The 54,605-nt window shown below is 66.5% G+C and carries 59 protein-coding genes and 1 pseudogene (2 of these 60 running past the window's edge); 32 read left to right on the forward strand and 28 right to left on the reverse strand.

The genetic code is table 11. From position 1 onward, the window contains the following. Positions 1 to 156, reverse strand: partial view of an RdgB/HAM1 family non-canonical purine NTP pyrophosphatase gene (gene rdgB, locus AC5JBD_RS09305; RefSeq protein WP_495721516.1) — the 5' end (the start) only. It extends 492 nt beyond the left edge of the window; 156 of the gene's 648 nt are visible here — the first part of the coding sequence; the start codon lies at positions 154 to 156; its stop codon lies beyond the left edge, outside the window. Next, complete coding sequence (rph, locus tag AC5JBD_RS09310; RefSeq protein WP_495721517.1) at positions 156 to 872, reverse strand: ribonuclease PH; 717 nt, start codon at positions 870 to 872, stop codon at positions 156 to 158. Before rph ends, rdgB begins: the two co-directional genes overlap by 1 nt. A 97-nt stretch (positions 873 to 969) precedes the next feature. Here rph and hrcA point away from each other — a divergent pair, with 97 nt between their 5' ends. After that, on the forward strand, positions 970 to 2,013 hold the full coding sequence (gene hrcA, locus AC5JBD_RS09315) for a heat-inducible transcriptional repressor HrcA (RefSeq protein ID WP_495721518.1): 1,044 nt from the start codon (positions 970 to 972) through the stop codon (positions 2,011 to 2,013). After that, positions 2,010 to 2,567, forward strand: a complete 558-nt coding sequence (gene grpE / locus AC5JBD_RS09320) for a nucleotide exchange factor GrpE (protein ID WP_495721519.1) — start codon at positions 2,010 to 2,012, stop codon at positions 2,565 to 2,567. Before hrcA ends, grpE begins: the two co-directional genes overlap by 4 nt. 15 nt (positions 2,568 to 2,582) lie before the next feature. Here grpE and AC5JBD_RS09325 read toward each other — a convergent pair whose 3' ends face one another. From AC5JBD_RS09325 to AC5JBD_RS09335, 3 genes are all read right to left on the reverse strand, one after another. After that, positions 2,583 to 3,986, reverse strand: coding sequence for an amidohydrolase family protein (locus tag AC5JBD_RS09325; RefSeq protein WP_495721520.1), 1,404 nt, complete (start codon positions 3,984 to 3,986; stop codon positions 2,583 to 2,585). Between the two features lie 88 nt (positions 3,987 to 4,074). Further along, positions 4,075 to 4,533, reverse strand: a complete 459-nt coding sequence (locus AC5JBD_RS09330; protein ID WP_495721521.1) for a vgr related protein — start codon at positions 4,531 to 4,533, stop codon at positions 4,075 to 4,077. Positions 4,534 to 4,536: 3 nt separating this feature from the next. Then, positions 4,537 to 4,986 (reverse strand): copper chaperone PCu(A)C, encoded by a 450-nt coding sequence (locus AC5JBD_RS09335; protein ID WP_495721522.1) that lies wholly within the window; start codon positions 4,984 to 4,986, stop codon positions 4,537 to 4,539. A gap of 128 nt (positions 4,987 to 5,114) precedes the next feature. Between AC5JBD_RS09335 and dnaK the strand changes: the two genes are divergently transcribed. The 3 genes from dnaK to AC5JBD_RS09350 all read left to right on the forward strand — a co-directional run bounded on the left by dnaK (position 5,115) and on the right by AC5JBD_RS09350 (position 9,251). Further along, on the forward strand, positions 5,115 to 7,034 hold the full coding sequence (gene dnaK, locus AC5JBD_RS09340; protein ID WP_495721523.1) for a molecular chaperone DnaK: 1,920 nt from the start codon (positions 5,115 to 5,117) through the stop codon (positions 7,032 to 7,034). Positions 7,035 to 7,149: 115 nt separating this feature from the next. Continuing rightward, on the forward strand, positions 7,150 to 8,271 hold the full coding sequence (dnaJ, locus tag AC5JBD_RS09345; protein WP_495721524.1) for a molecular chaperone DnaJ: 1,122 nt from the start codon (positions 7,150 to 7,152) through the stop codon (positions 8,269 to 8,271). Positions 8,272 to 8,312: 41 nt separating this feature from the next. Then, positions 8,313 to 9,251 carry an MBL fold metallo-hydrolase gene (locus AC5JBD_RS09350; protein ID WP_495721525.1) on the forward strand — a complete coding sequence of 313 codons (939 nt, stop codon included), beginning with the start codon at positions 8,313 to 8,315 and terminating at the stop codon, positions 9,249 to 9,251. 6 nt (positions 9,252 to 9,257) lie between these two features. Here the strand turns inward: AC5JBD_RS09350 and AC5JBD_RS09355 are convergent, their stop codons facing one another. From AC5JBD_RS09355 to purB, 7 genes are all read right to left on the reverse strand, one after another. Beyond that, positions 9,258 to 10,961, reverse strand: a complete 1,704-nt coding sequence (locus AC5JBD_RS09355; RefSeq protein WP_495721526.1) for an ATP-binding protein — start codon at positions 10,959 to 10,961, stop codon at positions 9,258 to 9,260. 87 nt (positions 10,962 to 11,048) lie between these two features. Next, positions 11,049 to 13,619 (reverse strand): HWE histidine kinase domain-containing protein, encoded by a 2,571-nt coding sequence (locus AC5JBD_RS09360; RefSeq protein ID WP_495721527.1) that lies wholly within the window; start codon positions 13,617 to 13,619, stop codon positions 11,049 to 11,051. Beyond that, positions 13,616 to 14,164 (reverse strand): biliverdin-producing heme oxygenase, encoded by a 549-nt coding sequence (locus tag AC5JBD_RS09365; RefSeq protein ID WP_495721528.1) that lies wholly within the window; start codon positions 14,162 to 14,164, stop codon positions 13,616 to 13,618. The genes AC5JBD_RS09360 and AC5JBD_RS09365 overlap by 4 nt, the downstream gene beginning before the upstream one ends. Positions 14,165 to 14,243: 79 nt before the next feature. Then, on the reverse strand, positions 14,244 to 15,281 hold the full coding sequence (locus AC5JBD_RS09370) for a sensor histidine kinase (protein WP_495721529.1): 1,038 nt from the start codon (positions 15,279 to 15,281) through the stop codon (positions 14,244 to 14,246). Then, on the reverse strand, positions 15,278 to 15,718 hold the full coding sequence (locus AC5JBD_RS09375) for a response regulator (protein WP_495721530.1): 441 nt from the start codon (positions 15,716 to 15,718) through the stop codon (positions 15,278 to 15,280). The genes AC5JBD_RS09370 and AC5JBD_RS09375 overlap by 4 nt, the downstream gene beginning before the upstream one ends. Further along, positions 15,719 to 17,257, reverse strand: a complete 1,539-nt coding sequence (locus tag AC5JBD_RS09380; protein ID WP_495721531.1) for a sensor histidine kinase — start codon at positions 17,255 to 17,257, stop codon at positions 15,719 to 15,721. Next, entirely contained in the window at positions 17,254 to 18,555 is a 1,302-nt protein-coding gene (gene purB, locus AC5JBD_RS09385; RefSeq protein WP_495721532.1) for an adenylosuccinate lyase, read from the reverse strand. Before purB ends, AC5JBD_RS09380 begins: the two co-directional genes overlap by 4 nt. A gap of 182 nt (positions 18,556 to 18,737) precedes the next feature. Here purB and AC5JBD_RS09390 point away from each other — a divergent pair, with 182 nt between their 5' ends. Further along, positions 18,738 to 19,469, forward strand: coding sequence for a hypothetical protein (locus AC5JBD_RS09390; RefSeq protein ID WP_495721533.1), 732 nt, complete (start codon positions 18,738 to 18,740; stop codon positions 19,467 to 19,469). A gap of 47 nt (positions 19,470 to 19,516) precedes the next feature. Here AC5JBD_RS09390 and radC read toward each other — a convergent pair whose 3' ends face one another. Next, the gene (gene radC / locus AC5JBD_RS09395; protein WP_495721534.1) at positions 19,517 to 20,200 is read right to left on the reverse strand and encodes a RadC family protein; all 684 of its coding nucleotides are present in this window, start codon (positions 20,198 to 20,200) and stop codon (positions 19,517 to 19,519) included. 468 nt (positions 20,201 to 20,668) lie between these two features. Here radC and AC5JBD_RS09400 point away from each other — a divergent pair. From AC5JBD_RS09400 to AC5JBD_RS09415, 4 genes and pseudogenes are all read left to right on the forward strand, one after another. Beyond that, positions 20,669 to 20,782 (forward strand): annotated as a pseudogene (locus AC5JBD_RS09400) (PEPxxWA-CTERM sorting domain-containing protein); the annotation flags it as partial. A 268-nt stretch (positions 20,783 to 21,050) separates the two neighbouring features. Further along, positions 21,051 to 24,176: an intermembrane phospholipid transport protein YdbH family protein gene (locus AC5JBD_RS09405; RefSeq protein ID WP_495721535.1), complete on the forward strand. Its 3,126-nt coding sequence runs from the start codon at positions 21,051 to 21,053 to the stop codon at positions 24,174 to 24,176. After that, positions 24,173 to 24,373, forward strand: coding sequence for a YnbE family lipoprotein (locus tag AC5JBD_RS09410; protein WP_495721536.1), 201 nt, complete (start codon positions 24,173 to 24,175; stop codon positions 24,371 to 24,373). The genes AC5JBD_RS09405 and AC5JBD_RS09410 overlap by 4 nt, the downstream gene beginning before the upstream one ends. Positions 24,374 to 24,376: 3 nt before the next feature. Further along, entirely contained in the window at positions 24,377 to 24,772 is a 396-nt protein-coding gene (locus tag AC5JBD_RS09415) for a YdbL family probable chaperone protein (RefSeq protein ID WP_495721537.1), read from the forward strand. Positions 24,773 to 24,866: 94 nt separating this feature from the next. Here the strand turns inward: AC5JBD_RS09415 and AC5JBD_RS09420 are convergent, their stop codons facing one another. After that, entirely contained in the window at positions 24,867 to 25,664 is a 798-nt protein-coding gene (locus AC5JBD_RS09420) for a PdaC/SigV domain-containing protein (RefSeq protein WP_495721538.1), read from the reverse strand. A 187-nt stretch (positions 25,665 to 25,851) separates the two neighbouring features. Here AC5JBD_RS09420 and AC5JBD_RS09425 point away from each other — a divergent pair, with 187 nt between their 5' ends. From AC5JBD_RS09425 to AC5JBD_RS09480, 12 genes are all read left to right on the forward strand, one after another. After that, a complete protein-coding gene (locus AC5JBD_RS09425) occupies positions 25,852 to 26,172 on the forward strand; it encodes an AtpZ/AtpI family protein (RefSeq protein WP_495721539.1) in 321 nt (106 codons plus the stop codon). A 36-nt stretch (positions 26,173 to 26,208) separates the two neighbouring features. Continuing rightward, on the forward strand, positions 26,209 to 26,994 hold the full coding sequence (locus tag AC5JBD_RS09430; protein ID WP_495721540.1) for a F0F1 ATP synthase subunit A: 786 nt from the start codon (positions 26,209 to 26,211) through the stop codon (positions 26,992 to 26,994). 31 nt (positions 26,995 to 27,025) lie between these two features. Then, positions 27,026 to 27,259, forward strand: a complete 234-nt coding sequence (locus AC5JBD_RS09435) for a F0F1 ATP synthase subunit C (RefSeq protein ID WP_495721541.1) — start codon at positions 27,026 to 27,028, stop codon at positions 27,257 to 27,259. Positions 27,260 to 27,288: 29 nt separating this feature from the next. After that, complete coding sequence (locus tag AC5JBD_RS09440) at positions 27,289 to 27,783, forward strand: F0F1 ATP synthase subunit B family protein (RefSeq protein WP_495721542.1); 495 nt, start codon at positions 27,289 to 27,291, stop codon at positions 27,781 to 27,783. A 76-nt stretch (positions 27,784 to 27,859) separates the two neighbouring features. After that, a complete protein-coding gene (locus tag AC5JBD_RS09445) occupies positions 27,860 to 28,423 on the forward strand; it encodes a F0F1 ATP synthase subunit B family protein (RefSeq protein WP_495721992.1) in 564 nt (187 codons plus the stop codon). 160 nt (positions 28,424 to 28,583) lie between these two features. After that, entirely contained in the window at positions 28,584 to 30,503 is a 1,920-nt protein-coding gene (uvrC, locus tag AC5JBD_RS09450; protein ID WP_495721543.1) for an excinuclease ABC subunit UvrC, read from the forward strand. Between the two features lie 170 nt (positions 30,504 to 30,673). Next, complete coding sequence (locus AC5JBD_RS09455; RefSeq protein WP_495721544.1) at positions 30,674 to 31,399, forward strand: class I SAM-dependent methyltransferase; 726 nt, start codon at positions 30,674 to 30,676, stop codon at positions 31,397 to 31,399. A gap of 113 nt (positions 31,400 to 31,512) precedes the next feature. Beyond that, the gene (locus AC5JBD_RS09460; protein WP_495721545.1) at positions 31,513 to 32,463 is read left to right on the forward strand and encodes a polysaccharide deacetylase family protein; all 951 of its coding nucleotides are present in this window, start codon (positions 31,513 to 31,515) and stop codon (positions 32,461 to 32,463) included. Further along, a complete protein-coding gene (locus tag AC5JBD_RS09465; RefSeq protein WP_495721546.1) occupies positions 32,460 to 33,338 on the forward strand; it encodes a GNAT family N-acetyltransferase in 879 nt (292 codons plus the stop codon). Before AC5JBD_RS09460 ends, AC5JBD_RS09465 begins: the two co-directional genes overlap by 4 nt. Before the next feature lies 1 nt (position 33,339). Further along, entirely contained in the window at positions 33,340 to 33,966 is a 627-nt protein-coding gene (gene recO, locus AC5JBD_RS09470; protein ID WP_495721547.1) for a DNA repair protein RecO, read from the forward strand. Between the two features lie 31 nt (positions 33,967 to 33,997). Next, the gene (gene apaG / locus AC5JBD_RS09475) at positions 33,998 to 34,396 is read left to right on the forward strand and encodes a Co2+/Mg2+ efflux facilitator ApaG/CorD (protein ID WP_495721548.1); all 399 of its coding nucleotides are present in this window, start codon (positions 33,998 to 34,000) and stop codon (positions 34,394 to 34,396) included. A 99-nt stretch (positions 34,397 to 34,495) separates the two neighbouring features. Then, positions 34,496 to 34,699, forward strand: coding sequence for a hypothetical protein (locus tag AC5JBD_RS09480; protein ID WP_495721549.1), 204 nt, complete (start codon positions 34,496 to 34,498; stop codon positions 34,697 to 34,699). Positions 34,700 to 34,709: 10 nt separating this feature from the next. Here the strand turns inward: AC5JBD_RS09480 and wrbA are convergent, their stop codons facing one another. Genes wrbA through parE form a run of 3 tightly spaced genes read right to left on the reverse strand, consistent with a single transcriptional unit; the run spans position 34,710 to position 38,620 of the window. After that, on the reverse strand, positions 34,710 to 35,309 hold the full coding sequence (wrbA, locus tag AC5JBD_RS09485; RefSeq protein ID WP_495721550.1) for an NAD(P)H:quinone oxidoreductase: 600 nt from the start codon (positions 35,307 to 35,309) through the stop codon (positions 34,710 to 34,712). Between the two features lie 60 nt (positions 35,310 to 35,369). Next, positions 35,370 to 36,647: a serine hydrolase gene (locus AC5JBD_RS09490; protein WP_495721551.1), complete on the reverse strand. Its 1,278-nt coding sequence runs from the start codon at positions 36,645 to 36,647 to the stop codon at positions 35,370 to 35,372. Beyond that, the gene (gene parE / locus AC5JBD_RS09495; protein ID WP_495721552.1) at positions 36,644 to 38,620 is read right to left on the reverse strand and encodes a DNA topoisomerase IV subunit B; all 1,977 of its coding nucleotides are present in this window, start codon (positions 38,618 to 38,620) and stop codon (positions 36,644 to 36,646) included. The genes AC5JBD_RS09490 and parE overlap by 4 nt, the downstream gene beginning before the upstream one ends. Positions 38,621 to 38,868: 248 nt before the next feature. Between parE and AC5JBD_RS09500 the strand changes: the two genes are divergently transcribed. Together AC5JBD_RS09500 and AC5JBD_RS09505 are read left to right on the forward strand one after the other, a co-directional pair. Next, positions 38,869 to 39,111, forward strand: a complete 243-nt coding sequence (locus tag AC5JBD_RS09500) for a type II toxin-antitoxin system HicB family antitoxin (protein WP_495721553.1) — start codon at positions 38,869 to 38,871, stop codon at positions 39,109 to 39,111. Between the two features lie 88 nt (positions 39,112 to 39,199). Beyond that, entirely contained in the window at positions 39,200 to 39,904 is a 705-nt protein-coding gene (locus AC5JBD_RS09505; protein ID WP_495721554.1) for a PilZ domain-containing protein, read from the forward strand. A gap of 32 nt (positions 39,905 to 39,936) precedes the next feature. On the opposite strand, the gene AC5JBD_RS09510 is transcribed toward AC5JBD_RS09505, so the two are convergent. The 5 genes from AC5JBD_RS09510 to AC5JBD_RS09530 all read right to left on the reverse strand — a co-directional run bounded on the left by AC5JBD_RS09510 (position 39,937) and on the right by AC5JBD_RS09530 (position 43,664). Further along, positions 39,937 to 40,563, reverse strand: coding sequence for a fasciclin domain-containing protein (locus AC5JBD_RS09510; protein WP_495721555.1), 627 nt, complete (start codon positions 40,561 to 40,563; stop codon positions 39,937 to 39,939). 58 nt (positions 40,564 to 40,621) lie between these two features. Next, positions 40,622 to 41,761, reverse strand: coding sequence for a hypothetical protein (locus AC5JBD_RS09515; protein WP_495721556.1), 1,140 nt, complete (start codon positions 41,759 to 41,761; stop codon positions 40,622 to 40,624). Positions 41,762 to 41,870: 109 nt separating this feature from the next. Next, entirely contained in the window at positions 41,871 to 42,593 is a 723-nt protein-coding gene (locus AC5JBD_RS09520; RefSeq protein ID WP_495721557.1) for a protein-L-isoaspartate(D-aspartate) O-methyltransferase, read from the reverse strand. A gap of 51 nt (positions 42,594 to 42,644) precedes the next feature. Continuing rightward, positions 42,645 to 42,818 carry a hypothetical protein gene (locus tag AC5JBD_RS09525; RefSeq protein ID WP_495721558.1) on the reverse strand — a complete coding sequence of 58 codons (174 nt, stop codon included), beginning with the start codon at positions 42,816 to 42,818 and terminating at the stop codon, positions 42,645 to 42,647. Positions 42,819 to 42,995: 177 nt separating this feature from the next. Then, entirely contained in the window at positions 42,996 to 43,664 is a 669-nt protein-coding gene (locus AC5JBD_RS09530) for a GcrA family cell cycle regulator (protein WP_495721559.1), read from the reverse strand. A gap of 66 nt (positions 43,665 to 43,730) precedes the next feature. Here AC5JBD_RS09530 and AC5JBD_RS09535 point away from each other — a divergent pair, with 66 nt between their 5' ends. The 7 genes from AC5JBD_RS09535 to queE all read left to right on the forward strand — a co-directional run bounded on the left by AC5JBD_RS09535 (position 43,731) and on the right by queE (position 49,363). Then, positions 43,731 to 44,558, forward strand: coding sequence for an ABC transporter permease (locus AC5JBD_RS09535; RefSeq protein WP_495721560.1), 828 nt, complete (start codon positions 43,731 to 43,733; stop codon positions 44,556 to 44,558). A 105-nt stretch (positions 44,559 to 44,663) separates the two neighbouring features. Further along, positions 44,664 to 45,023, forward strand: a complete 360-nt coding sequence (locus AC5JBD_RS09540) for a hypothetical protein (RefSeq protein WP_495721561.1) — start codon at positions 44,664 to 44,666, stop codon at positions 45,021 to 45,023. Positions 45,024 to 45,165: 142 nt separating this feature from the next. Beyond that, the gene (locus AC5JBD_RS09545) at positions 45,166 to 46,356 is read left to right on the forward strand and encodes an aspartate aminotransferase family protein (protein WP_495721562.1); all 1,191 of its coding nucleotides are present in this window, start codon (positions 45,166 to 45,168) and stop codon (positions 46,354 to 46,356) included. A 42-nt stretch (positions 46,357 to 46,398) separates the two neighbouring features. After that, complete coding sequence (gene hslO / locus AC5JBD_RS09550) at positions 46,399 to 47,316, forward strand: Hsp33 family molecular chaperone HslO (RefSeq protein ID WP_495721563.1); 918 nt, start codon at positions 46,399 to 46,401, stop codon at positions 47,314 to 47,316. Between the two features lie 133 nt (positions 47,317 to 47,449). Further along, a complete protein-coding gene (locus tag AC5JBD_RS09555; RefSeq protein WP_495721564.1) occupies positions 47,450 to 47,887 on the forward strand; it encodes a DUF3617 domain-containing protein in 438 nt (145 codons plus the stop codon). A gap of 163 nt (positions 47,888 to 48,050) precedes the next feature. After that, entirely contained in the window at positions 48,051 to 48,737 is a 687-nt protein-coding gene (queC, locus tag AC5JBD_RS09560; protein ID WP_495721565.1) for a 7-cyano-7-deazaguanine synthase QueC, read from the forward strand. After that, entirely contained in the window at positions 48,734 to 49,363 is a 630-nt protein-coding gene (gene queE / locus AC5JBD_RS09565; RefSeq protein ID WP_495721566.1) for a 7-carboxy-7-deazaguanine synthase, read from the forward strand. The genes queC and queE overlap by 4 nt, the downstream gene beginning before the upstream one ends. A gap of 3 nt (positions 49,364 to 49,366) precedes the next feature. Here queE and AC5JBD_RS09570 read toward each other — a convergent pair whose 3' ends face one another. From AC5JBD_RS09570 to lipB, 3 genes are all read right to left on the reverse strand, one after another. Then, positions 49,367 to 50,026, reverse strand: coding sequence for a hypothetical protein (locus AC5JBD_RS09570; RefSeq protein ID WP_495721567.1), 660 nt, complete (start codon positions 50,024 to 50,026; stop codon positions 49,367 to 49,369). Between the two features lie 204 nt (positions 50,027 to 50,230). Next, entirely contained in the window at positions 50,231 to 50,530 is a 300-nt protein-coding gene (locus AC5JBD_RS09575; RefSeq protein WP_495721568.1) for a hypothetical protein, read from the reverse strand. 88 nt (positions 50,531 to 50,618) lie between these two features. Continuing rightward, complete coding sequence (gene lipB / locus AC5JBD_RS09580) at positions 50,619 to 51,284, reverse strand: lipoyl(octanoyl) transferase LipB (RefSeq protein WP_495721569.1); 666 nt, start codon at positions 51,282 to 51,284, stop codon at positions 50,619 to 50,621. Between the two features lie 95 nt (positions 51,285 to 51,379). Here lipB and AC5JBD_RS09585 point away from each other — a divergent pair, with 95 nt between their 5' ends. Next, complete coding sequence (locus tag AC5JBD_RS09585) at positions 51,380 to 52,159, forward strand: DUF7847 domain-containing protein (RefSeq protein ID WP_495721570.1); 780 nt, start codon at positions 51,380 to 51,382, stop codon at positions 52,157 to 52,159. Here AC5JBD_RS09585 and AC5JBD_RS09590 read toward each other — a convergent pair. From AC5JBD_RS09590 to AC5JBD_RS09600, 3 genes are all read right to left on the reverse strand, one after another. Then, on the reverse strand, positions 52,129 to 52,710 hold the full coding sequence (locus tag AC5JBD_RS09590) for a GNAT family N-acetyltransferase (protein ID WP_495721571.1): 582 nt from the start codon (positions 52,708 to 52,710) through the stop codon (positions 52,129 to 52,131). The genes AC5JBD_RS09585 and AC5JBD_RS09590 overlap by 31 nt on opposite strands. Further along, positions 52,701 to 53,543: an oxygen-dependent coproporphyrinogen oxidase gene (gene hemF, locus AC5JBD_RS09595; RefSeq protein WP_495721572.1), complete on the reverse strand. Its 843-nt coding sequence runs from the start codon at positions 53,541 to 53,543 to the stop codon at positions 52,701 to 52,703. Before hemF ends, AC5JBD_RS09590 begins: the two co-directional genes overlap by 10 nt. Before the next feature lie 146 nt (positions 53,544 to 53,689). Further along, on the reverse strand, positions 53,690 to 54,605 hold the 3' portion of the coding sequence (locus AC5JBD_RS09600; protein WP_495721573.1) for a hypothetical protein. It continues 416 nt past the right edge of the window; only the last 916 of its 1,332 coding nucleotides appear in the window; its start codon lies beyond the right edge, outside the window; the stop codon is at positions 53,690 to 53,692.

Here is a 54,605-nt window from a genome sequence, read left to right on the forward strand (position 1 = left end):
GTCGACGAAGGTGGCGCCGATTTCCTCCGGCTCGGGCAGGTCGAGGTCAAGCGCGGACACCGCCTCGATGCCGTAGGGCGAGAGCAGGTCCGCGATCTCGGCGAGCTTGCCGCGATTGTGGCTGGCGATGACGACCTTGCCGGAGAGGCTGCGCATCATCGCCCCGTCGCCCGGTCCTGGGCGGCGAAGATGTCGGCGCAGCCGATCCGCGCCAGGCGGAGCAGCCTCAACAGGCCTTCCTCGTCATAGCATTCGCCTTCCGCGCTCACCTGGGCCTCGACGATGTTGCCATCCGACGTCAGCACGAAATTGCCGTCAGAGCCGGCGGCGGAGTCCTCGACATAATCGAGGTCGAGCACCGCGGTTCCCTGATGGATGCCGCAGCTCACGGCGGCGACCTTCTGGCGGATCGGGTCGACGTTGAGCTGGCCCGCGGCCAGGATCTTGTCCACGGCGATGCGCAGCGCCACCCAGGCGCCGGAGATGGACGCGGTGCGGGTGCCGCCGTCCGCCTGGATGACGTCGCAATCGAGCGTGATCTGGCGCTCGCCCAGCTTCTCGGAATCGACCACGGCACGCAGCGAACGGCCGATCAGCCGCTGGATCTCCTGCGTCCGGCCGGACTGCTTGCCGCCCGCCGCCTCGCGCCGCCCGCGCGTGTGGGTCGCGCGGGGGAGCATGCCATATTCGGCGGTCACCCAACCCTTGCCCTTGCCGCGCAGCCAGGGCGGCAGCTGCGTCTCGACCGAGGCGGTGCAGAGCACCCGCGTGTCGCCGAAGCTGACCAGGCAGCTTCCCTCGGCGTGGCGGGTGAAGCCGGGCTCCATCGTGATCGCCCGCATCTGGTCGGGCGCGCGGCCGGATGGGCGCATCAACATTCCTTTCCGTGGTTGGGCCGCGCCTTAGCTCCGCTCCCCCGCATCGTCCACCGGGGTGACGAGTGGGGTGCGACCGACTACCTAAGACGGCATGTCCACGACGCCCATCACCGAACTGACCGATCGCGCGCGCGACGTGTTCCGGATGGTGGTCGAAGGCTACCTGGACTCGGGCGCTCCAGTCGGCTCGCGCACCGTCTCCAAGCTGCCCGGCGTCAACCTTTCCCCGGCTTCGATCCGCAACGTCATGCAGGACCTGGAGGAGCTCGGCCTGCTCAGTCATCCGCACACCTCCGCCGGACGCATTCCGACCGAGAGCGGCCTTCGCCTCTTCGTCGACGGCATGATGCAAGCGGCCGAGCCGAGCGCGGAGGAGCGAGCGGTCATCGAAGGGCGGCTTGGGCGCGGCGGCCCCATCGAGGAAGCGCTTGCCGCCGCCACCGCCGCCTTGTCCGGCCTCTCCGCCTGCGCCGGTATCGTCCTGGTGCCGAAGCGCGAGCCGGTGCTCCGCCAGTTCGGCTTCGTCCAATTGTCGCCGCGCCAGGCGCTGGCGGTGCTCGTCGGCAGCGACGGCAGCGTCGAGAACCGGGTGGTCGATCTCCCGCCCGGAGTCACTTCGTCCGCTCTCGCGGAAGTCGGCAATTACGTCAGCGCGCGCCTCTCCGGCCTCACCCTCAGCGAGGCGCAGGCGCGGCTGCAGCAGGAGATTGGCGCCGGGCGCGCCGCGCTCGACAAGGCTTCGCAGGAGCTGATCTCGCGCGGCCTTGCGGTGTGGTCCGAGGATGGCGCCAAGCGGCCGGTGCTGATCGTCCGCGGGCAGGCCAATCTCATCGACCAGTCCGCCGCGGCCGACCTCGAGCGCGTCCGCCAGCTCCTCGAAGAGCTGGAGGGCAAGGAGGAGATCGCCCGGCTGCTCGACAGCGCCCGCGAGGGCAGGGGGATGAAGATCTTCATCGGCTCCGAAAACAAGCTCTTCGCTTTGTCCGGTTCTTCGGTCATTGCCGCGCCCTATCGCGGCGGCGACGGCAAGGTGGTCGGCGTCGTCGGGGTGATCGGCCCGACCCGGTTGAACTATGCCCGGGTCGTGCCCATGGTTGATTTCACGGCACAGGCACTTTCGAGATTGATGGCATGAACGACGAACAAAAGCTTGAAGACACGGCCCAGAACCTGCGGGAAACGATGGGCGACAGCATCGATTTCGACGCGGAGGACCCGAACGAGAACCGCCTCAAGGAGCTCGAGAAGGAGCTGGAGGAAGTGCGCCAGCACGTCCTCTACGCCCAAGCCGAGACGCAGAACGTACGCCGTCGCCTGGAGGCGGAGAAGCAGCAGACCTCGGCTTACGCCGTCACCAATTTCGCGCGCGACATGCTGAGCGTGAAGGACAATCTCGACCGCGCTCTGGCGTCCTTCCCGGAGGACCTGCGCAGCGACGAGCGGCTGAAGTCGCTGATCACCGGCATCGAGGCCACGGGGCGCGAGCTCGCCAACGTCTTCCAGCGCCACGGCATCGTGAAGGTGGAGGCGATGGGCCAGACGCTCGACCCCAACAAGCACCAGGCCATGGTCGAGATCCCGAACGACCAGGCCGAGCCTGGCACGATCGTCCAGGAGATGCAGGCCGGCTACATGATCAAGGACCGGCTGCTCCGTCCGGCGTTGGTGGGCGTCGCCAGGAAGGGCTGAGCGCCCCCCTCATCATCAATCGGCAGCGACCGGCTCCGGCACGACCTGGCCGTCGGCGATGACGGCAACGATGCTGCGGCTGTTCTCCACCCTGTCGAGCGGATTGCGCGACAGCAGCAGCAGGTCGGCCTCGAACCCGGGCGCGATCCTGCCGACGCGATCGGAGGCACGCAGGAACGCGGCGCCCCCGCGCGTCGCGGCGCGCAGGGCCTGAGCCGGCGTCAGGCCGGCCCGCACCATCAACGTCAGCTCTTCGTGGGCCGAATAGCCGGGGTAGACGAACGGGTTGTTGACGTCGGTGCCGAGCGCGATGGGCACTCCGGCTGCGGAGGCGCGGCGAAGATTGTCCGACGCGTTGGCGAGATAGGCGAGCGCGCCCGCCTCGTCCTCATGAGCGGCCGCAAGGAAGGGCGGCGCGGTCAGGCTTTCGATCGCGGAGCGTTCCACGCCCTTGAGCGCATAGGGATCGGCCTCCCGCTGTCCGCGCGCCCAGGTGAGGATGCCGTCGTAAAGCGCGAAGGTCGGAACGTACCATGTGCGACGCTCGGCCATGCTGCGGATCAGCTCGGGCGGGAGCGGATCGATCGGTGCATGCATGATGCCGTCGACGCCTGCATCCACTGCCACGGCCGCCATTCGCGAGGTGCTGATGTGCGCGAAGACGGGGAGGGAACGGGCGTGCGCAGCCTTCACGATGGCACGTATCTGTTCGTCCTGCAGCCGCGGCTTGGGATACCAGGGCGGCGGTCCGTCCTCGACGATGATCTTCACGCCGTCGAAGCCCGCTGCACGCTTGGCCGCAACGAGTGTCCCGATGTCGGTGCTTTGGCGGAGCACGGTGACTCCCCGCGCCTCGGTCACCTCGGCCGCGACGTCGGTTGGCATGTTGAAGATGGTCGAGACCGGGTGACTTCCGGGCGCCGTGAGGATCGAGCCGGATCCATAGAGGCCAGGGCAGGGGATGGCGCGTGAGCGGCAGCGTTCCTTTAGAGCCGGGAAATCCGCATCGCCCGCCCCCGTCGCACCGGGGACGAAGATGCTGGTGACGCCGTAGCGCAGGAACTGCCGCAACGCGCGCTCCCGGGTGGCATCGTCCTGTGGGGCAATGCCGCCTTCGCCGACATGGGCGTGGACGTCGATCAGCCCCGGCATGGCGAAGCGGCCGGACCCATCCAGCCGGCGCGTGTCCCGCGGCACCGAAAGGGTGCTTGCCGGCGCGACGGCGGCAATGCGGCCGGATCGGATGAGGATGTCGCGAGGGGCCGAGACGCTGCCGTTTTCCGTGTCCACGACCGACACGCGCTCGATGAGGAGCGTCGCGCCCGCGTCGCCCACGTTCGCCGGAGGCGCGGCAGGGATCGTGGCACAGGCGGAGGCGAGCATCGGCAGCAAAGCACATCCACGCCACGACCACTGCATCGGCTTGTCTCCCCCAGCTGAGGAAGAGCGTAACGCGCTCGTGCCACTCTGGCGAGGCGATTGAGGGCCGTTCAGGGGCAGGGAAGCGTCAGGAGAAGGGGAGGATGCTCTCCAGCAGCTCCAGCGAGGGCGCGTTGTCGAGCGGATACCGATTCCGCCGCAAATAGGTGTGCCGGACGATCTCGCCCTGCTGCTCAAGGCCGTATCGCTCGAACGGGCGGCCGGGAACGAAATCGTATGCGTAGCGGCAGAAGGGGTGGCGCATCAGCGGCAGGTAGTATCTGCCGCGCTGCTGGCTCTGCCAGACATGGGTGAGCTCGTGGAGGAACAGCGCCTGCAACCCGAGCCGTTCCTGGCTGTAATCCTCGCTCCACTTGCTGCCCTCCGGGTGGACGTGGACATGGCCCGTCGGTGCCATCAGCGTTTCCTTCGGCTGAAGGAAGAACCACTTCCTGCGCTTCACCGTCACCGCGTCATAGTCGATGGCCGAGCCGAAGATGCTCGCCGCCATGTTGCGCTCGCCCTCGGTGAGGGGGCGCACCGTCATGGATCAGTGCCCCGCATGTCCGCCGCCCGGCCCCTGCACTTCGGCCTGCACCGTCACCGGCGGCGCCTTTGCGAAGCGGAAGGTGAGGGGGAGGGTGTCGCCGGGCTTCACAGCCGGGTCGATGTCGAACAGCATCAGATGCTTGCCGCCCGGCTCAAAGACGAGCGCCCCCCCCGACGCGAAGGCAGCGCTCGGGATCGCCTGCATCGAGGCCATCGTTCCCGACTTCATGCTCTCGTGCATCTCGATCCGGGTCGGCGGCGGTGCGGTGACGGCGACGATCGCTTCCGGCAGCGCGGCCGCTTCGGCGGTGAAATAGCCGGCGCCGGGCCGCCCCTTAACCGCCGGCAGGGTGATGCGGGCATCCTCGACCGTCACTTGCGGTTCGGATTGCGAGCCGCACGATGCCAGAACGAGACAAGCGGCGAGCATTGTTGCAGGGCGGACACGCATGCGTTGCCCTTAGAGCAGGCCGACTTCTTGTCGCAATAAAATCGACCCCTATATCCGGTTCCGAAACGCTCGCGCGCCTCGTTCGAAGGGCGCGGGCAGGCATTTCTATTGGGGCTGAGAGGACAAACATGGCCAAAGTTATCGGTATCGACCTCGGCACGACGAATAGCTGCGTCGCCGTGATGGAAGGCGGCAAGCCGAAGGTCGTTGAGAATGCGGAAGGCGCGCGCACGACGCCGTCGATCGTCGCCTTCGCCAAGGACGGCGAGCGGCTGGTCGGCCAGCCGGCCAAGCGCCAGGCAGTGACCAATCCGGACAACACGGTGTTCGCAGTGAAGCGCCTGATCGGCCGCCGCTTCGACGACCCGATCACCAAGAAGGACACCGAGCTGGTGCCCTATCACATTGTCCGCGGCGGCAACGGCGATGCCTGGGTGCAGGCCGGCGGCAAGGACTATTCGCCCTCGCAGATCTCCGCCTTCACGCTCCAGAAGATGAAGGAAACCGCCGAGGCCTATCTCGGCGAGACCGTCACCCAGGCGGTGATCACGGTCCCCGCTTACTTCAACGACGCCCAGCGCCAGGCGACCAAGGACGCCGGCCAGATCGCGGGCCTCGAGGTGCTGCGCATCATCAACGAGCCGACCGCGGCGGCGCTTGCCTATGGCCTCGAGAAGCAGGACGGCAAGACGATCGCGGTTTACGATCTCGGCGGCGGCACGTTCGACGTCTCGATCCTGGAGATCGGCGACGGGGTGTTCGAGGTGAAGTCGACCAACGGCGACACCTTCCTCGGCGGCGAGGATTTCGACGCCAAGCTGGTCGAGTATCTGGCCGAGGGCTTCAAGAAGGATGAGGGCATCGACCTTACCAAGGATCGGCTCGCCCTGCAGCGGCTGAAGGAAGCCGCCGAGAAGGCGAAGATCGAGCTCTCGTCGGCCGCGACGACCGAGGTCAACCTGCCCTTCATCACGGCGGACCAGAACGGGCCGAAGCACCTCGTCAAGGCGATCAGCCGTGCTGATCTGGAGCGTCTCGTCGACGATCTCATCAAGCGCACCATCGAGCCGATGAAGAAGGCGCTCGCCGACGCGGGTCTCAAGGCCGATGCGATCGACGAGGTCGTCCTCGTCGGCGGCATGACCCGCATGCCCAAGGTCCGCGAGGCCGTGAAGAACTTCTTCGGCAAGGAGCCGCACACCGGCGTCAACCCGGACGAGGTCGTCGCCATGGGCGCCGCCATCCAGGCCGGCGTGCTGCAGGGCGACGTCAAGGACGTGCTGCTGCTCGACGTCACCCCGCTCTCGCTCGGCATCGAGACGCTGGGCGGCGTCTTCACCCGGATGATCGACCGCAACACGACCATTCCGACCAAGAAGTCGCAGACCTACTCGACCGCCGAGGACAATCAGAATGCGGTGACGATCCGCGTCTTCCAGGGCGAGCGCGAGATGGCCGCGGACAACAAGATGCTCGGCCAGTTCGACCTGATCGGCATCCCGCCGGCGCCGCGCGGCGTGCCGCAGATCGAGGTGACGTTCGACATCGACGCCAACGGCATCGTCAACGTCCACGCCCGCGACAAGGGCACCGGCAAGGAGCAGCAGATCCGCATCCAGGCCTCGGGCGGGCTCAGCGACGCCGACATCGACAAGATGGTCCGCGACGCCGAGCAGTTCGCCGAAGAGGACAAGAAGCGCCGCGCTGCGGCCGAGGCGAAGAACAATGCCGAGAGCCTCGTCCACACCACCGAGCGCCAGCTCCAGGAGCATGGCGACAAGGTGGACGCGGGCCTCAAGTCCGAGATCGAGGCGGCGATTGCCGAGACCCGCACTGCCATCGACAGCGGCGATGCCGACGCGATGAGCAGCAAGGCGCAGGCGCTTGCCCAGGTCGCGATGAAGCTCGGCCAGGCGATCTACGAGAAGGAGCAGGCCACGGCCGCCGGCGGCACCGATGAAGGTGCGGCGCAGGGCAGCGAGGCCGGCGGCGGCGAAGAGGTCGTCGACGCCGAATTCTCCGAGGTCGACGACGAAGCCAAGGGCTAAGTCATGCTCCCCTCCGCTCGTCCTGAGCTTGTCGAAGGACTGCCCTTCTCCTCCTTAGGGAAGAGGGGCACCTCGACGGGCTCGGGCCGGACGGCTGTGGGCGTGTGGGGCGAGTATGCTTGACACCGATTATTACTCCCTCCTCGAGGTCGAGCGGACGGCCGACGAGAAGACGATCAAATCGTCCTATCGCCGGCTCGCCATGCAATGCCACCCGGACAAGAATCCGGGCTGCAAGGATTCGGAAGCCAAGTTCAAGGCGATCAGCGAAGCCTATGACTGCCTGAAGGACCCGCAGAAGCGCGCCGCCTATGACCGCTTCGGTCACGCCGCCTTCCGCAACGGCGGCTTCGGCGGCAATGGCGGGGCGCAGGATTTCGGGTCGTTCTCGGACATCTTCGAGAATATCTTCGGCGAGTTCATGAACGGTGCCCAGGGCGGGCAGCGCAGCAACATGCTGCGCGGCTCGGACCTGCGCTACGATCTCGAGATCACGCTCGAGGACGCCTACAACGGCAAGGAAGTCGAGCTCAGGCTCGACACCACCGCCCAGTGCGAGCCCTGCAGCGGAAGCGGCGCCAAGCCTGGCACGGCGGCGCGCACCTGCCCGACCTGCAACGGCCGCGGCCAGGTCCGGGCGAGCCAGGGCTTCTTCGTCGTCGAACGCACCTGCCCAAGCTGCCGCGGCGCCGGCGAGGTCATTGCCGACCCGTGCGAAAAGTGCCGCGGCGAGGGCCGCGTCGAGCGGCAGAAGTCGCTCCAGGTCCGTATTCCCGCGGGCGTCGACGAAGGCACCCGTATCCGCCTCTCGGGCGAGGGCGAATCCGGCGCCCGCGGCGGTCCGCCGGGCGACCTCTACATCTTCGTCCATCTCGCCCGGCATCCCATCTTCCAGCGCGACGGCACCACCCTGTTCGCGCGCTGTCCGGTGAGCTTCACCACCGCGGCATTGGGCGGCACGATCGAGGTGCCCGGCCTCGACCGCAAGGAACATGAGATCCGCATCCCCGCCGGCATCCAGTCCGGCAAACAACTTCGCGTCCGCGGCGCCGGCATGACCGTCCTCAACGGCCGCGGCCACGGCGACATGGTCATCCAGGTCGAGGTCGAGACGCCGACCAAGCTCTCCTCGCGTCAGAAGGAGTTGCTCGAGGAGTTCCGCAAGACCGAGACCGGCGACGAATGCCCGGCGTCGCAGAGCTTCTTCAGCAAGCTGAAAGGCCTCTGGGACGGCTGAGCCCTTCGCGATATAGCTGGCGCGCAATCAGGGGGAATCTCATGCGCGCAGGCTGCTTCGCTCTCGCTCTTGCTCTGTTCGCGGCGCCTGCCGCGGCTCAGCAGGACTTCTCGAACGTCGAGATCAAGGTCGAGCGGCTCGCGCCGGGCGTCGCGGTGCTGTTCGGAGCGGGCGGCAATATCGGCCTGTCCTATGGCGAGGACGGCAACATCATCGTCGATGACCAGTTTGCGCCGCTCACCGACAGGATCGCCGCCGCAATCGCGACGCTGGATCGCGATCCGGTGCGGTTCGTGATCAACACCCACTGGCATTTCGACCATACCGGCGGGAACGAGAATTTCGGCAAGCGCGGCGCCGTGATCCTCGCCCATGACAATGTCCGCACGCGCATGTCGACCGATCAGGACATGAGCGCCATCGGCCAGAAGGTGCCCGCCTCGCCGAAAGCGGCGCTGCCGGTCGTCACCTTTTCCGACGGCGTGACGCTGCATCTCAACGGCGACACACTGCACGTGGTGCACGTCGCCAATGCCCATACCGACGGAGATTCGCTGGTCCACTGGCAGAAGGCGAACGTGCTCCACATGGGTGACACCTTCTTCAACAAGACCAGCTTCCCGTTCATCGACCGTGATTCCGGCGGCTCCATTGATGGTCTGATCGCTGCGGTCGATCGCGGGCTGGCCATGTCCAATGGGTCGACCAGAGTCATTCCGGGCCATGGCCAGGTGGCGACGCGGCAGGACCTTACCACTTACCGCGCGATGCTGGTCGACATTCGGGGCAAGGTCGCAGCGGGAATCGCGGCGGGCCGGACGCTGGAGCAGATCAAGGCCTCGGCGCCCGCTGCGGCGTACGGGATGCCGGAGGGCTTCATTAAGCCGGACCAGTTCGTGGAGTTCGTGTACGGCAGCCTTCGGGAGCCGCCGAAGACGCAGCCGTCGCATGAACATGGCGGGACGTCACACCGCCACTAGTCGGCTTCAGCCGTCGATCTCGGCCAGGATCGGCACTCGCAGCGCCTCGTCGACCCTTTCGATCGTATATGGTTTCTGGATCAGCTCGAAGCCGTGGTCCTGCTCCGTGGCGAGGATGTGGCTGTAGCCGCTAGTCAGGACGGTCCGCAGGTTAGGCCAGCGTTCACGGATCTGCTTGCCGAGTTCGACGCCGTTCATCCCCGGCATCACGACGTCGCTGAACACAACGTCGAAGTCCTTCGCTTCGGTCTCGAGCAAGGACAGAGCCGCACTCGCGTTCCCAACCAAGGTCGCGTCGTAGCCGAGCTCACTGAGGCTCTCCAACGCGAACTCGCCGACTGAGCGATTGTCTTCCACGATCAGCAGGCGGCCGCGCTCCTGTGGCTCCTCCTCTTGAGGCGCGACATGGCCTTGCTTGCGCAGCATCTCGTCGACCTGCGCATGCGGCAGATAGAGGGTGAACCGGGTGCCCTCGCCAGGCGTGCTGTCGACCGCGATCTCACCTTCCGACTGCTTTGCGAACCCGAAGACCTGCGAAAGGCCGAGCCCGGTGCCCTGTCCAACTTCCTTGGTCGTGAAGAAGGGCTCGAAGATGCGGCGCAGCTTGTCCTTTTCGATGCCAGTCCCGGTGTCGCCCATAGAGATGGCGACGAACTGTCCTCGGCGAGCAGGATGATCGCGAACGGCGGGCACTTCCGACACATGATCGATCGAGATCGTGATCGCGCCGCCCTCGGGCATGGCGTCCCGGGCGTTGACCGCCAGGTTGAGCAACGCAGTCTCGAACTGGTTGGGATCAGCCTTGACCGGGCATGGATCGCAATCCAGGTTCGCGACGATGCGGACGCGGGAGCCGACCATCGTCGTCAGCATCTGGGTTATGCCCCTGATCTGCTCGGCGGCGTCGAACACCTCGGGCTGGAGCGGCTGGCGCCGCGCATAAGCCAGCAGTTGCGCGGTGAGCGAGGCAGCGCGGTCGGCGGTGTCGGCAATGGCGTCGAAATAACGCTGCTTCTTGGCTTCCGGAAGATTCGGCCGGCGCAGCAGGTCGATCGAACCGCGGATGACGGTCAGCAGATTGTTGAAATCGTGAGCGACTCCGCCGGTAAGCTGGCCGATCGCCTCCAGTTTCTGGCTCTGCCGCAGCGCTTCCTCGACCTGGAGCCGGTCGGCAATTTCGGCGTCCAGCGCCCTCGAGCGCTCCTTGACCGCACGCCTGAGTTCCAGCGCGGTCATGACCAGGTCGGCGAGGGTTACCAGCAGCCGTGCCTGCTCGTCGGTGAGCCCCTCCGGCCGCGGCTCCACGTCCAGCGCGCAGACCGTGCCGATCGGGAAGCCGTCGGCGGTCCGGAGCAACGCGCCTGCATAAAAGCGGAGACCCGGCGGGCCGGTGACCAGCGGATTGCAGTCGAAGCGCGGATCCTTGGTGGTGTCGGGGATCACGAAGAGGTCGGACTGAAGGATGGCACGGGCGCAGATGGAGTTGTCGAGGTCCATCTCACGGACGCCAAGGCCGATCTCTGCCTTGAACCACTGACGGTGCTCGGCGATCAGATTGACCGCGGCGATCGGCACGCCCAGCTGATCGCAGACGACCTGGACGACATTGTCGTAGGCGGCTTCATGAGGCGTATCGAGGATATTGTAGCGGGCAAGCGCCGCGACGCGCTGCTGCTCACTCCAGCGGCTCTGGTGGATGTGCTCGGTCAAGACGATCGACCTCTAGCGGCTTCCCGCGAGCGAAGCGAGGCAAACCCGTCTTCTTGCGGTAAGTGAGAGCGCCCGGGGGCACCTCGGCTAAGCGACTTCCTCGATCAACTCCGGGAGAGCGCGGGCGACGTTTTCCAACGTGTAGGGCTTCTGGACGACGGTGCGCGCCTTGTGGTCGTCCGGAAGCTGGGCCTGCTCGCCATAGCCGGTGGCGAACAGGAATGGGATGCCGAGCTCGCGCAGGCGGTCGGCGATCGCGAAGCTGGTGTGGTCGCCCAAATTGATGTCGAGCATCGCGAGCGACGGCATCGAACTGTCGATCGCCTGCAGGGCCTGCTCGACCGTGCCGGCAGTGGCCACGTGAAGCGCGCCGAGCCGCTTCAATATATCTTCCGCGTCGAGAGCGATGATCAGGCTGTCCTCGACTAGGAGCACGGTGCGGCCGTCGATGATCTGCTCGGGCGCGATCGACTGCCCGCCGGGCTCGCTGCGGGCGAAGCGGATCGCGGGGCCGCTATAGTCCTCCGGCTCGGAAACATGCTTGGCAGGAATGCAGAACGTCGCCTCGACGCCATGCAGCTTATATTCGATACGCGCCTGGCCGCCGAGGTCGTAGGGGATCGAGCGATCGATGATGGTGGTGCCGAAGCCCTTGCGCGTCGGTGCCTGGACCGGGGGGCCACCGCTCTCCTGCCAGCGGAAGATGAGGTCGCCGCGGTCGTCCAGCTTCCAGCCGATCTTCACCTTGCCGCTGTCGGACAGGCTGCCATATTTGGCCGAATTGGTGACGAGCTCGTGCATCACCAGCGCCATGGTCGAATAGGCCTGCGGGTTGAGCAGGATGGGCGGCCCTTCGACGCTGACCCGGTCGACCTGCCCGGCGAGGAAAGCGGCGGCCTCAGCCTCGATCAGCGCGCGCAGCGGAGCCGGTCCCCAATGGTCCTGGGTGAGTTGGTTGTGGGCACGGGCGAGGGCGTGGATCCGTCCGTCGACCAGTGCGACGAAATCCTCGACATTGCCGCCGCTCGGCTTGGACTGGCGGATCAGGCCGCGGATCACGCCCAATATGTTGCGGACGCGGTGGTTGAGCTCGGCGATGAGCAGCTCCTGCCGCTCGGTCGCCAGCTGCCGCTCGGCGCTGGCCTCGTCCGAGAGGCGCAGCACGACCTCGATCAGCGTGGCACGCAGGGTCTCGGCGACGCGCATCTCGGAATTGGTGAAGGGGCGGGAGCGGCCTTCGACCAGTTCCTTCCACTCCTCGAAGCTCTCGCGCGGCGTGAGGCGGGGGCCGTTCGGGCCATATTCCACGGGTTTGTGCGGATCGCCGCCCCAGCGGACCGAGCGCACCATCTCAGAGCGGAACAGCACTACGTAATCGCGCGGCGCACGGGAGATCGGAATGGCGAGCATGCCGGCAGAAGTGGAAGCGAACTCCGACGCTCCGGGGACGATGGTGGCAATGCAGTCGGTCGCATAGACCTTGCCGGCCGCGGTCCCGTTCAGCGCCTTGATAATGCGCTGGAACTGCTGCGTGTTCGGCGTGGTGCCGGAGAAAGCGTAGGCGCCGTTGATCCAGACGCCGACGCCGTCCGCAGCGATCGTTCGTGTCAGGATGTCGCTCAGCCAGTCCGGATCCTTGAGCAGCGTCTCGTCCGAGGCGACGGCACCGAGCAGCTGGTCCGAGATGTCGCGGGCGCGGCGCTCGAACTCGACGGTTTCCTTCCGCTCGCGGCTCTCCAGCCGCATCGAGAACATCTGCGAGAACAGCTCCGACACCGAACGGCGCTCGAAGGTTGGGCAGCGCGGGCTGTAATGGTGGCAGGCGAACAGGCCCCACAGCCGCCCCTCGACGATGATCGACACCGACATTGACGCGTGCACGCCCATGTTCTTGAGATATTCGATGTGGATGCGCGAGACGGAGCGGAGCATCGCCAGCGACAGATCGAGCGGCTGGCGATGCTCGTCGAGCTGCGGCACGATCGGCACGGGTTCGGCATCGACGTCGGTGATGATCCTCAGCAGGCTCCTCTTGTAGAGCTCGCGCGCCTGGGCGGGGATGTCGGTGGGCGGATAATGAAGCCCGAGGAAGGAGCCGATGCCGGGCTTCACCGACTCGGCCACCACTTCGCCCGATCCGTCGGCGGCGAAGCGGTAGACCATCACGCGGTCGAAGCCGGTAAGCGCACGCACCTGGCGCGCGCCTTCGTTGCAGAAGGCGCCCACGCCTTCCGCCTGGTCGAGCCTGCTGATCATCGACCGCACGGTGCCGGTGACGTCGCCATGATCGTGCTCGGTGCCTGGCTCGGCTTCGACGATGATCTGCCGGCCCGACATGTGCAGCGCGACGTCAAACGGCTCCCGGCCTTCGATAAGCTTGCAACCGAAGATGCGCTCGATGGAGTCCCGGCCGCGCAGCATCGCCATTCGGTTGCGAAGGCCGTGGATCGCGGCAGGTGGCATCAGCTCGGTCAAGGGGCGGCCGATCAGCTCGTCGGGAGCCTTGCCGAAGAAGTCGGCGATATTGGCGGAGACGCGCGCGATCATCCAGTCCGACGAGAGGGCGATCAGGAAGCCGATCGGCTGGATCGCGCCGAGCTGATGAATAGGCTCCCGGTCGCAATTGGTCAGATCGACATCAGGATAAGCTTGGCTCACTCGACCTCAACCTCCAGCTCGCGCTTCGCCGCAACTTCGAAGCGCGCGAAAACCTGGCTGGCCGCCTCTGCGGCAGCCTCCAGGTCGTTGGGCCGGACGAGGAACTGATCGAGCAATTTCAGGAAGTTTCGCCAGCTTCCGGCACTCTGGCGGCCATCCAGAAATAGCGAGGGCAGGCCCGCAGGGACGCTGCGCTTCAGCAGCGCGCCGCCCAGGCGGGAGCCCTCCATTACATATGCTGCGCCGAGCATCGACGCTTTGCTCTGGATAAAGAGGACGGGGCAAAAAGGTTCCGGCAGCGTGACGGAAAGCGCGGCGAGATCGGCTCGAAGCAGGTCGGCGCGGCGGCGCTGCGGCCAGTGGGGAATAAGGGTGGCCGCTCCGGCACTGTCGAGGGCCTCCTCCACGGGCAGGAAGGCCGTGGCCTGCGCGCTAAGAAAGCGGCCGTAGCCGGCGGCATTCGACAGGTCGAAGCGGGAGAAGGCGCTATCGACGCGTTCATGCGCCTCGGCAGTGGAGTTCCTGAGAAAGGCGCGGGCGTTCATTTGCTGAGCGATCGCGCCTTTCTGCAGGGGAGGCTGGCGCAGCCGCGTGTCACGAGGTGCTGGGCCTCGTCAGGCAAGATCAGCACTTGGCCCGCACCATGGCGCGAACGCCCTTATAGTCGGTGTCGTAAACGAGCTCGGCATCAAGACTTTTCGCCATTGCCTTCACGAGGCGGGTGCCGACGCCGGTGCCCTTCGGCCGGCCGTCCTCCGGCAATCCGCAGCCGTCATCTTCGATGATCAGGCTGAAACGGTCCGAGCCTTCGCAGGTGAGCTCGATCCGGATCTCACCGGACTCAGAAGGCGGATAGGCATATTTGCAGGCATTGCTGACGAGTTCGCTGACGATGACGCCGACCGGCACCGCGCGGTCCGTCTTGAGGCGCAGCCGCTCGGAAGAGAGCTTCAGCGTCCGCGGCGAGAGGGGCGTCGACCAGGTCTCCTCGAGTTCGCCGAGCAATGCCTCCAGATATTCCGACATCTCGACCGACTGGACGTCGTCGGATGTGTAGAGCCGGCGATGCACCTGCGCGATCGCCTGGATGCGGCTCTCGGTATCCTTCAGCGCAGCCTTGGCGGCCGAGTCGGTAAGCGCGTTCGTCTGCATGTGGACGAAGGCGGAGACGAGCTGAAGGCTGTTGGAGACCCGGTGATTGACCTCGTGCAGCAGCGCGGCGAGGCGCTGGTTTCCGGTGCGCAGCTCCTGCTCGGCCTGCTCCTTCGCGCGCCGAAGCTCAACCGTCGTCATGGCGTGACGGAGCGATTCCGCCAGCAGGTCGAAGAAGTCGTCGCTGCTGGTCTTCACGACATAGTCGATGGCACCGGCCTTGAGTGCGGCAACGGCGACCTGGCTGTCCTCGGAGCCGGTCACGTAGACGACCGGCGGCGGCTCGGGCAGCGCCATCAACTGATGAAGTGTCTCGAGCCCGTTCTGGATGGGCATGTAATGGTCGACGGTGATGAGGTCGAACCGCTCCGCCGCGGCGCGAGCGACGCCCTCGGCGCCGCCCGCCGCGGAGTCCACGTCGAAGCCCCGGCGCTGAAGCGCGCGCGTCGCGAGGCGCCGCAGCCCCTCGTCGTCATCTATATAGAGAATATGGGGGCGAGCTTTGCTCAAGCCTCGATCTCCGGCACCTGGATCACCGAGAGGAACAGGCCGAGCTGTCGGATGGCGTCGGCGAAATTCTCGTAATTAACCGGCTTGGTGATGTAGACGTTGCAGCCGAGATCGTAGCAACGCTCGATCTCGCGCTTGTCGTCGGTGGTGGTGAGCACGATCACGGGCGTGCGGTGCAGCGGCCCCTCATCCTTGATGCGGGCGAGGATATCGATGCCGCTCATGTCCGGCAGGTTGAGGTCGAGCAGGATCATGGCGGGACCGTTCAACGCCGGCCCGTCGGGTGCATTGAATAGATATTCGAGCGCGCTGGTGCCGTCGAGGAAATGGCGGACCTCGTTGTGGATGCCCGCGCGGCGGAGATTCTTCTCGATGAGCCGGGCATGACCCTCGTCATCTTCGATCATGACGATCGTAACTGCTTGGCTATCTGTCATTTAATTGTCTTCCTCCCCCGTGATAGCAATGGGCAGCGAAAGCCGGAAGGTTGCGCCTGCGTCAAGGCTTGAATCGACCTCGATCGTCCCGCCCAACCGCCAGACGAGCGAACGGACGTGAGCAAGGCCGATGCCTTCCCCCGGCTGGTCCTGCGGTCCCGAGCGGCGGAACAGGTCGAAGATGCGCTGGTGGTCGCGTGGATCGATGCCGCGGCCGTTGTCCTCGATCTCGTAAACAATGCGCCCTGCGGCTTCTTGCCGCCCGGAGACGCGGATGCGCCCCGGTCGGTCCTGCTTCAGATATTTGACGGCATTTTCGACAAGGTTGGAGAAGATCTGCTCGATCGCGACACGGTCCGACGCGATGTCAGGCAGCGGCTCGACGATGATCTCGACTCCCGCTTCTTCGGTGCGGTGCTTGAGCGCGTCCGCCATGCTCTGGACGAGCTGCGTCATCGGCAGCTGCTCGGGCGCCAGCGTCCGCCGCCCTTCACGGGACAGCTTGAGGATCGCGTTGATCAGCCGGTCCATCTTCTGGGTCGAGGTGCGGATGAAGCGGACCGCTTCCGGAAGGTCCTCGTCGACCGCCAGCTTCGCCTCGCGGGTGACCAGTTCCGGCGCCTTCTCTTCCACAGAGGCGACGAGCTTGGCGAGCGGCTGGCGCGCGCTTTCCAGCTCGGAGGTGAAGCCCATTACGTTCACCAGCGGCGAGCGCAGATCGTGGGAGACAATGTAGGCGAAGCGCTGGATCTCCTCATTCGCGCGATGCAGCTCGGAGGTCCGCTCACGCACGGCGCCTTCGAGGTCCGCGTTGAGGCGCTGGAGCGCGTCACGCGAGATGGCGAGCTCGCCCGTGTAGCGCCGGATCACGAAGATGCAGGCGCCGATTATGGCGAGCACCAGCGCGCTGCACAGCCCGAGGATTGCATAGAAATTTGTGAGGGCCTCCGCGCGGTCGCGATTACGCGCCTCCAGCAGTCTCGCTTCCTCCACCGACATGAGCTGTCGCCGCCGTCGGATTTCGCGCAGCAGGTCGGCGCTTCGGTCCGCGCGGAAGTCGGCTTGCGCCTCGTCGACAGCGCCTCGCGCAGCTGCGGCGATGGATCCGCTCTCGAGCGCCTGCAGCTCGACGACCAGCCGGCGAAGTTCGCGGGCGCGGGCAAGCTGGGCTGCGTTGTCGTCGACGAGCCGCTCCAGCTGCGTGACCGTGCGCGTCAGCTCCGCGGCCGTTTCGCTCCAGGTCGTACGAAAGCGCTCATCCTGCTGGAGCAAATAGGCTCGCCGCGCCGCCTCGCTTCGCTCCGCCTGGGTGCCGACCCTCGCGATCGCCACCTCCACGTCCCGCGTATGTTGGACGAGCTCGGTCCGGTCCTCGCCCTGGGCGAGCGTTCGGACGCCGAAGCCGCCCGCCACAACCAGCGCGATCAGCCCCAGCGTGATCAGCGCGAGGACCAGGGCACCGATCCTGCGGATGCCGGGATCGGCCGCGGCTGGGCTGCTGCTGGCCGCCGCTCCCGCAGCGGCGATCGGCGCCGTCATTCGGCGAACACCCGCTGAAAGATCGTGTCGACGTGCTTCAGATGATAGCCGAGGTCGAAGCTCTCCTCGAGCTTCTCCGGCGGCAGCAGCGCGGAAACTTCGGGGTCCGCCTTCAGCAGCTCCAGCAGCGACAGGGCGCCGTCGCTCTCCCATACCTGCATCGCGTTGCGCTGGACGAGGCGATAGGCATCCTCTCGGCTTGCGCCAGCCTGCGTCAGCGCCAGCAGCACGCGCTGCGAGTGGACGAGGCCGCCCATTCGATCGAGATTCTTCTGCATCCGCTCGGGGTAGACGAGCAGCTTGTCCATGACGCCGGTGAGGCGCGCGAGGGCGAAGTCGAGCGTCACCGTTGCATCGGGGCCGATGTAGCGCTCCACCGACGAGTGGCTGATGTCGCGCTCGTGCCAGAGAGCGACATTCTCCAGCGCCGGCGTCACATATCCTCGCACCATGCGAGCGAGGCCGGTGAGGTTCTCGGTCAGCACGGGATTGCGCTTGTGCGGCATGGCCGAGCTGCCTTTCTGGCCCGGCGCGAAATATTCCTCCGCCTCCAGCACCTCGGTGCGCTGGAGGTGGCGGATCTCGGTGGCGAGCCGATCGACCGAGGAGGCGATCACGCCCAGCGTCGCGAAATACATCGCATGGCGATCGCGGGGAATGACCTGAGTCGAGACCGGCTCAATGGTGAGACCCATCTTCTCGGCGACATGCGCTTCGACGCGCGGGTCGACATTGGCGAAGGTGCCGACGGCGCCCGAGATGGCGCAGGTCGCAATCTCCGCCCGCGCCGCCACCAGCCGCGTCCGGCAACGGGCGAACTCGGCATAGGCCTGCGCCAGCTTGAGACCGAAGGTGACCGGCTCGGCATGGATGCCGTGGCTGCGGCCGATGGTCGGCGTCAGCTTGTGCTCATAAGCGCGGCGCTTCAGCACGGCGAGCAGCTCGCCCAGATCCTCGATCAGGATGTCGGTAGCGCGGGCGAGCTGCACCGCGAGGCAGGTGTCGAGCACGTCCGAACTGGTCATGCCCTGGTGCAGGAAGCGCGCCTCGTGTCCGACATGTTCGGCGACATTGGTGAGGAAGGCGATGACGTCATGGCGGACCTCCGCCTCGATCGCGTCGATCCGCTCGACCTCGAAAGCGCCGCGCTCCCACACCGCCGCCGCCGCTTCCTTCGGCACGATGCCCAGCTCCGCCATCGCGTCGAGCGCATGCGCCTCGATCTCGAACCAGATGCGGAAGCGGGTCTCGGGCGCCCAGATGGCGCTCATCCGGGGCCGCGAGTAGCGAGCGATCATGACTGTTCCTGATCTGTGTTTGGAGGCGTGCCGCTAGCAAAGGCCACAAGAGCCTTCAATCCGACCAGAGACCGGAACGCGCGGTTTGCGGAGTCGTTGAACGCCTGAGCTCGTGGGACCTGAGGGAGCTTAAGTGAAGCGTTGATTTCACATAGAAATTCCGGATGACCAGGAGACCAAGAATGTTGAAGCCTCTATTGCTCGTCAGTGCGATCGCGCTGACCGCTCCGGTGCTCGCGCAGAGCACTTCCACCACCAGCGGCACGACAGCCGGGACCACCACCCAGTCGAACCAGAACGCTCCCGACACATCGACAGGACCAAATGACGATACCGGCGCGGTCGGCGGCAACACCGTCAACAGTCAGAACAGCACCGGCACGCCGGACGATGCCGACGACACCGCCGACCACAGCGCAATGGGCCATACGAGCGGAAATACGACTGGCACTACCACGGGCACGATGGGCACGACCACCGGCAGCGCCGCCGGGTCGATGGGCACTACGGGCACCGTAAGCGGCACCGGCGCCACGCAGGGGATGACGGGCGCGACCGGCGCGACCCAGGGCACGATGGGTACAACCGGCACCATGAGCGGCACCGGCTCGACCTCCGGAACCATGGGAGCCAGCGGCTCCGCCGGCCAGACGACAGCTGCCAACTGGAACAGCGGTTCCGGCGGCGAAGCCGTCCAGCCCGGTAACAGCAGTCCGGAGCAGGACGCTCGCGGCATCGCCGTGATGTCCGATCCGGCGTTCGTGCCGGCCGGCTGGAACGGAAGCGCCGGCACCGCCGTCGGCGGTCCGCTGGTCGAGCCGGGCGGCGAGTCGGGCGGCAGCCAGAGCTACCCGGCTTGCTCGGCGACCGTGACGGACAATTGCGTCCAGACCTACGAGCGCCGCCGCAGGTAAGGCCTGTCGGACGCTGAAACGAAAGGGCGGCTCCGGCCGCCCTTTTTTCAGATGAGGCCCAGCGCCTTCAGGCTGGAATGGCCGCGCGCGCCGACGATGACGTGATCGTGCACGACAATGTTCAGGTGCCGGCCGGCTTCCACGAGATCGCGGGTCAGGCGGATGTCCTGCTGGCTCGGACTAGGATCGCCGCTCGGATGGTTGTGGACGATGATGATCGCCGTCGCGTTGAATTCGAGCGCGCGGCGGATGATGTCGCGGACATACACAGCCGCCTGATCGACCGAACCCTCCCACATCAGCTCGTTGTGGATGAGGATATTCTTCGAGTTGAGGAAGAGAACGCGCACCTGCTCGATCGGGCTGTGCGCCATTGCCGCATGCAGATAGTCGATCAGCGCCTGCCAGCTGCTGAGCGCAGGGCGGTTCTCGATACCTTTTTCGAGCAACCTCAGCGCTGATGCTTGGGCGATCTTGAGCGCAGCCGCCGCGCCTTCGGTGACATCGCCGGCCTTCACAATCGCCTCAGCATCGGCAGCCAGCAGCGGCCCGAACCCGCCAAACTCGCGGATGAGTTTCTTGGCGAGGGTCTTGGTGTCGCGGCGGGGGAGGGCGAGGGCGAGCAGATATTCGACCAGTTCGTGCTCGAGCAGCGCGTCCGGGCCGCCTTCGAACAGCCGCTGGCGGAGTCTTGCCCGGTGGCCGGTGCCGTCGATCGGTTGATCCGCCATAAGGGGACGCTAGCGGCCCTCCCGAGCATTGCAAAGGCGCCGAGGAGCGAACGAGAGAATGCGAGCTGTTCCGGAAGAGAACGCCGCCATGCTGCCGCTGAAATTTCACAGTTGCCAAATAGTTAATCTTTGGCGTAGCTCATGGACACGAGTTCCCCGGCCGCGCCGGGTGGAGCTTTGGGGGAGTTGATGATGAGGCTGAAAGTTGCGGCGTTTGCGGCTGCATGCCTGTTACCGGCTGTGCCGGCTAGCGCGGCCGAGATGATCGGCGATTTCGAGAGCAGCTTTGCCGCCTCTGCGGCGTCGATTTTCGAAGTCACGGCGGACGCGCCGGATGACGGCACCGGCCTGCTTAGGGACGTGCTGCTTGATTCGAGTGGCACGGCCACTTTCGACGCAGAGGTCCCTTTGCAGGATTCCGGCCTTGCGTTCGATGTCGCGGCCGGCGGACTCGTCGACGTCCCGCTCGCCGCCGGAGCTGTACCGGAGCCGGACACCTGGGCGATGCTGATCGCGGGTTTTGGCGCGGTCGGCGCCAGTGTGCGTCTGGCCCGTCGGCGGCGTTCGCTCGCGGCGATCTGATCCTGCGTCCGCTCGGTCCTGGATCGGGCGCGTCGTCCATCGGCAGTTGAGCGCCGTCAGGCTGGATTCAGCTTCAAGCTGCCCTTAGGCTTCGAGGCGGCGGAGCGTCCCAAATCCATGACGGAGGCGGAACGCTTCTTGCTTGATGGTGGTTGTGGCTTGATGTTCTCCAGCACGATTTCTGCTGCTGTTTCGGCGTCCTTTCCAGGCTAGGATGGACCAGCCCCAGGATATTGCGGAAGAACCCCGCCGCCGGCGCCGGCATCGCATGCTGATGCCGCTCAGACGGCCGCGCTGGGCGCTCGTCATCTGGGGAATCGTTCTCCTTATCGCCTTGCTGATCGTCGTCGTCTGGCTGTCGCGCATTCGCATCGCCACCGACCTGCTTGAGCGAGAGTTCGAGGAAAGAGGCGTGCGCGCGACCTATCGCGTGACGCGCATCGGCCTTCGCACTCAGCGTATCGAGAATTTGGTGCTGGGGGATCCCGCCAATCCCGACCTCACCGCCCAGCGGGTCGAGCTCGACGTCGCCTTGAGCTGGCCGAGCCCGCGCGTGCGGCTGATCACCGTGCGCGGGGTGCGGCTGAAGGGCAGGGTGGTCAACGGCAAGCTCCGCCTGGGCGAACTCGACAAGTTGCTGCCTCCGCCGACCGACGCGCCGTTCCGCCTGCCCAACCAACGCGTCGACATCGCCGACGCGCAGATGCGCCTCGACACGCCCGAGGGTCAGGTCGGCCTGTCGATCGAGGGCAGGGGCAATCTCGCCTACAGCTTCGAAGGACGCGTCGCGGCCGTGTCGCGGCGTCTCACCCCCGGCGACTGCATGATCGACGGACCCCGCGCGGTGTTCGCCGTCACGACCAAGGATGAAGAGCCGAGCTTTAGAGGCCCCCTCCGCGCCGGCCGGATCGAATGCAACGGCCTCAGTCTGCTCCAGCCCCAATTCGCGCTGCGGGCGACGCTCGACTCGGGCCTCGATGGCTGGCGCGGCGACAGCGGCGTCCGCGCGGCCAGGCTCAGCACCGGCGGCAACAGCTTCTCCAATGTCGCGGGCCGCGTCTCGTTCGACGGCGACGCGGGCCAGACCCGCGGCAATGCCGACTTGGCGGCGGCGGCCGTCGCAGCGGCCGGCTACCGTGCCGGCCCCAGCCGCATCGACGGGCGCTATGTCTTCTCACCCAAGTCGGGAAACGTCTCGCTGCTCGCCGATGTATCGGCGGCCGGCGTGGATGCCGGCAGCGCTGCCGATCTGGGCGGCATCTCGAAGATGCTCGCTTCCGCCGACGGCACCCCGCTCGATCCGATCGGCGATGCGCTCGCGGCGGCGGTGCGGCGCGCCGGCCGGGCGCTCGACGCCGACGCCTCGCTGCGCTTCGTGAAGGGCGGCAAGTACCAGGCCGTGCGCGTGGAGCGGCTCAACCTCGCCAGCCGCAGCGGCGCGCGTCTGACGCTGCGGGGCGAGGACGGGTTCACCTATTACTGGCCGTCCGACACCTTCCGCCTCGATGCCGATTTCGCGCTGTCGGGCGGCGGCTTCCCCGACATGCGCTTTAACCTCAGCCAGCCGCGCGGATCGAGCGAGCTGAGCGGCGTCGGCGGGATCGCGCCGATGGCGGCGGGAAGCTCCAGGCTGGTGCTCTCGCCGATCCGCTTCGTCGCCGGCGCGAACGGCCGCACCAGCATCGAGACGACGGCCTTGCTCAGCGGCCCGTTCAACGACGGCCGGGTCGAAGGGCTGATGGTGCCGATCCGCGGCACTCTTGCCGGCGGCAGCTTCGCATTCGGCGAGAGCTGCACCAACGTCTCCTTCCGCTCGCTCCGCGCCGCCGGGCTCACGCTCGGGCCGACCCGGCTGCCGCTCTGCCCGACCGGCCGGGCGCTTGTCTGGCGTAATCCCGGAGGAGCGCTGCAGGCGGCGGCGAGCATCCGCGCGCCGCGGCTCGCCGGCCGGCTTGGCCAGACGCCGATCGGCTTCGCCGCCGATCAGGTGCGCTTCGACCTCGCTCAATCCGGCTTCACCAGCAGCGGCGTCGAGCTCCGCCTCGGCAGCGGCGACAATCCCAACCGTCTCGATCTCGGCTCGCTTTCCGGCCGCTTCAATGCGCGGGGCGTCGTCGGCCGGTTCGAGGGCGGCAGCGGCAAGCTCGCCAACGTGCCGCTGCTGCTGAGCGGCATGGCCGGCGACTGGAGTGTGCAGGGCGGCGATCTCCTCATTACCGGCGGCATGACGGTCGCGGACGAGCAGGAGCCGGACCGCTTCCATCCGCTCGTCACCAACGATTTCCGCCTGACGCTGCGCGACAATGTGATCGACGGAACGGGGTGGTTGAACGATCCGGAGACCGGCACGCAGGTCACCCGCGCCACCATCACCCACGCGCTCCAGACCGGTCGCGGACATGCCGATCTGGACGTGCCGGGCATCCGCTTCGGCGCGGACTACCAGCCCGAGCAACTGACGCCGCTCACCACGGGCGTGATTGCGCTCGTCGACGGCACACTCACCGGCAAGGGCCGGATCAGCTGGGGTCCTGAAGGCACGCGCAGCACCGGCACCTTCTCGACTGCGGACATGGATCTGGCGGCGCCCTTCGGTCCCGTCACCGGTCTCACCACGACGATCGAATTCACCGACCTGCTCGGCCTCGTCAGCGCGCCGGGGCAGCTCGCCGAGATCGACCTCATCCAGGCCGGCATCGACGTGTTCGACGGCCGCGTCCGCTATCAGCTCCTGCCTGATCTCCACGTACGGGTGGAGGAGGGGCGCTGGCCGTTTGCGGGCGGCGATCTGACCCTCGGCGAGACCATCCTCGACTTCAGCCAGGAGTCGACCAAGCGCCTCGTCTTCACCGTCACCGGCCTCGAGGCGGCCGCCTTCATCCAGCAGATGGAATTCTCGAACATCGCGGCGACCGGCACGTTCGACGGCGTCGTGCCGATGGAGTTCGACCAGACGGGCGGTCGCATCGTCGGCGGCCGGCTGGTCGCACGGCCGGAGGGCGGCACTCTCTCCTATATCGGCGAGCTGACCGACAAGGAGCTTGGAGCTTATGGCAAGCTGGCCTTCGACGCGCTGAAGTCCTTGCGCTATTCGAAGCTCACAATCGACCTCGACGGCGCGCTTGCCGGCGAGTTCCTGGCCCGGATCGAGCTGGACGGCATCGCCACCAACACCGCCCCGCAGGGCGGCATCGCCGGCTACGTACTCGGCCAGATCGCCAAGATCCCGTTCGAGTTCAACATCAACATCCGCGGACCCTTCCGCGCCCTGATCGCCACGGCGCGCTCGTTCGAGGATCCGACCCTGCTCATCCAGCCGGTCCTGCCCGAGCAGCTGCAGGACCTCCCCACCGAAGTCACCGTTCAGGATGAAGAAAGCGAGAATGTGCGATGAGAGATGCGATATTGACGAGAGTGGGCCTTAGCGCCGCCGCGGCTTTGCTGGCCGTCTCGCTCGGCGGATGCGTCCAGGTGGCCGCGCCCGACAAGCCGATCGAGATCAACCTCAACATCAATATCAGGCAAGAGGTTGTTGTGCGTCTTCAGCAGGATGTGCGAGAACTGATCGAGAAGAATCCAGGGGTTTTCTGAGCTATGTCGCGCCGTCTCACGCTCTTTGTCGCCACCGGTATCGCGGTCGCCGCGCTCGCCGCAGGCACGGGCTATGCCTTCATGCTGCAGGATGCGTCCGCCTCGCTCCGCGCCACGGGCAAGGTCGGCGAGCAGGCGGACGGCTATCTCGGCGTGGTTGGTTCGGTCGACTCCGACATCCGCTCGAAGGTGGACGCCATCAACATAAAGCGCCGCGCCTATTACACCGAGATCGCCGCAAAGCGTGGCGCCAAGATCGAGGAAGTCGCCGCCACCACTGCCTGCGAACTGTTCGCCAGCAAGGTCCAGGCCGGCCAATATTACCGCCTCTCCGACGGCGTCTGGCGCCAGCGCGACGCCGGCGCCCCCGTCCAGCGTCCAGGCTATTGCGGCAGCTGACCCGACCGCGTCATCCCGGCGTAGGCCGGGATCTCAGCGAGTTCACACCAGCGCCTTTTCCGGTCTTGGATCCGGCCGTCGCCGGGATGACGAACTAGAAGCTTTCCCGATATTCCCTCTTCACCAGCGCCTTCAGCGCCGCCGTCACCGGCACGTCGACCTCGTAACTCCCCTCGGCATAGGGCCCGGCATTATAGGGCTCCAGCAGCACCCGCAGCCGCTCGAATTTTCCGTCCCTGTCCTCGTCCACCGGCACCACGACCTGCTCAGCGATCGGACGGCACTCGACCATCCAGCCTACGCCCTTCAGCGGCAGCGTCTCCTCGCGCTTCTCCGCCCGCTGCCGGTCCAGCTCGGCGCAATAGACCGGCTGCAACAGCCGCCACGCTGCGGCCGGTTCGGTAAACAGCGCCCCGGCCTCGATCTCCCGCCGCGCCTCGGGGTCCCACAACAACGCCTCGTAAGCCGAATTGCCGTGGGCGCCGCCGGTGAAGGTGCCGATCTCCGCGGCCAGGCTGAGCAGGCGCGGCGTGCTGCCCATCGTCGCCCAGACCTTGCTGAAATAATGGCCGTTGAAGGGTATCTCCGGCCCGCGGGCGTCGCTATCCTCCTCGGCCGTCTTGCGGCTCTCCGTCCGCCACTTCGCCATGTCCGCCTCGAAGCGGGCGACGAGCTCCGGCACCGCCGCCGCTTCGGCGCTCCAGCCGTAGGTGAAGTCGACGAGATCGCCGCTCTCCTCCACCAGCCGGGCTGGTGCCGCCGCCGGCGAAGGCGAAGGGGAGGGAACGGGCGCCTTCGCCTTGGCCGTCTCCGCGCCGCTCGGTGCTTCGTCGCCCGCTGGATTGGAGCAGGCGGCAAGCAGCAGGGCGGCGGCGAGGAGCGTCATTCTCATGGCTGAAGCCTAGTCCGCAACGACGGCTCGCGCCATGCTCGCGAGGAGGCTGGGCGGTGCACCAGCATGTTGACTCGCTTTGGCCGCCTTCCTAAAGGGACCGCGCCTTGGCGGGATCGTTCGCCGGCATGTCCCACGCCCTTGTGACCCCTGCTTTTTCACGCGGGCCTGCACATGGGAGACGGATGTGGCGGAAAACGGGCCCGGGCAGGACCCCAGACTTCCCGAAGATGCGCGGCTGGATTCCCTCGACGAGCGGATCAGGCAGGCGCAGGCGGACGAAGCGATGAGGACCGGCGGGGCGCGGAAGACTGCCGACAAAAATCAGCAGCTCGGCAACCGCGTTCTCTCCTACCTGATCGGGGGCTTTGCCGGCGGAGCTTTGATCGGCTGGGTCCTGGACCGGCTGTTCGGCACTTCGCCCCTGCTCCTGATCACGCTGATGCTCCTCGGGGCGGTCGGCGGGTTCTGGAACATCATCAAGCTTGCGAACCAGCGCCCGAAGTAATTCGGGCGTTTAGGTTATTTGAACGGGATCAGACGCGTGGCGGCCGAAAGCGGCAAAATCGATCCGATGCACCAGTTCGAGGTGCAGAGCATCACCGATCTCTTCACCCTGGGCGGGCAGCAGATCGCGTTCACCAACTCGGCGCTCTGGATGCTGATCACGCTCGGCGCGCTCTGGGCGTTCATGATGGGCGGCATGCGGCGCCAGCTCGTCCCCGGCCGCTGGCAGGCCGCGGTCGAGGGCGTCACCGGCTTCGTCGAGAATATGATGGTGACGAATATCGGCCCGGAAGGCCGCAAATTCGTGCCCTACGTCTTCTCGCTCTTCATGTTCATCCTGTTCGCCAACATCCTCGGCCTGCTGCCCTTGGGCGTGGTCGGCATCCACCCGTTCACGGTGACGAGCCACCTCACCATCACCGGCGTGCTGGCGATCGTCTCGTTCGGCATCGTGCTCGCGGTCGGCTTCCTCAAGCACGGCTTCCACTTCTTCTCGCTCTTCGTGCCGCACGGCGCGCCCTGGTGGATGCTGCCGATCCTGATCCCGGTCGAGTTCGTCTCCTTCATGGTCCGCCCGTTCAGCCTCGCCCTGCGACTGTTCGTGGCGATGACCGCGGGCCACATCCTGCTCAAGGTGCTCGCCGGCTTCGTCATCAACGGCATGAATGCCGACGCCGCTTGGGTCGCGCCGGTGGTCAGCCTGCCGAGCTTCATCCTGATGATCGGCATCAGCGCGCTCGAGCTGCTGGTCGCTGCCATCCAGGCCTATGTCTTCGCCTTGCTCACGTCGCTCTACCTGAACGACGCGGTCAATCTTCACTGATCTAACAACACTTTACTTAAGGAGTTTCAAAATGGACGCAGAAGCAGCACGGTTGTTGGGCGCCGGTCTGGCCGCCATCGGTGTCGGCATGGCCGCTCTGGGCGTGGGCAACGTGTTTGGCTCGTTCCTCGAGAGCGCGCTGCGCAACCCGGCCGCGGCCGACAGCCAGCAGGGCCGTCTCTTCATCGGCTTCGCCGCCGCCGAGCTTCTCGGCCTGCTGGCGTTCGTCGTCGCGATGATCCTGCTCTTCGTCGTCGGCGCGTAACCGACCAGACGATTAGCGGAGCGCGGTAAATGCCTCAGATCGCACAGATCTCGGAGATCTTCGGGTCCCAGCTTTTCTGGCTGATCATCACCTTCGGCCTCATCTATCTGGTGATCGGCCGGGGCATGGTCCCCAAGATCAGCGGCACTGTCGAAGCCCGCGACCGGCGTATCGCCGACGATCTCGCCGCCGCGGAAGCGGCGCGGGCCGAGGCCGATGCGCGGGAGGAGGCCTACCGCGCCCAGACCGAGGCCAACCGCGCCGAGGCGTCGAAGCTCACCCAGGCGGCCAAGGAAGCCTCGGCTCGTGAGACCGAGACCCGCGTCAAGGCGGCCGACGCCGAGACGGGCGCCCGGGTGGCGGACGCCGAGGCGCGGATCCGCTCGGCCGCCGATGCGGCCATGGCCGACATCGAGAGCGTCGCCGCCGAGGCCGCGCAGGAGATGGTCGCAAAGCTTTCGGGAGCCGAAGTCTCCCGTGAGCACGCGGCCGAAGCCGTAAGGATGGCGCTCGCCAATGGCTAACCGACCCGCAGATCCGCAGAGCGCCGAGATCGAGCAGGATCTCCGCGAGCAGTCCACAAAGGGTGAGGACGGCGTGATGCCCGAGACGGGCGAGCATGCCGTCACCACCGTCCGCGACGAGGGTCACGGCGCGCCGCACAGCGAGCCCGCCATCTTCGGCATCCTCGATGCGACCGTCATCGTCAGCCTCGCGATGCTGGTCGTGATCGCGATCATGCTGTGGAAGAAGGTGCCGGCCGCGATCGGCCGCGCCCTCGACAAGAAGATCGCCGGCATCCGCGAGCAGCTCGACGAGGCCGCGCGCCTCCGTGCCGAGGCCGAGGCCCTGCGCGCCGAATATGAGGCCAAGGCCGCCGCGGCCGGCGCCGAGGCCCAGGCCATGCTCGACCGCGCCCGCCACGAGGCGGACGGGATCGTCCAGCAGGCCAAGACCGACGCCGCCGCCTTGGTCGAGCGCCGCACCCGCATGGCCGAGGACAAGATCGCCGCCGCCGAGCGCAGCGCGATCGCCGAAGTTCGCGCCAAGGCCGTCACCGCGGCCACCGCTGCCGCCGAACGCCTGATCCGCGACCAGCACGACGCCGCCGCCGACCGCGCGATGGTCGACCGCACGATCGCGGGGCTGGGCCGGGCTCACTGACATTTCCTCCCCTCCCTGCAAGGGAGGGGATCAAGGGGTGGGTGCAAACAGGCAGGCTCGACGCCTGCCTGTTTGCTTCGGGCCGCAGATATGCGCCTTCGGCGCACCCACCCCCAGCCCCTCCCTTTCAGGGAGGGGAGTTCCAGCCTAAATCCCCCTCGTGACCGACGCCCCCTCCGACCGCTTCAACGAAGAGAAATCCGTCTACACCGTCCGCGGGTCCGACAAGCCGGACCTGGAGGCGGGGGTGGCGGCGATCCGTTCGGTCGTGAGAACGCTGCCGGTGCGCCCCGGCGTTTATCGCATGGTCGATGCCAAGGGCGACGTCCTCTACGTCGGCAAGGCGCGCGCGCTGCGCAATCGCGTCACCAACTACACCCAGGTCTCGCGGCTCACCAAGCGCCTCCAGCGTATGGTCGCCCAGACGCGCGCTATGGAGATCGTCACCACCAACACGGAAGCCGAGGCGCTGCTGCTCGAGGCGCAGCTGATCAAGCGCTACCGCCCGCCCTACAACGTCCTGCTGCGCGACGACAAAAGCTTCCCCTTCATCCTCCTGCGCGAGGACCACGCCTTTCCGCGGGTCCAGAAGCATCGCGGCGCCCGCCGCGTGAAGGGCCAATATTACGGGCCCTTCGCCAGCGCCGGCTCGGTCACCCGCACGCTCAATGCCCTGCAGAAGCTGTTCCTGCTAAGAAGCTGCTCCGACAGCTTTTTCGCCAACCGCTCGCGGCCCTGCCTGCTCTATCAGATCAAGCGCTGCTCGGCGCCCTGCGTGCAGCGGATCGACGAAGCCGGCTATGCCGAACTGGTCGGCGACGCCAAGGACTTCCTCGCCGGCAAGTCGACCAAGGTCCAGGCCAGGCTCGGCGGCCTCATGCAGCAGGCCGCCGAGAACATGGATTTCGAGCTCGCCGCGGTCTACCGCGACCGCCTCCGGGCGCTCACCTTCATCCAGGGCACCCAGACGGTCGCCGCCGAAGGGCTGGGCGACGCCGACATCTTCGCGCTCGCCTGCAAGGGCGGCACGATGTGCATCCAGGCCTTCTTCATCCGCGGCGGCAACAATTGGGGCAGCCGCAGCTTCTTCCCCGCGCACACCAGCGAGGTGCCGGAGGAGGAGGTGCTGACCAGCTTCCTCGTCCAGTTCTACGAGGAGGTGCCGCCGCCCAAGACCATCCTGCTCGACCGCAAGCTGGAGGAGACGGAGCTGCTCACCGAAGCCCTGTCGGAACGCGCCGAGCGCAAGGTGACGCTCAGGGTCCCGCAGCGCGGCGATCATGTTCGGATGATCGCGCAGGCCCGGCGCAACGCCGAGGAGGAGCTCGACCGCCGCCTCGCCGAGACCAGCACCCAGGCCAGCAACTTGCGAGCACTCACCGAATTGTTCGAGCTCAGCGAGCCGCCGCAGCGGATCGAGGTCTATGACAACAGCCACGTCATGGGCACCAGCGCCGTCGGCGCGATGATCGTCGCCGGGCCGGAGGGCTTTCTCAAGAACCAGTATCGCAAGTTCAACATCAAGCGCGAGGAGACGGCGCCGGGCGACGATTTCGCAATGATGCGAGAGGTTTTGAGCCGCCGCTTCGCACGGCTCGAGAAAGAAGATCCGGACCGCACCAAGGGCGACTGGCCGGACCTGCTGTTGATCGACGGCGGCAAGGGCCAGCTCTCCGCGGTGTGCGAGACGCTGGAGGATGCCGGCGTCCACGACGTTCCCGTGGTGGCGATCTCCAAGGGCCCGGACCGCAATGCCGGCCGAGAGGTCTTCCACCTCCCCGGCGGCCGCGAGGTCACCCTGCCGCCCAATTCACCGGTGCTCTTCCACCTCCAGCGCCTCCGCGACGAGGCCCACCGCTTCGCGATCGGCGCCCACCGCCAAAAGCGCGCCAAGAACATGGCGACCAGCCCGCTCGACGAGGTCCCCGGCATCGGCCCCGGCCGCAAGCGCGCCCTGCTGATGCACTTCGGCACCGCCCGCGCGGTGAAAAGCGCGGCGCTGGAGGATCTGGAGAAGGCCCCGGGCATCTCCAAAACGATGGCCCGAGGCATCTACGACTACTTTCATCCGAGGGGTTGAATCGAGTCGTCTCATAATGCGGCAAGTGCAGCGACAAAGCGTTGCGGAATGGCGGGCGAAACACGCTCGTTGATGCTAGAGCGGGAGGGGCACAGGAGGTGATGATGGCGCTAACTTCGCTCATGTCACGCCTCAGAGGGCGCAGCGTCCGCGAGGTCGCTAGGCTGACCTTGCTCAACACTCGCGTCGCGTTTCGTTCGCTTTCCAAACAGGAACGGGCGCGGCGGCGAGCCGACCGCGCTTTTGACCGCCGCTGGGGGACCGACACGAGTTCAGCTCTCAGCGTGCATGCCTTGGGTATCGATAGAGCGCGTCTTTCGCACAGCCGGAGGTACGATCCGAGCAGCGAAGAGATGTTCCGCAAGCCGCTCGCCGCCTTGAAGCTGAAGCCGGAAGAGTTTGACTTCGTTGATTACGGCTCCGGCAAGGGTCGCGTGCTGATGTTCGCCGCGCTTGCCGGCTTCAAGAGCGTCACTGGGGTAGAAATCTCGGCAAGGCTTTCCGCCATCGGCCGGGCGAACCTCGACCGCTTTGCGGCGCCTAATCCGAACCTGCCGCCCCTCAGGATCGTAGAAGGCGACGCCGCCTCGTTCGTCCCCGTTGGAAAGCAAGTCCTCGCCTATTTTTACAATCCGTTCGACCATATCGTATTTGAGGAGGTGCGACGACAGCTCGAAAGATGCCTCGTATGCGGGACAGAGCGCCTCGTCGTGATCTACGCCAACCCGGAGCACGCCTCAGTGTTCGAGAAGGCGGAAGGGTGGGTTCCCGGTCCGACAACTCCAGGCGCGAGCACGTTCATAGCTATTGCGCCCGAGGGGCTGAGGGACGAAGTTGACCACCCCTCGCGCGCGGCCGACAATCGCAGGGTCCTGGCGTCGGGTGCAAACCAATGACAGGTGGTTGCCTAGCAGGGCGCGCGAGCCAAGGCCGCTGCTGCGGTTAGGCAGATCCCATCCTGCCGCCCCTTGTTTACGAACCCTTTGCCTGGCGCCGATAAAGCGGAGCCATGGCGACCCGCGTCCTCCTGACCGTCGATACCGAGCTGACGTGGCGGCATTATGCCGCCGGCGCCTCTTGGCGGGAGAGCTTCGAGCGCTGCTACAAAGCGGCCGGCGTCGGCATACCCTACCAGCTCGACATGCTGGCCCGGTACGAACTGAAGGCCTGCTTCTTCGTCGATCCGATGCCGGGGCTAGTCTACGGCATGGAGCCGGTGCGCCGCATGGTCGAGCCGATCCTGTCTGCTGGGCAGGAGGTGCAGCTCCACCTTCACAGCTTCTGGGCCTCCCTCGCGCAGGGCGAGCCGGTCGACGGCAAGTTCGAGCTCACCTGCTTCGGCCTGGAGAGGCAGCGCGAGCTGATCGAGACGGCTCGCGACCTGTTGATGCTTGCCCCCGCGCCGAGCCCGATCGCGTTCCGCTCCGGCAGCTATGCCGCCAACGAGGCTACCCTGCTGGCGCTGGCCGACCTCGGCATCCGCTATGACAGCAGCCATAACGGCGCCCAGCATCCCTGGCCCAGCGCCTTGCCGTTCGATCCGCGCCAGATCGCGCCGGTCGCCTATGGCAATGTCATCGAGGTGCCCGTCACCACAATCGAGGATTCCCCCGGCAGCCTCCGCCACCTTCAGCTCTGCGCCGTCTCCGGCCGCGAGCTGCGCGAGGCTCTGCTCCACGCCACCGAGCAGGGGCACGAGGTGGCGACGATCGTCAGCCACAGCTTCGAACTCGCCACCCGCGACGGCACCCGGCCGAACATGATGCTCCGCCGCCGTTTCGAGAGCCTCTGCGCCTTCCTCGCCGAACGTGCCGCGGCCATGCCGACGGCGCATTTCTCCGACCTGGAGGGCATGCAGGTAGGCGGGGAGGCGCAGCCGCTGCCGCCGCGCACCTTGCGCCGGGCCGAGCGGATGGTGGAGCAGCTCTGGGCGAACACGGTCTACGAAAGGCGCCTGTGACCGCCACGGTCGCCCTGCCGCTCCGCATCGGCACCCGCACGCTCGCCCGCATCCGCCGCCGCCTCATCCGGGTGCCGGTGTCGCTGGAGCAGGGCTTGCGCGGCGAGGCCCCGCCGCTGCCACCGCTAGACGAGGGCGCCGATGGCTATCTGGTGATGGCGCTGCCGGCCGCGGCCTGTTCCGCTCTCGAAAAGCAATCGGGCCTCAGGGCCTTTGTGCGGCAAAGCTACCGCCGCAGCTATGCGTCCCTGGAGGGCGGTTTCGACGCCTATCTCGGCCGCTTCTCCCCCAAGACGCGCTCGACGCTGAAGCGCAAAATCAGGAAGCTGGCCGAAGCTTCGGGAGGGCAGCTCGACATCCGCTGCTATTCGACGCCGGACGAGGCTGAGGTCTTCCATCGCCTCGCCCGCGGCCTTTCCGCCCGGACCTATCAGGAACAGCTGCTCGATTACGGTCTTCCCGCGGGCGAGCAGGCGCTGGCTGAAATGCGCGCACTCGCCGCCCGCGATGCCATGCGCGGCTGGCTGCTCTTCCTGGAGGGCCGCCCGATCAGCTATCTCTACGCACCGGCCGATGGGGGCACGCTCGCTTACGCCTATCTCGGCTATGATCCCGACTATGCTCATCTCTCGCCGGGCACCGTCCTCCAGCTCGAAGCGATGCGCATGTTGATGGAGGAGGGCAGGTTCCGCCTCTTCGACTTCACCGAGGGGGAGAGCCGGCACAAGCAGCAGTTCGAGACTGGCGGCATTGAGTGCGTGGACCTGCTGCTGCTGCGGCCGACACTTGGCAATCTCGCCGCGGGCCATCTCCTGAACGGCTTCGATTCCGCGGTCGCCCTCGCCAAACGAGCATTGCGCCCGCTACGGCGCTGAGATGCGGCTCGAAACCCAGGCGATCCTCTGCGCGGTGCGCGCGCATGGCGAGCATGGCGCGATCGTCCGGGCGCTTACTCCGGCCGACGGTATCCAGCCCGGCTATGTCCGCGGCGGCCGCTCGCGCCGGCTTCGGCCGGTGCTGCTCCCCGGCAACCTCGTCCAGGCCGAATATCGCGCCCGTACGGAGGAGCAGCTCGCCCAATTAAGCGTCGAGCTCGTCCGCAGCCGCGCGCCTCTGCTCGGCGAACCGCTGCCGGCCGCCGCCATCGAATGGCTGACCGCGCTCACCGCCTCGACGCTTCCGGAGGGGCAGGCTTACCCGCGCATCTACGACGCCCTGGACGGCATCCTTTGCGCCGTCGAGGCGGCGCCGAGCGTTGGCGGCTGGGCGCATGCGCTGGTCCGCTACGAATTGCTCGTCCTGCGCGAGCTGGGCTTCGGCCTCGACCGGTCCGAATGGCCGGAATTCCTGCGCGATGGCCGGGCCGGCCAATGGAGCGACATCTTCGAAGGGCTGGCGATCACCGGGGCCGCGCTCGGCCGCGACCTGCTCAGCGGGCGCCAGGCGAGCGCGCTCGATGCGCGGGAGCGGCTGGTGGAGCGGCTGCGCCGCGTCACGCGTTGACCTTACGCCGCTTTTGGTGGAGTCCCGGCGCGTGAAGTCGCTTTTCCCCCACAGCGCCACGACGCGCGATGTCACCGTGCGGGTCGCGGTCAGCTTCCTGCCCGAGCAGTCGGAGCCGGCCAAGGGCCGCTGGTTCTGGGCCTATCATGTCCGTATCGAGAATGAGGGCCGACGCGCGGTCCAGCTCGTCAGCCGCGAATGGTCGATCGTCGATGGCCGCGGCGGGCGGCACGAGGTGCAGGGCGAGGGCGTCGTCGGCGAGCAGCCGATCATCGAGCCCGGCGGCTCATTCGACTATGTCTCCGGCTGCCCGCTCGCCACGCCGACCGGCCATATGGAAGGCCGCTACCACATGGTGAGCGCGGAAGGCACGAGCTTCGCCGTCGCCATTCCCCGGTTCCCCCTCATCGCTCCGGCCGTGGCCAGCTGAGCGACCTGCGGTTCGCCGCAAAAATAGTTAACGACAGGAGCAACTCCTTGCCGCCTCGTTGGTTGAATTCAGCCGTGGCGGATAGAGGGGGTCTCTCCCATGACAGTCTCGATCGATCTTCGCTGCGACAATTGCCGCGGCACCAGCATCAGCATCCCGCTCTACGGCGGTGACGACAGTCCCGTGGACTGCGAGGATTGCGGCGCCGATCTTGGCACCCTCGCCGACATCAAGGCGACGCTCTCGCTGCAGGTGCTCGGCCGCAAACACGCCCCGCGCCCAGCCTTCATGCTGCTGAACTGAGGGACGGCTCTCAGCCGAACAATTTGTTCGCCGTCTCCGCGACCAGGCGGCCCTGGAAGCGCGCCGACTCAAGCTCGTTTTCCGAGGGCTGCCGGGAGCCGTCGCCGCCGGCGATGGTGGTTGCGCCATAGGGACTTCCGCCGGTAACCTCGTCCAGCCGCATCTGTCCTTGGAAGCTGTAGGGCAGGCCGACCAGCACCATGCCGTAGTGAAGCAGGTTGGTGAGGATCGAGAAGAGCGTCGTCTCCTGCCCGCCATGCTGGGTGGCGGTGGAGGTGAAGGCCGAGCCGACCTTGCCGACCAGGGTGCCGCGCGCCCACAGGCCGCCGGTCTGGTCGAGGAAGTTTGCCATCTGTGAGGCCATTCGTCCGTAGCGCGTGCCGACGCCCACCACGATCGCGTCATATTGCTCGAGGTCCGCGACGGTCGCCACCGGCGCCGCCTGATCCATCTTGTAGTGCGACTTGCGCGCGACTTCCTCCGGCACCAGCTCGGGCACGCGCCTGATGTCGACCGTGGCGCCGGCCGAGCGTGCACCCTCGGCGATCGCCTCCGCCATCTGCTCGATATGCCCATAGGCGGAATAATAGAGGACGAGGACCTTGCTCACGCGGCATCTCCGATATCGAGGGATCGCACCGCCAACGCGGCGGGCGCCGCGAATATCCAGTCAGTCGGCGAGGAGCGCAACGGCGCGCGCGACGAGCGGCACGAACCTACTTTCGTCGAGCTTGGCCGCCGTGTTGTTCCAGCTGGCGGAGACGGCGTGCCAAGTGCCGCCTTTGCTCCTGAGGAGGAAACTCATCGCGATCACGCCGCTCTCCGATCCGCCCTTATAGCCGACATAGTCGAACCGGGCGGCCGCCGGCCGCGCGATACCGGGGTTGATCGCCACGATCTCGAGCGTCTCCTTGCTCCCGTTTCGGCGCAGCCAGTCCAGCATCCGCACCATATCCTCGCCGGAGAAGAACCATTCGACGCTCCCAATCAGGTTGGGCTGGGTGTTCAGGCGAGCGATATCGATCCGGTCCAAAGGCATATCGGCAAGGCGCCCGAGCAGCGCGCGCCGCTCGGCTTCGCCGCCCGCTACCCAGGCTTCGCCAAGCGTCGGATCGCCGCCCTTCAATGCGAACGCTTCCACCGTCGAGAGAAAGGGGCGGTTGCGCCCCGGCGCCGCGACCCCAACTGCCGCCATCATTGCATCGACCTTCTCGCGGCCGAGCAAATGAAGGAGCGTGTCGGTCGCGCTGTTGTCGCTCTGCGAGATCATCAGCGCGGCGAGGCTCTGGAGAGTCAGTGGCGAGCCGAGCGGCCATTGCTGGAGAAAACCGGACGGCAGCGAATGGTGGGTGAGGGCAGCGACATCGCTCCACTTGCGCTCGCCCGCACGGATGGACTGGTCCAGCTCCGCCAGGATGAACAGCTTGAACACCGACCCGACCGCCATCGCCTTGCCGACCTCGTGGCCCGCGAGGGGGGCGGGCGTGCCGTCGCCAAGCCGCGCCACGGCGAGCGAGGTCTGCCCCGGCAGCGCCTTCAGCTCCTCGATGATCCTCGCGAGACTGTCGCCCTTCACCTCGCTGTCGACCACCAACAGCCCTTGGATCAGGTGCGGCGGCTGCGGGTCGATCGCCAGATTGAGCTGCAGCGTCCCGCGCTCGAAATCGAGGAAGACGGCGCCGGCGTTCGCGCTCGCACGCTCGAGCCTGTCGAGCCGCCTCGCAGACCCAAGCTGCGCCCGCAGCTGCGCCGTGATCGCCTTCACCTGCGCCGAGGGCACCTGAGCCAGGAAGGCGGGAGAGAACAGGGTCTCCGGCTGGCTCGTCCCGTTGAACAGTCCGACCAGGGTCTCGGCTCTGGCCGTCAGCGGGTCCTGCTGCTGCGCCCTGGCAGGCCCTGCAATCCCTCCCAGCAGCAGGAGGAGCATGGCGAGGAGCCGCCGCTTCACGCGTCGATAGCTTCCTCGTCCACCTCGGCGGCGTGGCTCTGGATGAAGTGGAAGCGGTGCTCGGGGTTCTTGCCCATGAGCCGGTCGACCAAATCCTTGATCGTCTGCCTTTCCTCATATTCCTGCGGCAGGGTGATGCGAATGAGGCTGCGGGTCTTGGGGTCCATGGTGGTCTCACGCAGCTGGTTCGGGTTCATCTCGCCGAGTCCCTTGAAGCGCCCGACCTCCACCTTCTTGCCCTTGAACAGCGTGCGCTCCAGCTCGGCGCGGTGCGCATCGTCCTTGGCATAGGCGCTCGTGCCGCCCGCGGTCAGTCGGTAAAGCGGCGGCTGGGCGAGATACAGCGCCCCTTTCCGGACCAGCTCCGGCATCTCCTGGAAGAAGAAGGTCATCAGCAGGGTGGCGATATGGGCGCCGTCCACGTCTGCGTCGGTCATGATGACGATCCGCTCGTAGCGCAGATTGTCGATGTGGCAGCGCTCGCGGGTGCCGCAGCCCATAGCGAGGATCAGGTCGGCGATCTCGCTGTTCGCCCGGATCTTGTCGGCGGAGGCGGAAGCGACGTTCAGGATCTTGCCCCGGATCGGCAGGATCGCCTGCGTCTTGCGGTCGCGCGCCTGCTTGGCCGAGCCGCCGGCGCTGTCGCCCTCGACGATGAACAATTCGGTGCCGGCGGGATCGTCATTGGCGCAGTCGGTGAGCTTGCCCGGCAGGCGGAGCTTGCGGGCGCTCGTCGCGCTCTTGCGCTTCACCTCGCGCTCGGCGCGGCGCTTCAGCCGGTCGTCCATCCGGTCGAGGACGAAGCCGAGCAGCGCCCGGCCGCGCTCCATATGGTCGGCCAGGAAATGGTCGAAATGATCGCGCACCGCCGTCTCGACGAGGCGAGCAGCATCGGGGCTGGTGAGGCGGTCCTTGGTCTGGCTCTGGAACTGGGGATCGCGGATGAAGACGGAGAGCATGATCTCGGCCCCGCCGACGATATCCTCGGCCTGGACATCCTTGGCCTTCTTCTGCCCGACCAGCTCGCCGAAGGCGCGGATGCCGCGGGTGAGGGCGGAGCGTATGCCCTGTTCGTGGGTGCCGCCATCCGGCGTCGGAATTGTGTTGCAATAGTAGGACGAGCCGCCCTCGCTCCAGAGCGGCCAGGCGACCGCCCATTCAACTGAGCCCTGCTCGTTCGGGAAATCCTGCCGGCCGCGGAAGAACTCCGCCGTCGCGCATTCGCGCGCGCCGATCTGCTCCTTCAGATGATCGGAAAGGCCTCCGGGGAACTGGAACACGGCCTCGTGCGGCGTGTCGTCGGTGATCAGCGAGGGATCGCACTTCCAGCGTATCTCGACGCCGGCGAACAGATAGGCTTTCGAACGGGCGAGGCGATAAAGCCGCGCCGGCTTGAACTTCGCGTCCTCGCCGAAGATCGAAAGATCCGGCACGAAGCTGATCGTCGTCCCGCGCCGGTTCTGGATCGAGCCGAGCTTCGTCAGGTCCGATGTCGGCACGCCGCAGGCGAAGGTCTGGCGGAACAGCTCCTTGCTGCGCGCGACCTCGACGACCGTTTCGGTCGACAGCGCGTTGACGACGCTGACGCCGACGCCGTGCAGGCCGCCCGAGGTCGCATAGGCCTTGTCCGAGAATTTGCCGCCCGAATGGAGGGTGGTGAGGATCACCTCCAGCGCCGACTTGCCCGGATATTTGGGATGGTTGTCGACCGGGATGCCGCGGCCATTGTCGATGATGGTCAGGCGGTTGCCCGCCTCCAGCTCGACCTCGATACGGCTCGCGAAACCGGCGACGGCCTCGTCCATGCTGTTGTCGAGCACCTCGGCCGCGAGATGATGCAGCGCCCGCTCGTCTGTGCCGCCGATATACATGCCCGGCCGCCGCCGCACGGGCTCCAGCCCCTCGAGCACCTCGATAGACGACGCATCATATTCCTGAAGCGGCTGGGCGCCTGACGCGAACAAATCTGCCATGGTCGAAGACTATAGGCCGCTGAGTCCCGGTGCCAAGCGCGGGTGGTCAATCTATCCACAGCTAAGCAGCCGGGCTTTTCCTTGGCGCCAGACTGCCGCGGGCGTGCGCCAGGCGCCCGTGAAAGGACTCACGCGCCGATAAGATTAACGTCACATTTACCATGTGGAGCGGGAACGCGGCATCGATTCGGCCGCCGGTCCTGGTTTCACCCTTGTGCGGCGTCAATCACCCCTTTGGAGAGGAAGCGATGCTCACCTATTCGCTGAGGCTTGCGACCAATTATAATGGCATGGTGATGGCGACCTTCCCCGACGTGCCCGAGGCGATGGCGCTCGGCCGGGACCATGAAGAGGCGCTGGATCAGGCCAAGGCTGCGCTCGAAGGCGCGCTCGAGCGCTATGCCGTGGAAGGCCGGGACTTTCCTGAGCCGCGCACCGGCGGCAGGCTTCAGGTTTCTACCGAAAAATTCGGTATGCTCGCCACCGCCTGAACCATATCCGACGCACCTTTTGTTAACCCAAACGGGATAGCCCCATCGGTCGTCCAACGACTGGTGGGGTTTTGCTATGTTTGGCGGATTGATCCGCAGGAGAGCCGCCCTTCGCGTCAGCGAGGATGAGTTCGCGGCCGAATCGACCCTATTCTCGCTGAGCACCGAGGTGCCTCGGCCGACCGAGAAGCGCACCGACGAGCGTCTGCACGCGATCCTGCCGGTGACGAAGCTGGTCACCGAGGACGGCGAGCAGCATCTCGCCCGCATCAAGAACATCTCCGCCGGCGGCCTGATGGTCGAAGGCACGGCCGGCATCGAGACCGGCACCAACCTCTATGTCGAGATGGGCGACAATCGCCGCATCCCGGGCCAGATCGTCTGGACCCGCGGCAATGCGATGGGCATCAAGTTCGACCAGAAGGTCGACCTGCGCGAATTGCTCGCCAACCGCCGACCGCGTCATGGTTTCACGCCGCGCCCGCCGCGCCTGGACGTCACCTGCGGCGCGACCGTGAAGATCGGCCGTCTCTATCACCGGGTGGAAGTGCGCGACATCTCGTTCGGCGGCATCAAGGTCGAGATCAACGACTGGCAATGCGTCGGCAAGCCGGTCGTCATCACCATCGAGAGCCTGCGCCCGCTCAAGGGGCGGGTGCGCTGGTACAAGGCTGGCCTGGCCGGCATCGTCTTCGATCAGGCGCTGACTTTCGAGGAGCTTGCCGAATGGATGGGCAAGCGCGTCGAAGTGGCAAGCATGAAATCCGGCGCCTGGGGGCCTCCGAGGCGCTAAATTCTACCTTCCCTTGAGGAAAGAGTGGCAACTCAGCTCGGCATCAGCACCGCGTCGACGACGTGCACCACGCCGTTGGACTGCATCACGTCGCCTTGCGTGACGCGCGCCTGGCCGCCTTTCGCATCGGTGACGATGATGGCACCGCCCGCCTCGGTGGCGGTAAGCTTGCCGCCGCCGACGGTCGCCAGCTCAGCCTTGCCGCCGCCGCGCTGGATCGAGGCGCGGAGATCCTGCGCAAGCACCACGCCGGGAACGACATGATAGGTGAGGATACCGGTGAGAGCGCCCTTGCTCTCGGGCTTCATCAAGTTCTCGGCGGCGCCGGACGGCAGGTTGGCGAAGGCGGCATTGGTCGGCGCGAAGACGGTATAGGGACCGGCGCCCGACAGCGTCTGCTCGAGCCCCGCCGCTTTCACCGCGCTCACGAGCGTGGTGTGGTCGGCCGAGGCGGAGGCATTCTCGATAATCGTCTTGTTGGCCAGCATCGGCGCACCGCCGACAGTGACGCCGCTGCCGCTGCCGCCGCCGCTGGCCGAAGCCGAACCTGCGGTGCTCGTGTTCTGGATTGCCTGGTTGCCGTCGGCGTCGCCGCTTTGCTGGCAGGCGGCGAGGAGGGTGGAGGCAAGACCTACTGAGAGGAGCAAGCGTGACGACATCAGACACCTCCTTGGCAGAGGAGCGCCTGATGCCGTTACGCTGCCGCTATGACAAGCCTCAGACCAGTTGGGCGACGATCTGCTCGATGATCATCGACTGCGGATCGATCTCGTAGATGTTGCCGTCCGCGTAGCGATACATGGAATCCGCGTCGTCCACATAGTCGTCGCGATAGTCCATCGGCAGGTTGTAGGCGTCGTATCCGCTCGGCAGCATCCCGCCGACGTTGAGATCGCCGCCGAGCAGCGCCACAATCGACTCGATCGTGTTGGTCTGCGGATCGACCTGATAGATGGCGTCGTCGCCATAGCGATAATAGGCCTCGTCGCTGTCCACATAGTCGTCGCGATAGGACATCGGCAGGTTGTAGGTGTCGTAACCGGCCGGAAGCAGCTGACCGACCCCGAAACCGCCGCCCAGCAGCGGGATCAGGCTCTCGACCAGATTGGATCCGCGGTCGACCTGGTAGATGTAGCCGCCGTCGTCATAGCGATAATAATGGTCCGACGAGTCCTGATACCAGGACTGGTATTCGGCCGGGATGTTATAGTCGCTGTAAGAGGCGAGCGGCAGCACCTGGCCGGCCGTGAAGACCTGCGCAGGGCCGAACATCTTGCGTGCTTGCCCCGGCGGCAGGCAGCCATTGTTCTTGCGGGCTAAACCCGGCGGGCAGTCGCCGCGGAATTCCTCGGCGTAGCGCTGCCGGTAGCGGTGATCAAAGCCGTCGCGGCGATCCTCGCCGCGTATCCGCCTCAGCTCGCGTCGGTCCTCGAACCGATCGACGCGCCTCTCGGCGCTCCTGACGCGGCGCTCCTGCCGCTTTTCGAGCCGCTTCTCGGCCTTCTCGGCCCATTTGCGGCGCTCCTCGAAACGCTTCTCGGCGCGCTTGCTCGCCTGCTCGAACCGCTTGCCGCGCTCCTCGCGCCGCTGCTCCGCGAACGCGCGGCGTTTCTCGTTGCGCTTCTCAGCCCGTTTCTGGGCTCGTTCGAAGCGCTTCTCGCCACCGCCGCCGCGGCCTTCCCAGCCGCCACCGCCACCGCCACCGCGGCCTCGGTCGCCGCCGCCGCCACCGCGGCTCTCATGCTTTTCGGGTTTGCCGCCGCCACCGCCGTGGCCGCCGCCTTTGTCCGGCTTGGCGAGCGCCGGCATGCTGACGGCCATCGCCGCCGCGCTCGCGATCATCAGGATCTTGCGCATACTGATACTCCTCTGCTCGTCCAAAAACCTGCCTCGGAGGCTCGTGGTTCCTGCAGAGGGCTAGCAGAGCAGCTCTGAACCGACCTGGTATGGCCGCTTCATCGGAGGTTCACGGCATGGAGGAGGGCGCGCGGGTCAGCGGCACGAAGGCGACGGGAAGCACCCGGCGCTTGCGGATCCGGCCCTTTCCGTCCTTGTCGACGACGGTGAGCTGCAGCTCGGGGCCGCGGCCGACCGGGATCATCATGCGTCCGCCGGGGCGGAGCTGGTCGACCAGCGGCTGCGGCACATGGTCGGCGCCGGCGGTGACGATAATGCGGTCGAACGGCGCCTCGTCCGGCCAGCCGGCATAGCCGTCGCCGGCGCGGACCGTCACATTGGCATGGCCGAGCGCGGCCAACCGGTCGGCGGCGCTCCGGGCGAGCGGCGCAATGATCTCGATCGTGTAAACCTGGCCGACCAGGCCGGAGAGGATCGCCGCCTGGTAGCCGGAGCCGGTCCCGACCTCGAGCACCCTGTGCTGCGGCTGGACGTCCAGCAGGTCGGTCATCAGCGCCACGATATAGGGCTGCGAGATCGTGGCCTCATGGCCGATCGGCAGCGGCCGGTTCCGGTAGGCCTCCGCCCTGACCGCCTCAGGCACGAACAGGTGCCGCGGCACCTCGCGCAGCGCCCTCAGCACCTTGCGGTCGATCTCGCGGCTCGGCCCGCCGGCGGTCGCGGCGAGGCTCTCCACCGTCAGCACCATCATCTCCCGCTCGCGCGCACGATCGGCCGCTGGCGGCGCTGCCGCTACGAGCAAAGCAATCGAAAGGAGGGCAAAGATCCGCATCGGAAAAAATTGCTTAGCACATGCCGGCTGCGGCGGCTCTCCCTTCAGCCTTCAGCGGCTGAGCGGGTTCGGCTCGGACACCGGCGTGTCGCCGTGGATCAGGTCGAGATAGGCCGACGCGAGCTGGTAATGGGCCTGCACGGCCCTGCTGTGGGAGGCTTGCTGGGCCAGCGCCAGTTCGGCTTCGGCACGGGATTCGAAATATTCCATCTCTTCGCGAGGCATTTTAACGCACTACTCCTGGTTCAGCCGCTGGATGCAAAGGAGCCAGGACGGCTCCCGCGGCATGTCACGGCAGCAGAACGAAGGAAAAGGGTCCGGTTTCCCAAAAATCGCATTAACTTGCGTCAGAAATCGGCGGATTCCCGCCGATCCCCGCGCCGAATCGGAACAGTTGCAGGCTTAGCGGATGCGCGGCCCGCCGAAGGGGAGCGGCGGCGGCGGACGGCGGTCGCGGCGCGGAAGCTGCGCCTGATAGGCGACGCCGCAATGCTCGACGCAATAAGGGAAGCCCGGGTTCGACGTGCGCCCACAGAAGTGGAAGTCCGGTTCGCCTGGATGGCCGATCGGCCACTTGCAGATCTTCTCGTTGAGATCGAGCAGGCTGGTCTTGTCGGCAACCTCCGCGCTCGGCTTGGCCGGCACCAGCCGGCGCGGCGGAGCGGGGGGGATGGGCTGCTGCTGGTCGCCCGGGCCCTGGCGGAGGAAACCGCCGGGCCCCACCGAGACGACCCGCGGCTGGGGCGCCGACGGGGCAGCAGCGGCAGCGGCAGGCTGGGGCGATGCGGTGGGCTGCTGCTGGGGCGCCGGCTGGGCTGCCGGGGCCGGCGCATCATCGATATCGAAGGGCGGCGGCTCGGCCGGTTCGGCCTTCCTCGCCTTAGGGGCAGGCGCGGGGGCCGGCTCGTTCGGCTTGACCGGCGAGGGACGCGACTGGAGGCCGAGGCGGTGCGCCTTGCCGATCACCGCGTTGCGGCTGACTGCGCCCAGCTCGTCGGCGATCTGGCTGGCGGTCATGCCTTTGGTCCAGAGCTCCTTCAGGCGCTCGATCCGTTCGTCGGTCCACGACATGGGGCTTAGTCCTTCAAAAGCTTCACGGCTTGCGGCCCACTGCGTCAGTCTCTAGCGACCCGCCTTGTGAACGATCAGCCATCGAAATGGGTGAGGACCGATCCTGGCGTGCCGGTGATCCGGAGCGTCAATTGGGGCGGTCTCAAGACCCTCTATTTGAAGGAGGTCCGCCGTTTCTTCAAGGTCCAGCTGCAGACGATCTGGGCCCCGGCGATCACAACCCTTCTTTTTCTGGTGATTTTCACGGTCGCTCTTGGGCGGACGGGGCGGACCGTGCTCGGCGTGCCATTCGCCGATTTCCTGGCGCCCGGCCTCATCGTCATGGGCATGATGCAGAATGCCTTCGCCAATTCCAGCTTCTCGCTGCTGGTCGGCAAGATCCAGGGCACCATCGTCGACTATCTGATGCCGCCGCTCTCGCCCGGCGAGCTGATCGCGGGACTGGTCGGCGCCGCCGTCACTCGCGCCTTCCTCGTCGGCTTCGCGGTCTGGCTGGCCATGCTGGTCTGGCCGGGCGTCCACGCATTTCCCCGGCATCCCTTCGCCATCCTCTGGTTCGGCTTGATGGGCAGCATGATGCTCGGCTTCTTCGGCCTCCTCACTTCGATCTGGGCCGAGAAGTTCGATCATGCGGCGGCGGTCACCAATTTCGTGGTGGCGCCGCTCTCCCTCCTGTCCGGCACCTTCTATTCGATCGAGAGCCTCGCGCCCGCCTTCCAGACGATCAGCCACGCCAATCCCTTCTTCTATGTGATCTCGGGCTTCCGCTCGGGCTTTATCGGCACCGCCGATTCGCCGGTCGGCGTCGGCGGCATCCTGCTGCTCGCGCTCAACTTCGGGCTTTGGGCGCTTTGCTATTCGCTGCTGAAGAAAGGCTGGAAACTCAAGAATTAAACACTGCCGATCAAGTGAACGGCGGCTGACGAACCCATTCAGCGTTGGAAAAGACGGCGCCACTTATACGCAGCACAGTCCAACCGGTTCATTGGGAGAGTGACTATGCGTAAGATCTTGATTTCAGCCGTGCTTCTTTCGACTATTGCTGCCGCCGCTCCGGCCGCCGCGCAATATAACCGGGGCTACGGCAACCAGGGTGGTAACATCGAGCGCCAGCTCGACCAGCTCGAGCGCCAGATCGACAATCTGCGCGACCGTCGCCTGATCTCGAACAACGAGGCGCGCCGCCTGTCGAACCAGGCCGAGCAGATCGATCGCCTGCACGACCGCTATCGCCGCAACGGCTTGACCCAACGCGAAAATTGGGACCTTCGCAACCGCGTCCAGAACCTGCGTCAGCAGGTCCAGTCGGAGCGCCGCGAGGGTCGCGACGATCGCCGGGACGATCGTCGCTATCGCTGAGATGGCCGCTGGGAAGGAGTAATTCCCAAGCGGCCGCCGGGCGCCGTATCAGGTGTATTTGACGCGGTGCCCGGCACTTCCCTAAAGCAAAGGGCGGCCCTCTGCGGCCGCCCTTTTCACATATGCACGCCGGGGAAATCAGATGACCATCACGCCGCTCATGCCCGTCTATCCGCGCTCGCCGGTGCGGCCGGTCAGGGGTGAGGGGGTTTATCTCTATGGCGAGCAGGGCGAGAAATATCTCGATTTCGCAAGCGGCATCGCCGTCAACCTGCTCGGCCACGGCCATCCGGTTCTCACCAAGGCGATCCAGGAGCAGGCGGCGACCCTGATCCACGTCTCCAACCTCTACGGCTCGCCGCAGGGCGAGGCGCTGGCGAAGCGGCTGGTCGACCTTACTTTCGCCGATACCGTCTTCTTCACCAATTCGGGCGCCGAGGCGGTCGAGTGCGCGATCAAAACCGCGCGGCGTTACCATCACCACCATGGCCGTCCCGAGAAGCACACGCTCATCACCTTCTCCAATGCCTTCCACGGCCGCACCATGGCCACCATCAGCGCCACCGACCAGTCGAAGCTCCGCGACGGCTTCGCGCCGCTGCTGACCGGCTTCACCGTGGTCGAGTTCGACGATCTGGAGGCCGCCCGCAACGCGATCACCGATCACACGGCCGGGTTCCTGGTCGAGCCGGTGCAGGGCGAGGGCGGCATCCGCCCCGCCAGCCAGGCTTTCATGAAGGGCCTGCGCCAGCTCGCCGACGAGCACGACTTGATGCTCGTCCTCGACGAAGTGCAGTGCGGCGTCGCCCGCACCGGCAAGCTCTTCGCCTATGAGCATTACGGCATCGAGCCGGACATCCTCGCCTCGGCCAAGGGCATCGGCGGCGGCTTCCCGATGGGCGCCTGCCTCGCCACCGAGAAAGCGGCGGCCGGCATGGTCGTCGGCACCCACGGCTCGACCTATGGCGGCAACCCGCTCGCCATGGCCGCGGGGCAGGCGGTGCTCGACGTCGTCGCCAATGACGAATTCCTCGAGCGCGTCACTCGCATTGGCGAGCGCCTGCGCGGCGGCCTCGAGCAGATGATCCCCAATCACGACCATCTGTTCGAAAGCGTCCGCGGCCTCGGCCTGATGCTGGGCATCCGCATGAAGACCGACAGCCGCGCCTTCGTCGGCTACCTGCGCGAGCACGGCATCCTTACCGTCGCGGCCGGCGACAACGTCCTGCGCGTGCTGCCGCCGCTGGTGATCGAGGAAAGCCACGTCACCGAGTTCGTCGAGCGCCTGTCGGAGGCGGCACGGCGCTACGAGCTCCCGCAACAGGCGGCGTGACGGGATACTGAAAAGCCGGGGGGCGTTCCCTACATCCGGATCATGGCTTCATCACAACCTGAAACGGCGCCGGTCGCCAACCTGGACGAGGCGGTCGGCTTCACCATTCCTTCCCGGCATGCGCGCGGACGGGTCGTACGCCTCGGGCCAGTGCTGGACGAGATCCTCTCCGCCCACGATTATCCCGCCCCGATCGCGCGCATCCTGTCCGAGGCGCTGGTGATGACGGCTCTCCTCGGCTCGCTGCTCAAGGAGCCGGAAGGGCAGCTCACCGTCCAGGCGCAGACCGAGGCCGGTATCATCGATCTGCTCGTCTGCGATTATCGCGACGGCGAGCTGCGGGGCTATGTCCGCTTCGACACCGAGCGGCTGAATGAGCTGCCGAGCCACCGCGATCTCTTCGCCCTGTTCGGCAAGGGCTATCTCGCCATCACCTTCGACCTGCCGATGGCCGACGAGCGCTATCAGGGCATCGTGCCGCTGGAAGGCGGTTCGCTCGCCGCGGCGGCCGAGAGCTATTTCAGCCAGTCCGAGCAGGTGCCGAGCCTCGTCCGCCTCGCGGTAGACGATACCGGCCATGTCGCCGGCGGCATCCTGATCCAGCATCTGCCGGAGGGCGAGGAGGGGCGCGAGCGGCTCCACACCCGGCTGGATCACCCGGAATGGGAGCATGTCCGCACGCTTGCCGAGACGATCAAGGCCAATGAGCTGTCCAACCGCGAGCTGCCGCTTGAAACCCTGCTCTGGCGCCTGTTCCATGAGGAGGAGGAGATCCGCGCCCAGACTGCTGTCCCGCTCGCCAAGGGGTGCCGCTGCAATTTCGAATATGTCCGCAGCGTCCTGTCCCGATTCGGCGAGGAGGAACAACGCGACATGGTCGATTCGGACGGCTTCATCAGCGTCGACTGCGAGTTTTGCTCCCGCGTTTTTCCGATATCGCTCAGCGACTTGAACGCCTGAGGCCGATTTTTCTCGCGCGTAGCGTCGATTTTCTTAACAACTCCTGCTACAAAAGGGAGCCGCGCGGGGAGGGATGAACCGCGCGGTTCTTTTTTTGGCGGGGAGGGGGCTCCCGCCGGGTTGGAGTGCTCAGATGAGGTTCAACGGCGCCTGGCGCCGGGCGGTGATGGCGCTCGGCGCCCTCACTTTGGTGACCTCGGCCGCCTCTGCTCCGCAGGGGGGAGAGAAGCTGACTGCCCTGGCCAGGCTCGAGCCAGGCCTGTGGCAGCTGCGCGATCTCAAGAACCCCGGCACCCAGCAGTCGATCTGCGTCGCCGATCCGGCCGCATTGCTGCAGCTCAGGCACCGCAACGCACCCTGCTCTCGCATCGTGATCGCCGACGATGCGCGCGCGGCAACCGTTCATTATACCTGCCCCGCCGGAGGCTTCGGCCGCACCGAAGTCAGGGTGGAGACGCCGCGGCTTGCCCAGATCGACACGCAGGGCATCGTCAACAACGCGCCCTTCGCGTATCGCGCCGAGGCGCGCCGGATCGGCGTCTGCGGACAGGGCGGTCCCAAGGGTCGCTAGGGCGCGGCCGTTAAGACTCGATTCACTGAGAAAGGCGTAGAAGGAGAGGGTGCCGAGTTGGGCACGCTTTCCTCCCTAGCAGGCTGAAAAGCCGAAACTGGGCCGCTCCACAGGCGGCCCGTTCTTTGTTGCCTGCTCGCGCCGGTCGCTCTAGCCGCCCCGCATGTCCGAAGCTCGCCCTGCCGTCGTCCTGCTCTCCGGAGGCCTCGACTCCATGGTCGCTGCCGCCATTGCGCGCGAGCGCGGGTTCCGTCTGCTTGCGCTCACGATCGACTATAACCAGCGCCATCGGATCGAACTTGAGTCCGCATCGCGCATCGCCCGCCTGCTCGGCGCGGAGCGGCATATCGTCCTCCCGCTCGATCTCAGCGCCTTCGGCGGCTCCGCGCTCACTGCCGACATCGAGGTGCCGAAGGACGGCCTGACGGCCGGCATCCCCGTCACCTACGTGCCGGCACGCAACACAATCTTCCTGTCGCTCGCGCTGGGCTGGGCCGAGGCGGCGGGCGCACGCCACATGTTCATCGGCGTCAACGCGCTCGATTATTCCGGCTATCCCGACTGCCGCCCGGACTTCATCCGCAGCTTCGAGGAAATGGCGACACGCGCGACCAAGGCGGGGGACGAAGGCGAGCGCTTCACGGTCGAGGCGCCGCTCCTGCATCTGAGCAAGCCGGACATTGCGCGCGAGGCGGCGCGGCTCGGCCTCGACGCCGGCATGAGTTGGTCCTGCTACGATCCGACCCCGGACGAAGCCCATTGCGGCCGGTGCGACAGCTGCCGGCTGCGCGCGCTCGCCTTTCGCGACGCCGGGCTCCCGGACCCGACCCGCTACGCCGACCAGCCATGAGCTACGCCGTCAAGGAGATCTTCCTCACCTTGCAGGGCGAGGGTGCGCAGGCCGGCCGCCGCGCCGTCTTCCTGCGATTCGCGGGCTGCAACCTGTGGAGCGGGCGAGAGCAGGACCGCGCCGACGCCGCCTGCACCTTCTGCGACACCGACTTCGTCGGCATGGACAGCGAGAATGGCGGCCGCTTCGCGAGCGCCGACGCGCTGGCGGCCAAGGTCGCTGAGCTTTGGTCCGAGGGGGAACGCCGCCTCGTGGTGATCACCGGCGGCGAACCCTTGCTGCAGCTCGACGAGGCGCTGATCGACGCGCTCCACGCACGTCGCTTCGAGATTGCCGTCGAAACCAACGGCACGATCGCCGCGCCACCGGGCATCGACTGGATCTGCGTCAGCCCCAAGGCAGGCAATGCGCTCGTGCAGCGCCGGGGAAACGAGCTTAAGCTGGTCTGGCCGCAGCCGGAGATCAATCCGGCCGAACTGCTCGCGCTCGATTTCGAGCACTTCCTCATCCAGCCGAAAGACGGTGCCGACCGGCAGCAGGCGCTCGCCGCCGCGATCAATTACGTGATGAACAATCCGCGCTGGCGGCTCAGCCTCCAGACGCACAAGCTGCTGGGGCTGCCCTGAGCCTCAGGCGGTGCCGCCGCACCTTTTGCGGAGGCGATCCTTCTTGTCGAAGCAGGTGGGGTCGAGCACTGGCAGCTCGGGCTGGCGAATGTTGTAGGGATTGTAGATCAGCAGCCGGTCATGGGCGGGGACGAGGCTGCTCCTGAGCTCCCGCATCCGCGCCTGAGCAGTCTGGTGTAGCTGCCCCTTCGGCCGCAGCAGCGCTTCCTTGGCGATGTCGGAAGCAGTCTGGCAGAAGCCGAGCTGCGCCTGCAGCGTGGACCAGTTATTGTAGGTGATCGTCGTATAGTCGTCGAACGCCTTCTGCCCCTTGGGCGCGCTGCCCTGCACGCGTTTGAAGTAGTTGTTCATCACCGTGTAGGCGTCGGCCAACTCCTTGGCGTGATGCGCCAGGATGCCGTTATAATTGTCGACCGCGCGCAGGTACGGCGAGAACTGACATTGCAGCGCCGCGACGTTCAACCCGGCGCGCATGTTCCAGAGCAGGTGTGCCCGATATTCGGCCGGCGTCGCGCCCGGGATCGGCAGCCCGACGACCGGATCGCTGCCATCGATCGGTCCCTTCTGAAAGGCAGGTTCATTGACGAAGAGCTGGGCGCCGGCCGCCGCCGGCAGCGCCGCCAGCGCGAGCGTGGCGATGGCTGTCTTTGCAAGCTTCTTCATCACGATACCCCTCCGACGCGGCCCCTACATTGCGCCGCCCGCGCTGTTCCTAGGATTAACGCAATGCGCGGCGCAATCCAGATTCCGTAAAGCTTCTCATCGTTTAGCCGCAACGCTCCGGCTCGCCGCGCCCTTGCGCACAAAAAGAAAGGGCCGCCCGGTCGCCCGGACGGCCCTTCCTCGATAGCAGTGCCTTCGAAAGGCTTACATGCCGTTGGTCATGTTGGCGTCGGTGGTGTTCGCGGTCATGTTCGCGTCCATCGTGTTGCCGCTCATGTTCGCGTCCATGGTCATGTTCGCGTCCATCGCCATGTTGTTGTCCATGCCGGTCGCGCCGTCGACGGCGGTGACGTCGTTGGTCGTGTCCATCATCGGATCGGACATGTTCATGTCGGTCATGGTGTTGTTGGCTTCTTCGCCGCCGCCACCGCCGCAGGCCGCGACGAGGAGGGCCGCGCCGGCAACCATGGAGCTGGTCATCACAGTCTTGAGAAGGTCACGCATTATGGAAACTCCCTAGATGAGGATCTGGTCGGGTTTGCCCCTTTTCTACCAAATCAGTTTTGCACATTAACTGGAAATAAGAGGGCTCTCAAGCCTTCTCGTTTCTCGCCTCGAGCGAGAAAAGAAACTGGTCGAGCCCCCGCTTCAGTGCCAGGTCGAAATCTTCTTGTCCTTCGGACACTCCCATTTCGTCGAGGCTGGTCACCGGGAAGGCGCCAATACCGCACGGGACTATCCCTGAGAAGTGGGAAAGTTCGGGACCTATGTTAAGCGAGAAGCCGTGCATGGTGATCCAGCGGCGCACGCGCACGCCGATCGCGCCGATCTTCGCCTCGGTATTTTCCTTGGCGACCCAGATGCCGATCCGCCCCTCCGCGCGAAAGGCGCGGACGCCGAGTTGTGCCAGACTTTCGATCAGCCACCCTTCGAGCGCGTGGACGAACTGCCGGACGTCGCGGCCGCGGCGGCCGAGATCGAGCAGGACATAGCCGACCCGCTGCCCCGGCCCGTGATAGGTGTAGCGCCCGCCGCGCCCGGCGTCATAAACAGGGAAGCCGAACGGATTGAACAATTCGGCCGGATCGGCGCTGGTGCCGGCGGTGTAGAGCGGCGGATGTTCCAGCAGCCAGACCAGCTCGCGCGCCTCGCCCCCCTGGATCGCCGCGACCCGCCGCTCCATCTCCTCGAGCGCTTTGAGATAAGGCGTGAGGCCTGGCGTCACACGCCACTCGATCTCGTCTCCCGGGGCCGACATGCAGCGGCCATGCCGCGCCCGTCCTGCCGGCGCAACCGGGGCGGGTTGCGCGCCTTGGCGCCAGTCCGCATAGGTGCGCCAGTCAAGGAGAGGACATGAAAGCACTTTCGATCGGGTCGGCCTGGGACGAGACCGTCGCCCTGGTAAAGGCCCAGCCCGGTGTCCTGTTTCTCATCGCCTTCGGCTTCGTCTCTTTGCCCACGCTCATCTTCCAGGCCGTGGCGCCCTCGGTGCAGCCGGGGCAGCCGCCTCAGGCAGGCGCCTGGATGCTGCTGTTTATCCCTGTTTTCCTGCTCAGCATCCTCGGCACGCTGACCGTCACCGCAATCGGTCTCGGCGGCCACGCCTCTCCCCGTGACGCATTCGCCCACGCGCTGCGGCGGTTGCCGGCCGCACTCGGCGCCGCCTTGCTGCTCGGCCTGTTCTTCGCCCTGCTGGCGGTGCCGCTGACGATCGTCATCGCGCTTTTCACGCCGTCGCCGGCCACCGCCACGGCGATCAGCATGCTCGCGATCCTGCTGCTCTTCGTGATCATCTGGGTCCGCCTCATGCTGCTGAGCCCGGTAGCACTGGCCGAGCCGCTGGGTCCGCTCGCCATATTGCGGCGGAGCTTCAGGCTGACGGCAGGAAATTTCTGGAAGCTGCTCGGCTTCCTCCTCGCTCTGCTGGTCGCCTTCATCGTCGTGCTGGTGGCCGCGAATGCCGTGCTCGGCTCGCTTATCATCCTCGTCGCCGGGCAGCCTCAGGAGGGCAGCCTTGCGGCGGTGCTGCTGCTCCTGATCGGCGGTGTCCTCAACGCGGTGCTTGGCCTCTTCCTGTCGGTGATGGTCGCCCGGATCTACGCTCAGCTCACACGGCCGACCGCCGGCACCTGAGGAGCGACGTCGGCCGGGAGCAGGCCCAGCAGCCGCGGATCGGGAAAGCTTTCGAACGCCCGTTTATAGGCCCTGAAGCCGGCGCGCAGATAAGCGGGCAAAGCGGCCGGATGATCGAGCGTGCAGGTGTTGACGTGGACCCGCGTCACGCCCGGCCGCCAGGCCAGCGCCAGCGTCTGCGCGAATAGCCAGCGTCCGTGGCCGCGCCCGGCCAGCTCCGGCACCAGTCCCAGGAAGCGGATCAGGCATTCGCCCGCCTGACTGAAGTCGAGCTCGATCATGCCGACCTCGATGCCGGAGCGGTCCACCACCGCATGGACCTCGGCGACGGCCGCCTTCAGCTTCGCGTCGTCCATCGCAAGTCGCGAGAACCACAGCCAGCGCCCGCCGACCCGGCTGAACAGCATCCGGTATCTGGCAGGCTCCACCTCCCGCCACCGCTCCAGCCGCAGCGCCGAATCCGGCATCGGCCGCGGCTTCGGCCGCTCGGTCATCTCCAGGTAGGTGACGACGGCGCCGAGCTTGCCGTCGGCTATGTCGATCAGCCCCATGTCGCCAGCGGCGGCAGGCTCATCAGGATCGCGTCTACATTGCCGCCGGTCTTGAGGCCGAACAGCGTCCCGCGATCGTAGATGAGGTTGAACTCGGCATAACGCCCACGCCATTCGAGCTGCCGGGCCTTGTCCGCTTCGTCGAAGGCCGTTCCCATCCGCCGCCGCACCAGCCTCGGGTAGATGTCCAGGAAGGCTTCCCCGACGTCGCGGGTGAAGGCGAAATGCCCTTCGAAATGATCTTCCAGATGATCGTAGAAGATGCCTCCGACGCCGCGATGGACGCCGCGATGCGGGATGTAGAAATAATCCTCCGCCCATTTCGAGAAGCGCGGATAGTAAGTCGGATCATGCGCCGCGCAGGCCGCGCGCAGCCGCGCGTGGAAATCGGCCGTGTCCTCCTCGTACGGGATCGGCGGGTTGAGGTCCGCCCCGCCGCCGAACCACCGCTTGGTCGTGCACAGGAAGCGCGTGTTCATGTGGACGGCCGGCACGTGCGGATTGGCCATGTGCGCGACCAGGCTGATGCCGGTCGCGAAGAAGCTCGGATCCTCTTCGGCGCCGAGGATGGTGCGGGCGAATTCCGGATTGAAACTGCCGCCGACGGTCGACACGTTGACGCCGACCTTCTCGAACACCTTGCCCTTCATCAGCCCGCGCACGCCGCCTCCGCCCGGGGACCCGTCCGGGTCCAGCCGCTCCCAAGGCGTATAGTCGAACACCGCGTCGCTCCCCGCCTCGCGCTCGATCGCCTCGAATTCCGCGCAAATCCGGTCCCGCAGCGATTCGAACCAGTCGCGCGCCGCCTGCTGCTGGTCGTCCAATGTGATCATCGCCATGCCGATGCCTTTCCCCGATGCGAGTTTCAAGCAGGCTGGGGAATGTTCCGCGCAGGCGCGGAGGGCAGGGGCCTCCACAACAGTGCGCGGCACAGCAGATGACACGGGCGGCGGAACCGCGCTGCACCTCCACGAAGTAATTAGTTGATCACGCGCACCAGGGGCGTCGAGGGCAGGTCCTCGGCTGAGCGGTGCAGGTTGAGCATCGTCTGGACGAGCCCGATCACCTGCGACGAGAAGCCCGCTCCGGTTCGGATGTCCTCGCCGCTCAGCGGAACGATGTAGCGCTCGCCCTTATAGTCGACACTGATGAAGGGCTCGACGTCGCCGGCCTCCGCAGCGGGTTTGATGACGATCAGCGGAATGCACTGGCGATACTGGCCGTCCTCGCAGCGGCCATAGGAAAGCGGGCGTTCATTCTCCGTGCGGACATACTCGCCGAGATAGTTGATCATGCCCTCGACGGATCGCAGGGACACGTCGATCAGAAGCTCGGTCTTGTAGCCGGCGGGCACGAGGTCCTGGAAATAATTCGTCGCCGTGAAGCCGGCGCCGTTCGGCGACGTCGCGCCCGGGCCGCCGGATGCGCCGGCGACGAAGTTTTCACGCCCCCGAAACGGGTCCGCATCCGCCGCGCGCGGCGCGAGGGGCAAATCGTAGGCCGGGCGCTGCCCGGGCGCGGATAGCCTGACGTTCTGACTTTGCAGCGCCTTCTGGAACTCGTCGCGCAGGCCCTGCTCGAAGCTGGCGCAGGCCGAACGGCGCATGCTCTCCGTCACTTCCATATTTTCGGAAAAGGTGATGGCGAACTCGCTGCGCTCCGGCGTCTCCGACAGAGCATAATAGAGCGTCCGGCACTGGATGAGGCTGGTGAAGGGGCCCACAGTATATTCGAGATCCGGCGCGTTCCGCAGCACGCGAAGAGGTAAGGTGGCGACGACCTTGCCGCTCGGATCGGTGATCCGGCCGGCGAAGTCGATCTTCTGGACGAACAAATAGCTGATCAGGTCGCGCTCCCAACCCTGCCGCAGCAGGTGAACGATGGTCGCGGGAGCC

The sequence above is a fragment of the Allosphingosinicella sp. genome (assembly GCF_059502505.1).

Bases quoted from the DNA above. Each gene is read 5' to 3' on its own strand.
- parE (WP_495721552.1), bottom strand. From the start codon at position 38,620: ATGGCAGATTTGTTCGCGTCAGGCGCCCAGCCGCTTCAGGAATATGAT.
- AC5JBD_RS09380 (WP_495721531.1), bottom strand. From the start codon at position 17,257: ATGACGGCGCCGATCGCCGCTGCGGGAGCGGCGGCCAGCAGCAGCCCA.
- AC5JBD_RS09570 (WP_495721567.1), bottom strand. From the start codon at position 50,026: ATGAAGAAGCTTGCAAAGACAGCCATCGCCACGCTCGCGCTGGCGGCG.
- dnaK (WP_495721523.1), top strand. From the start codon at position 5,115: ATGGCCAAAGTTATCGGTATCGACCTCGGCACGACGAATAGCTGCGTC.
- purB (WP_495721532.1), bottom strand. From the start codon at position 18,555: ATGATCGCTCGCTACTCGCGGCCCCGGATGAGCGCCATCTGGGCGCCC.
- AC5JBD_RS09410 (WP_495721536.1), top strand. From the start codon at position 24,173: ATGAGAGATGCGATATTGACGAGAGTGGGCCTTAGCGCCGCCGCGGCT.
- hemF (WP_495721572.1), bottom strand. From the start codon at position 53,543: ATGATCACATTGGACGACCAGCAGCAGGCGGCGCGCGACTGGTTCGAA.
- AC5JBD_RS09415 (WP_495721537.1), top strand. From the start codon at position 24,377: ATGTCGCGCCGTCTCACGCTCTTTGTCGCCACCGGTATCGCGGTCGCC.
- AC5JBD_RS09525 (WP_495721558.1), bottom strand. From the start codon at position 42,818: ATGCCTCGCGAAGAGATGGAATATTTCGAATCCCGTGCCGAAGCCGAA.
- queC (WP_495721565.1), top strand. From the start codon at position 48,051: ATGTCCGAAGCTCGCCCTGCCGTCGTCCTGCTCTCCGGAGGCCTCGAC.
- AC5JBD_RS09480 (WP_495721549.1), top strand. From the start codon at position 34,496: ATGACAGTCTCGATCGATCTTCGCTGCGACAATTGCCGCGGCACCAGC.
- AC5JBD_RS09575 (WP_495721568.1), bottom strand. From the start codon at position 50,530: ATGCGTGACCTTCTCAAGACTGTGATGACCAGCTCCATGGTTGCCGGC.
- AC5JBD_RS09325 (WP_495721520.1), bottom strand. From the start codon at position 3,986: ATGCAGTGGTCGTGGCGTGGATGTGCTTTGCTGCCGATGCTCGCCTCC.
- AC5JBD_RS09510 (WP_495721555.1), bottom strand. From the start codon at position 40,563: ATGTCGTCACGCTTGCTCCTCTCAGTAGGTCTTGCCTCCACCCTCCTC.
- rph (WP_495721517.1), bottom strand. From the start codon at position 872: ATGCGCCCATCCGGCCGCGCGCCCGACCAGATGCGGGCGATCACGATG.
- AC5JBD_RS09500 (WP_495721553.1), top strand. From the start codon at position 38,869: ATGCTCACCTATTCGCTGAGGCTTGCGACCAATTATAATGGCATGGTG.
- AC5JBD_RS09405 (WP_495721535.1), top strand. From the start codon at position 21,051: ATGCTGATGCCGCTCAGACGGCCGCGCTGGGCGCTCGTCATCTGGGGA.
- AC5JBD_RS09545 (WP_495721562.1), top strand. From the start codon at position 45,166: ATGACCATCACGCCGCTCATGCCCGTCTATCCGCGCTCGCCGGTGCGG.
- AC5JBD_RS09445 (WP_495721992.1), top strand. From the start codon at position 27,860: ATGCCCGAGACGGGCGAGCATGCCGTCACCACCGTCCGCGACGAGGGT.
- queE (WP_495721566.1), top strand. From the start codon at position 48,734: ATGAGCTACGCCGTCAAGGAGATCTTCCTCACCTTGCAGGGCGAGGGT.
- grpE (WP_495721519.1), top strand. From the start codon at position 2,010: ATGAACGACGAACAAAAGCTTGAAGACACGGCCCAGAACCTGCGGGAA.
- AC5JBD_RS09530 (WP_495721559.1), bottom strand. From the start codon at position 43,664: ATGTCGTGGACCGACGAACGGATCGAGCGCCTGAAGGAGCTCTGGACC.
- AC5JBD_RS09585 (WP_495721570.1), top strand. From the start codon at position 51,380: ATGAAAGCACTTTCGATCGGGTCGGCCTGGGACGAGACCGTCGCCCTG.
- hslO (WP_495721563.1), top strand. From the start codon at position 46,399: ATGGCTTCATCACAACCTGAAACGGCGCCGGTCGCCAACCTGGACGAG.
- AC5JBD_RS09390 (WP_495721533.1), top strand. From the start codon at position 18,738: ATGTTGAAGCCTCTATTGCTCGTCAGTGCGATCGCGCTGACCGCTCCG.
- AC5JBD_RS09590 (WP_495721571.1), bottom strand. From the start codon at position 52,710: ATGGGGCTGATCGACATAGCCGACGGCAAGCTCGGCGCCGTCGTCACC.
- AC5JBD_RS09435 (WP_495721541.1), top strand. From the start codon at position 27,026: ATGGACGCAGAAGCAGCACGGTTGTTGGGCGCCGGTCTGGCCGCCATC.
- AC5JBD_RS09520 (WP_495721557.1), bottom strand. From the start codon at position 42,593: ATGCGGATCTTTGCCCTCCTTTCGATTGCTTTGCTCGTAGCGGCAGCG.
- AC5JBD_RS09335 (WP_495721522.1), bottom strand. From the start codon at position 4,986: ATGCGTGTCCGCCCTGCAACAATGCTCGCCGCTTGTCTCGTTCTGGCA.
- hrcA (WP_495721518.1), top strand. From the start codon at position 970: ATGTCCACGACGCCCATCACCGAACTGACCGATCGCGCGCGCGACGTG.
- AC5JBD_RS09540 (WP_495721561.1), top strand. From the start codon at position 44,664: ATGCGTAAGATCTTGATTTCAGCCGTGCTTCTTTCGACTATTGCTGCC.
- recO (WP_495721547.1), top strand. From the start codon at position 33,340: ATGCGGCTCGAAACCCAGGCGATCCTCTGCGCGGTGCGCGCGCATGGC.
- AC5JBD_RS09420 (WP_495721538.1), bottom strand. From the start codon at position 25,664: ATGAGAATGACGCTCCTCGCCGCCGCCCTGCTGCTTGCCGCCTGCTCC.
- AC5JBD_RS09365 (WP_495721528.1), bottom strand. From the start codon at position 14,164: ATGAACGCCCGCGCCTTTCTCAGGAACTCCACTGCCGAGGCGCATGAA.
- AC5JBD_RS09515 (WP_495721556.1), bottom strand. From the start codon at position 41,761: ATGCGCAAGATCCTGATGATCGCGAGCGCGGCGGCGATGGCCGTCAGC.
- AC5JBD_RS09460 (WP_495721545.1), top strand. From the start codon at position 31,513: ATGGCGACCCGCGTCCTCCTGACCGTCGATACCGAGCTGACGTGGCGG.
- AC5JBD_RS09440 (WP_495721542.1), top strand. From the start codon at position 27,289: ATGCCTCAGATCGCACAGATCTCGGAGATCTTCGGGTCCCAGCTTTTC.
- AC5JBD_RS09330 (WP_495721521.1), bottom strand. From the start codon at position 4,533: ATGACGGTGCGCCCCCTCACCGAGGGCGAGCGCAACATGGCGGCGAGC.
- dnaJ (WP_495721524.1), top strand. From the start codon at position 7,150: ATGCTTGACACCGATTATTACTCCCTCCTCGAGGTCGAGCGGACGGCC.
- AC5JBD_RS09350 (WP_495721525.1), top strand. From the start codon at position 8,313: ATGCGCGCAGGCTGCTTCGCTCTCGCTCTTGCTCTGTTCGCGGCGCCT.
- lipB (WP_495721569.1), bottom strand. From the start codon at position 51,284: ATGTCGGCCCCGGGAGACGAGATCGAGTGGCGTGTGACGCCAGGCCTC.
- radC (WP_495721534.1), bottom strand. From the start codon at position 20,200: ATGGCGGATCAACCGATCGACGGCACCGGCCACCGGGCAAGACTCCGC.
- AC5JBD_RS09555 (WP_495721564.1), top strand. From the start codon at position 47,450: ATGAGGTTCAACGGCGCCTGGCGCCGGGCGGTGATGGCGCTCGGCGCC.
- AC5JBD_RS09375 (WP_495721530.1), bottom strand. From the start codon at position 15,718: ATGACAGATAGCCAAGCAGTTACGATCGTCATGATCGAAGATGACGAG.